Source organism: Streptococcus cristatus, assembly GCF_003943515.1.
GTDB lineage: Bacteria > Bacillota > Bacilli > Lactobacillales > Streptococcaceae > Streptococcus > Streptococcus cristatus_D.
Genome location: NZ_RJPT01000008.1, coordinates 1 through 57671 on the forward strand (window position 1 = coordinate 1; position 57671 = coordinate 57671).

The 57671-nt window shown below is 43.9% G+C and carries 50 protein-coding genes and 4 pseudogenes (1 of these 54 running past the window's edge); 5 read left to right on the plus strand and 49 right to left on the minus strand.

Annotated features, from left to right (window positions below; genetic code table 11):
• A pseudogene (locus D8791_RS07515) lies at positions 1-245 on the minus strand (accessory Sec system glycosylation chaperone GtfB); the annotation flags it as partial.
• 106 nt (positions 246-351) lie between these two features.
• Here D8791_RS07515 and D8791_RS07520 point away from each other — a divergent pair.
• Positions 352-909: pseudogene (locus D8791_RS07520) on the plus strand (transposase); the annotation flags it as partial.
• Positions 910-1146: 237 nt separating this feature from the next.
• Here D8791_RS07520 and D8791_RS07525 read toward each other — a convergent pair.
• Positions 1147-1839, minus strand: a complete 693-nt coding sequence (locus tag D8791_RS07525; RefSeq protein WP_005589536.1) for a phosphoglycerate mutase — start codon at positions 1837-1839, stop codon at positions 1147-1149.
• A 151-nt stretch (positions 1840-1990) separates the two neighbouring features.
• The gene (locus D8791_RS07530) at positions 1991-2443 is read right to left on the minus strand and encodes a peroxide-responsive transcriptional repressor PerR (RefSeq protein ID WP_125447105.1); all 453 of its coding nucleotides are present in this window, start codon (positions 2441-2443) and stop codon (positions 1991-1993) included.
• 345 nt (positions 2444-2788) lie between these two features.
• Between D8791_RS07530 and D8791_RS07535 the strand changes: the two genes are divergently transcribed.
• A complete protein-coding gene (locus D8791_RS07535) occupies positions 2789-3982 on the plus strand; it encodes an L-lactate MFS transporter (RefSeq protein ID WP_125447107.1) in 1194 nt (397 codons plus the stop codon).
• Positions 3983-4101: 119 nt separating this feature from the next.
• Here the strand turns inward: D8791_RS07535 and D8791_RS07540 are convergent, their stop codons facing one another.
• The 34 genes and pseudogenes from D8791_RS07540 to yycF form a co-directional block, all read right to left on the minus strand.
• Positions 4102-5373: a TRZ/ATZ family protein gene (locus D8791_RS07540; protein WP_125447109.1), complete on the minus strand. Its 1272-nt coding sequence runs from the start codon at positions 5371-5373 to the stop codon at positions 4102-4104.
• 70 nt (positions 5374-5443) lie between these two features.
• A complete protein-coding gene (locus D8791_RS07545; protein WP_125447111.1) occupies positions 5444-6145 on the minus strand; it encodes a DUF4947 domain-containing protein in 702 nt (233 codons plus the stop codon).
• 200 nt (positions 6146-6345) lie between these two features.
• Positions 6346-6621: a non-specific DNA-binding protein Hbs gene (gene hbs, locus D8791_RS07550; protein ID WP_005589527.1), complete on the minus strand. Its 276-nt coding sequence runs from the start codon at positions 6619-6621 to the stop codon at positions 6346-6348.
• A gap of 110 nt (positions 6622-6731) precedes the next feature.
• A complete protein-coding gene (gene fakB, locus D8791_RS07555) occupies positions 6732-7565 on the minus strand; it encodes a fatty acid kinase binding subunit FakB (RefSeq protein ID WP_005589526.1) in 834 nt (277 codons plus the stop codon).
• A gap of 186 nt (positions 7566-7751) precedes the next feature.
• Positions 7752-15272: an SHIRT domain-containing protein gene (locus D8791_RS07560; protein WP_125447113.1), complete on the minus strand. Its 7521-nt coding sequence runs from the start codon at positions 15270-15272 to the stop codon at positions 7752-7754.
• 288 nt (positions 15273-15560) lie between these two features.
• Positions 15561-16289, minus strand: a complete 729-nt coding sequence (locus D8791_RS07565) for a metallophosphoesterase (RefSeq protein WP_125447115.1) — start codon at positions 16287-16289, stop codon at positions 15561-15563.
• Between the two features lie 52 nt (positions 16290-16341).
• Positions 16342-18000: a DNA repair protein RecN gene (gene recN / locus D8791_RS07570; RefSeq protein ID WP_125447117.1), complete on the minus strand. Its 1659-nt coding sequence runs from the start codon at positions 17998-18000 to the stop codon at positions 16342-16344.
• 8 nt (positions 18001-18008) lie between these two features.
• Positions 18009-18440: an arginine repressor gene (locus D8791_RS07575; RefSeq protein ID WP_062123525.1), complete on the minus strand. Its 432-nt coding sequence runs from the start codon at positions 18438-18440 to the stop codon at positions 18009-18011.
• Positions 18424-19248 (minus strand): TlyA family RNA methyltransferase, encoded by an 825-nt coding sequence (locus D8791_RS07580; protein WP_125447119.1) that lies wholly within the window; start codon positions 19246-19248, stop codon positions 18424-18426. Before D8791_RS07580 ends, D8791_RS07575 begins: the two co-directional genes overlap by 17 nt.
• The gene (locus tag D8791_RS07585) at positions 19241-20116 is read right to left on the minus strand and encodes a polyprenyl synthetase family protein (protein WP_125447121.1); all 876 of its coding nucleotides are present in this window, start codon (positions 20114-20116) and stop codon (positions 19241-19243) included. The genes D8791_RS07580 and D8791_RS07585 overlap by 8 nt, the downstream gene beginning before the upstream one ends.
• On the minus strand, positions 20113-20325 hold the full coding sequence (locus D8791_RS07590) for an exodeoxyribonuclease VII small subunit (protein ID WP_005589516.1): 213 nt from the start codon (positions 20323-20325) through the stop codon (positions 20113-20115). The genes D8791_RS07585 and D8791_RS07590 overlap by 4 nt, the downstream gene beginning before the upstream one ends.
• Positions 20303-21643 carry an exodeoxyribonuclease VII large subunit gene (xseA, locus tag D8791_RS07595; protein ID WP_125447123.1) on the minus strand — a complete coding sequence of 447 codons (1341 nt, stop codon included), beginning with the start codon at positions 21641-21643 and terminating at the stop codon, positions 20303-20305. Before xseA ends, D8791_RS07590 begins: the two co-directional genes overlap by 23 nt.
• 101 nt (positions 21644-21744) lie before the next feature.
• The gene (locus tag D8791_RS07600) at positions 21745-21969 is read right to left on the minus strand and encodes a helix-turn-helix domain-containing protein (RefSeq protein ID WP_125390383.1); all 225 of its coding nucleotides are present in this window, start codon (positions 21967-21969) and stop codon (positions 21745-21747) included.
• A 220-nt stretch (positions 21970-22189) separates the two neighbouring features.
• A complete protein-coding gene (locus D8791_RS07605; protein ID WP_125447125.1) occupies positions 22190-23032 on the minus strand; it encodes an NAD(P)H-hydrate dehydratase in 843 nt (280 codons plus the stop codon).
• 820 nt (positions 23033-23852) lie between these two features.
• Positions 23853-24563, minus strand: coding sequence for an ABC transporter ATP-binding protein (locus D8791_RS07610; protein WP_125447127.1), 711 nt, complete (start codon positions 24561-24563; stop codon positions 23853-23855).
• The gene (locus D8791_RS07615) at positions 24563-25327 is read right to left on the minus strand and encodes an ABC transporter ATP-binding protein (protein ID WP_005589509.1); all 765 of its coding nucleotides are present in this window, start codon (positions 25325-25327) and stop codon (positions 24563-24565) included. Before D8791_RS07615 ends, D8791_RS07610 begins: the two co-directional genes overlap by 1 nt.
• Entirely contained in the window at positions 25327-26280 is a 954-nt protein-coding gene (locus D8791_RS07620; protein ID WP_125447129.1) for a branched-chain amino acid ABC transporter permease, read from the minus strand. Before D8791_RS07620 ends, D8791_RS07615 begins: the two co-directional genes overlap by 1 nt.
• A 3-nt stretch (positions 26281-26283) precedes the next feature.
• On the minus strand, positions 26284-27153 hold the full coding sequence (locus D8791_RS07625; RefSeq protein WP_095666451.1) for a branched-chain amino acid ABC transporter permease: 870 nt from the start codon (positions 27151-27153) through the stop codon (positions 26284-26286).
• Between the two features lie 151 nt (positions 27154-27304).
• Complete coding sequence (locus tag D8791_RS07630; RefSeq protein WP_125373734.1) at positions 27305-28465, minus strand: ABC transporter substrate-binding protein; 1161 nt, start codon at positions 28463-28465, stop codon at positions 27305-27307.
• A 100-nt stretch (positions 28466-28565) separates the two neighbouring features.
• Positions 28566-28835 (minus strand): DUF2129 domain-containing protein, encoded by a 270-nt coding sequence (locus D8791_RS07635; RefSeq protein WP_062004135.1) that lies wholly within the window; start codon positions 28833-28835, stop codon positions 28566-28568.
• Positions 28836-28921: 86 nt separating this feature from the next.
• Positions 28922-29512: an ATP-dependent Clp protease proteolytic subunit gene (locus tag D8791_RS07640; RefSeq protein ID WP_005592197.1), complete on the minus strand. Its 591-nt coding sequence runs from the start codon at positions 29510-29512 to the stop codon at positions 28922-28924.
• Between the two features lie 171 nt (positions 29513-29683).
• The gene (upp, locus tag D8791_RS07645) at positions 29684-30313 is read right to left on the minus strand and encodes a uracil phosphoribosyltransferase (protein WP_015605186.1); all 630 of its coding nucleotides are present in this window, start codon (positions 30311-30313) and stop codon (positions 29684-29686) included.
• A gap of 144 nt (positions 30314-30457) precedes the next feature.
• Positions 30458-31966 carry a signal recognition particle-docking protein FtsY gene (ftsY, locus tag D8791_RS07655; RefSeq protein WP_125447131.1) on the minus strand — a complete coding sequence of 503 codons (1509 nt, stop codon included), beginning with the start codon at positions 31964-31966 and terminating at the stop codon, positions 30458-30460.
• Between the two features lie 3 nt (positions 31967-31969).
• Entirely contained in the window at positions 31970-32788 is an 819-nt protein-coding gene (locus tag D8791_RS07660) for a Cof-type HAD-IIB family hydrolase (protein ID WP_125447133.1), read from the minus strand.
• Positions 32788-33579: a Cof-type HAD-IIB family hydrolase gene (locus D8791_RS07665; RefSeq protein WP_125447135.1), complete on the minus strand. Its 792-nt coding sequence runs from the start codon at positions 33577-33579 to the stop codon at positions 32788-32790. Before D8791_RS07665 ends, D8791_RS07660 begins: the two co-directional genes overlap by 1 nt.
• Before the next feature lie 332 nt (positions 33580-33911).
• Positions 33912-34139: pseudogene (locus tag D8791_RS07670) on the minus strand (nucleoside deaminase); the annotation flags it as partial.
• A 4-nt stretch (positions 34140-34143) separates the two neighbouring features.
• On the minus strand, positions 34144-35439 hold the full coding sequence (locus tag D8791_RS07675; RefSeq protein ID WP_015605191.1) for a hypothetical protein: 1296 nt from the start codon (positions 35437-35439) through the stop codon (positions 34144-34146).
• Positions 35426-36110, minus strand: a pseudogene (locus D8791_RS07680) (AI-2E family transporter); the annotation flags it as partial. The pseudogene D8791_RS07680 and the gene D8791_RS07675, both read right to left, overlap by 14 nt.
• A 366-nt stretch (positions 36111-36476) precedes the next feature.
• The gene (smc, locus tag D8791_RS07685; protein ID WP_125447137.1) at positions 36477-40013 is read right to left on the minus strand and encodes a chromosome segregation protein SMC; all 3537 of its coding nucleotides are present in this window, start codon (positions 40011-40013) and stop codon (positions 36477-36479) included.
• A complete protein-coding gene (gene rnc / locus D8791_RS07690) occupies positions 40013-40702 on the minus strand; it encodes a ribonuclease III (protein ID WP_125447139.1) in 690 nt (229 codons plus the stop codon). The genes smc and rnc overlap by 1 nt, the downstream gene beginning before the upstream one ends.
• 148 nt (positions 40703-40850) lie before the next feature.
• The gene (locus D8791_RS07695; RefSeq protein ID WP_125447141.1) at positions 40851-41207 is read right to left on the minus strand and encodes a YbaN family protein; all 357 of its coding nucleotides are present in this window, start codon (positions 41205-41207) and stop codon (positions 40851-40853) included.
• Positions 41208-41531: 324 nt separating this feature from the next.
• Entirely contained in the window at positions 41532-42332 is an 801-nt protein-coding gene (gene walJ / locus D8791_RS07710; RefSeq protein ID WP_125447143.1) for an exodeoxyribonuclease WalJ, read from the minus strand.
• A complete protein-coding gene (gene vicK / locus D8791_RS07715) occupies positions 42325-43689 on the minus strand; it encodes a cell wall metabolism sensor histidine kinase VicK (protein ID WP_125447145.1) in 1365 nt (454 codons plus the stop codon). Before vicK ends, walJ begins: the two co-directional genes overlap by 8 nt.
• On the minus strand, positions 43682-44383 hold the full coding sequence (gene yycF, locus D8791_RS07720) for a response regulator YycF (RefSeq protein WP_005589489.1): 702 nt from the start codon (positions 44381-44383) through the stop codon (positions 43682-43684). Before yycF ends, vicK begins: the two co-directional genes overlap by 8 nt.
• A 258-nt stretch (positions 44384-44641) precedes the next feature.
• On the opposite strand from yycF, the gene D8791_RS07725 reads away from it, so the two are divergent.
• Positions 44642-45724 carry a M24 family metallopeptidase gene (locus tag D8791_RS07725; protein ID WP_125447147.1) on the plus strand — a complete coding sequence of 361 codons (1083 nt, stop codon included), beginning with the start codon at positions 44642-44644 and terminating at the stop codon, positions 45722-45724.
• Positions 45725-45775: 51 nt separating this feature from the next.
• Here D8791_RS07725 and D8791_RS07730 read toward each other — a convergent pair whose 3' ends face one another.
• The 7 genes from D8791_RS07730 to D8791_RS07760 form a co-directional block, all read right to left on the minus strand.
• Entirely contained in the window at positions 45776-46282 is a 507-nt protein-coding gene (locus tag D8791_RS07730; RefSeq protein WP_125447149.1) for a methylated-DNA--[protein]-cysteine S-methyltransferase, read from the minus strand.
• 35 nt (positions 46283-46317) lie between these two features.
• Positions 46318-47175, minus strand: a complete 858-nt coding sequence (locus D8791_RS07735) for a VOC family protein (protein WP_125447151.1) — start codon at positions 47173-47175, stop codon at positions 46318-46320.
• Positions 47176-47234: 59 nt separating this feature from the next.
• The gene (locus D8791_RS07740) at positions 47235-47864 is read right to left on the minus strand and encodes an NAD(P)-dependent oxidoreductase (RefSeq protein ID WP_125447153.1); all 630 of its coding nucleotides are present in this window, start codon (positions 47862-47864) and stop codon (positions 47235-47237) included.
• 127 nt (positions 47865-47991) lie between these two features.
• On the minus strand, positions 47992-48444 hold the full coding sequence (locus D8791_RS07745) for an Rrf2 family transcriptional regulator (RefSeq protein ID WP_002931101.1): 453 nt from the start codon (positions 48442-48444) through the stop codon (positions 47992-47994).
• A 56-nt stretch (positions 48445-48500) separates the two neighbouring features.
• Complete coding sequence (locus D8791_RS07750) at positions 48501-49349, minus strand: metallophosphoesterase family protein (RefSeq protein WP_125447155.1); 849 nt, start codon at positions 49347-49349, stop codon at positions 48501-48503.
• Between the two features lie 98 nt (positions 49350-49447).
• The gene (locus tag D8791_RS07755; RefSeq protein WP_125447157.1) at positions 49448-52171 is read right to left on the minus strand and encodes an FtsX-like permease family protein; all 2724 of its coding nucleotides are present in this window, start codon (positions 52169-52171) and stop codon (positions 49448-49450) included.
• Between the two features lies 1 nt (position 52172).
• The gene (locus tag D8791_RS07760) at positions 52173-52874 is read right to left on the minus strand and encodes an ABC transporter ATP-binding protein (RefSeq protein WP_125447159.1); all 702 of its coding nucleotides are present in this window, start codon (positions 52872-52874) and stop codon (positions 52173-52175) included.
• Between the two features lie 141 nt (positions 52875-53015).
• On the opposite strand from D8791_RS07760, the gene D8791_RS07765 reads away from it, so the two are divergent.
• A complete protein-coding gene (locus D8791_RS07765; RefSeq protein WP_125447161.1) occupies positions 53016-53579 on the plus strand; it encodes a TetR/AcrR family transcriptional regulator in 564 nt (187 codons plus the stop codon).
• A gap of 130 nt (positions 53580-53709) precedes the next feature.
• On the opposite strand, the gene D8791_RS07770 is transcribed toward D8791_RS07765, so the two are convergent.
• A complete protein-coding gene (locus D8791_RS07770; protein WP_125380333.1) occupies positions 53710-54639 on the minus strand; it encodes a peptidase U32 family protein in 930 nt (309 codons plus the stop codon).
• Positions 54640-54768: 129 nt separating this feature from the next.
• On the opposite strand from D8791_RS07770, the gene D8791_RS07775 reads away from it, so the two are divergent.
• Positions 54769-55059 carry a DUF3270 family protein gene (locus tag D8791_RS07775; RefSeq protein WP_125373715.1) on the plus strand — a complete coding sequence of 97 codons (291 nt, stop codon included), beginning with the start codon at positions 54769-54771 and terminating at the stop codon, positions 55057-55059.
• 49 nt (positions 55060-55108) lie between these two features.
• On the opposite strand, the gene D8791_RS07780 is transcribed toward D8791_RS07775, so the two are convergent.
• The 4 genes from D8791_RS07780 to lgt all read right to left on the minus strand — a co-directional run.
• On the minus strand, positions 55109-55951 hold the full coding sequence (locus tag D8791_RS07780; protein ID WP_125447163.1) for a C39 family peptidase: 843 nt from the start codon (positions 55949-55951) through the stop codon (positions 55109-55111).
• A 180-nt stretch (positions 55952-56131) separates the two neighbouring features.
• Positions 56132-56563, minus strand: coding sequence for a YtxH domain-containing protein (locus tag D8791_RS07785; protein ID WP_125447165.1), 432 nt, complete (start codon positions 56561-56563; stop codon positions 56132-56134).
• Positions 56564-56578: 15 nt separating this feature from the next.
• Positions 56579-56974 (minus strand): DUF948 domain-containing protein, encoded by a 396-nt coding sequence (locus D8791_RS07790; protein WP_185758434.1) that lies wholly within the window; start codon positions 56972-56974, stop codon positions 56579-56581.
• A gap of 12 nt (positions 56975-56986) precedes the next feature.
• Positions 56987-57671, minus strand: the 3' portion of a protein-coding gene (gene lgt / locus D8791_RS07795) for a prolipoprotein diacylglyceryl transferase (RefSeq protein ID WP_125447167.1). It continues 95 nt past the right edge of the window; only the last 685 of its 780 coding nucleotides appear in the window; the start codon falls outside the window, past its right edge — the gene reads right to left on this strand; it ends in the stop codon at positions 56987-56989.

The following is a 57671-nucleotide window of genomic DNA, read 5'->3' on the forward strand; positions in this document are numbered from 1 at the left end:
ATTTCGCCATTCACATTGCTGGAGCGAATCTCCCATAGGTGCGGTTTGCGGACAAGATTAAAATAAATCGGCCGGCCTTCTGGTGTATCCAAATCTCCTGTAAAATAACTGTAAGGAGACTCGACATCTGGTGAAAGATAGCCATCGTCTTGTACAACAACAACAGGACAATCAAGTCCTGTTGCTTTTAATGAACGTAACAAATCAAAACTTGCTTGATCATAGCGGTCAAACAAACAAATCATAGTGTTTATGCCTTTCTTTCTGAATCCTACTTAGTTGGTCTGAGCCGATCGAACTAGATCAGACCAGCGCTGGGCAATATGCTCATCAAGATAAGGCTCAGCTACCTCACTCGCTAAACAATCTTTTTGTGCGGTCAAGAAAACCTCTCCAATGCTTGAAGAGGTTCGCTACTATGCTCAAGAATTGCTTCGTCTTTCTGAACGCAAACAAGTTGTCTTAAACGACATGGTAGCTCTAGCTCAGCCTTTACCAGAGTATGACATCTTACGGTCAATTTCTGGCATCGCAGAAACCACAGCGACATCTATCATTGGCGAATTGGGAGATATTCGTCGATTTCACTCTGCCAATCAAATCAATGCTTTTATCGGCATTGACCTCAGACACTATGAATCTGGGAACTTTCTCGCTAAGGAACACATCACTAAACGAGGTAATCCCTATGCCAGAAAAATCTTGTTCAAGTGCATTCACAACATCGCTTCAGCTAGTCATACCAATCCCTGCCATATCGCTGACTTTTATGAGAAACGAAAAAGACAATCGACAATAGCTTCAACTAAGTCACATACGATTGCCTCTATACATCGTCTTATTCGAACAATGTATTACCTCATCACGCATAACAAACTTTACGATTATTCTTTGACCCAAAATCGATAAGGCTGTCTATGCCGTATTATGGTAACACCTTGTTTCAAAAAATACCAGATGAGGTGTTTTTTAGCATGCCCTTTTATGGAGCAAAAAGTGTTAAAAATAAGACAGTAACCTCAGAATAGCTACTGTCTTATCTCTTTTTTTACTTAAAGCCTTGATAGACTTGACAAATGGTCGAAAAGAGCCGAATTTTTCTCCAACAATGAGAAAAAGCCCTGCTAAGCAGAGCTTCATCATCAATTATTTTCCAAGGTAGTATTCAGCAACTACGTTCAATTTTTCGTCGAATTCGAATACCAATGGTGGGAAGTTAGGGATTTCCACGTCCATGATTTCGTCATCTGACAATTGTTTGATGTGTTTTACAAGGGCACGGATTGAGTTACCGTGAGCTCCTACGAATACATTTTTACCATCTTTAAGTGCTGGAGCGATTTTATCTTCCCAGAATGGAAGGGCACGTTCCAAAGTTACTTTCAAGTTTTCAGCATCTGGGATAACTGAGTCGTCAAGTGAAGCGTAACGACGGTCAGTATGAGCTGAGTGCTCATCATCACGATCCATGTTTGGAGGCAATACATCGTATGAACGACGCCAGATGTGAACTTGCTCATCACCAAATTGCTCAGCTGCTTCAGCCTTGTTTTTACCAGTCAAACCACCGTAGTGACGTTCGTTCAAGCGCCATGATTTTTCAACTGGAACCCAAAGTTGGTCAGCTGCTTCAAGCGCCAAGTTCGTTGTTTTAATCGCACGTTTCAAAACTGAAGTGTAAGCTTGGTCAAATTCGATACCAGCTTCTTTGATCAATTTACCAGCATCGATTGCTTGTTGTGTACCTTTTTCAGAAAGATCTACATCAGCCCAACCAGTGAAGAGGTTAGCTTTATTCCATTCAGACTCACCATGGCGAGCAAAAACCAATTTTACCATTAGATGGATTCTCCTTTTATTTTCCGGGGTTTGCCCCGTTTATCTATTCCATTTTACAAAATTTTCTCTCAAAAATCTAGTCTCAGCGGGATATTTGTGAAATTTTCCACTTGATTAGGCTTTTGAGAAAATCAATTCTCACTCAAGACTTCTAACTAGCCACTTGTTCTTGCTGGGCGCACTCTGGACAAATGCCATAAACGACCATCTGACTCTTGGTAATTTGATAGCCAGTCTGCTCTGCTGCTTCCTGCTGAACGTCTGGCAAATCCAAGTCCATATCCGCAATCCGACCACATTTTTCACAAATGACATTGAGGTGCTGATGCCCCATAAAATCATAATAAGTCGTCGTGTCGTTACGAACCTTGAGCTCAGATACAAAACCTTCATCAATCAACACTTTTAGGTTGTTATAAACAGTCGCCAAGCTCATATTGGGAAATTCAGGCAAGAGAGCTTGGTAAATCATCTCTGCACTAGGATGATCATGACTGCTGATGATAAAAGCAATCACAGCCTTTCTCGTCTCTGTGATTCGAACACCTTTCAACCTCAGATGTTCGATTACTTCCTGGTAATTCTTTTCATACCCTTCATTCATCTTCTCTATACTCCATCCACATTCATTCTAGCTTATTTCCATTATATCATGACAAACATAGATTTTCTATTAAGAATGATTGTAAATAAGGAAAAATATTAATCTACCTAATAGACTTATTCATTTTAATTAAGTAGATTTTTGCCTCAAAGCACGATATGATAGAGATGTTAACAAACATGTAAGCGCTTAAATTATTTGACATGTCAGCTTTATAGTAACAAATTCTGTAGCCATGCTTCTGCTATTTTACCTGCCCTGCAGGAAACATGCAGGACAACTATTTGGGTACAGCTGGTTTTCTATCACTTTTTAGAAAAAAATTATATAAATGAGGATATCATTATGAAAAAAACACCAAATCGCTGGTTAATTTTAGCAGCAGCTATCTTAACCAACCTTTCTTTAGGTGCTGGATACGCCTGGTCTGTTTTTCAAAAAGCGCTGCTGGAAGCCAATGCTAGCCAAGGATGGGTGCAAGCTCAAACCTCTCTAGCCTTCAGTATCTCTTTTGCAATGGTGCCAATCGGCATGATTATTTTCGGACCTAAAGTCGATTCATTAGGCCCTAAGAAATTTGTCTTTCTAGGAGGAATTCTCTTTGGTGCGGGTATGTTTGCTACAGGATTTGCAACTTCTCTTCCTGTACTCTACTTGACCTACGGGGTTGTCCTTGGTCTCGGTATCGGATCAGCCTATGGCGCTTCAACTTCTGTCGCTACCAAATGGTTCCCTGATAAAAAAGGTCTCGCGGGTGGTTTAACCGCAGCTGGCTTTGGACTTGGACCACTAATCATCGGACCACTTGCCAAAACTCTCATCGCTTCAATGGGCGTTTATTCAACATTTAAAGTTCTAGGTATTGCCCTGCTTGTCGTTATCTGCTGCTCTTCTCTTGTCATGGAAAAAGCTCCAGCAGCTGCTCCAGCAGCAGGAGGTTCTGCACCGACAGGAAAAACTCACAAAGAAATGCTACGCGAAGGCAACTTCTGGTTGCTGTGGCTCATCTACATTTTAGGTGCTACTGGTGGTATGATGATCATCGGTTCAGCAGCGTCTATCTCCGACCAATATAAACTAGTTGGAGAAGCAACTCTATTCGTTATGCTGGTTTCTATTGCCAATACTTTTGGACGGATCTTCTGGGGAGCTGTATCGGACAAAATCGGCCGCTACCCTACTGTAATCGCCATGTTTGGCACTGTCGCTGGTGGCTTAGCACTGACCGCTCTCTTTAAAGGAGAAGGAAGCATCCTTGCAATCTTAGGCGTCATGCTTGTCGCCCTGTCCTTCGGTGGCTTCCTTGGATCTTTCCCAGGTATTACAGCCGAAAATTGGGGCGTGGCCAACGTCGGCACAAACTACGGCTGGATGTTCACGGCTTATGGTGTTGCAGCTATTGCCGGACCACAGTTGGGAGCTCGACTTGCTCAAGCAAACAAGGGAGACTATTCAATGGCCTGCTATATCGTTATTGGTATGGCACTCCTTGGTATCGTTCTACAATTATTCTATATTTCTAAATCAAAGAAAGCTTAAAACTAATATTAACTCTGGGGTGACCCAGAGTTTTTTTGACAAAGAATCTGTTAGCCAGCAAAAATTGACAAGAGCTCCCCTGACTAGCATAAAAGCCGAGACAAACTCGGCTTTTCTTTTTAATTGAATGATTCTAGATCAACGGTCAGCACTTGGCCGTCTCGGACCACCTGTCGCCCAGCAATGTAGACATCCTGAACGTCGCTACCCTTGACTGCATATACTAGGTGCGACAGCATATTTTCCAAAGGATAGAGGTGAAGTCGTCCCTTAGGCTGAATGGCAATGAAATCGGCTTGCTTACCCGCTTCCAGACTGCCAATTTTGTTATCCAATCCCAGCGCCTTTGCTCCTTCAATGGTCAAAGCTTTCAAGGCCTGCTCGATCGTAAACTGGGTCGCATCACCTGCTCGCATCTTCTGAAGGAGGGCTGCTGTCCGACCTTCTTCAAACATATCCAGATTATTGTTAGAAGCGACAGAGTCTGTTGCCAGGCCAACGGTCACCCCAGCGGACAGTAAATCCGTCACCGGAGCTACACCGGAAGCTAGCTTGAGGTTGCTGATAGGATTGTGGGCGATGCTGACTGGTGAAGTCGCTAAATCCGCAATCTCAGACGGATTTAGTTCAACCCCGTGAGCAAAAATACCTGGCTGCTCCAAGTAGCCCAACCCCTTTAAGAAAGCCAGAGGCCGTTTACCATAACGCTCCAGAATGATTTTATTTTCTTCCTGGGTCTCTGCCACATGGATATGAAGCTTCAAATCCAGCTCACGCGCTAGTTCAAGACTGCCCTTGAGCAAGTCTTCATCGCAGGCATAGGGCGAGTGAGGTGCCACCATGACCTGAAAATCTTCATCATCATAGGAGCGGATTTTCTCAATAATGGCACGAGTACGAGCCAGAGTCTCTTCTGTTGTTTCTGCTGCTGAGCTAAAGAGAGTTGGTGAGAAATAGCAGCGCATACCAGACTGCCGCACAGTCTGATAAATCCGGTCAATCTCCACTCCCTGAGGATTATACATGTCGTTAAAAGTCGTTGTTCCTGACAGCATCATTTCAGCCAGAGCCAGCTGGACAGCCTCGGTCGTTAGATCCTCCGTGAATTGACTTTCTGCTGGCCAGATATAGTTCTCCAGCCATTCATGCAGATTGCTGTCATCACGAATCCCGCGCAGCAAGGTCATGGCCGAGTGCGTATGGCAGTTGACCAGCCCTGGCATGATCCAAGCACCTTCATAATCCACCAACTCGCTGCACTGTTCTAGCCAAGCCTCGTCATAGGGACCACAGTAGGCAATGCGTTCATCCTCAACCACAAGCAAACCTTCCCGATAAACATGAAATGCGCTGTCACAGGTCACCAGATTGACATTTGTATAAGCTTTCATCCTTGCTCCTTCTCATTTCGTTTTAGCTATTATAGCAGGCCTAGTAAACTAGCGCAAGAATTTTCCAAGATTATTTAAAATAAAGATAATCAGGATTGGGAGTCATATAATACAACTCTCCTTTAGAGAAAATCAGATTAATTTTATGTTGCTTATAGCTATATAAAATAAAGTCACTCTCCAACTGATAGTCTTGGTTCAAGCTAGCTGCCTGAGCAATATCCGCCGCTGTTACATAGAAAGCCTTTGCCTGCTCTTCCGTCACATGCTGACCTTGATATAGCTCTTTTATATTTTCTAGCTCCTGAGCTTTAAAAGTGTCCTTAATGTAATTCGGATCCTTTATGACGGCCTCTGGCTCGCCAAGAACCTTTTTGACTTGCTCCTCTGTATAGCCTTTAAAATCAGGCGTTTGAGCACTAAATCCCCCTTCAAAAGAACGATAATACACCTTGGCATTGCCTGTTGCATAGATCTTGTCTGTATTGGCAGACCGCGCATCTTGAGGCAAACCATCCGTTACTTCATCTGGCGAACTTGTCGCCTTGCTCTCAGAAGCTGGAGCACTAGATGATGAGGTCTGGCTGCTCTTTGATCTTTCTTGCTGACTGGAGCCTGTAGCCTTCGTCGATTCTGATTTCTTTGGTATTTTCACCTTTTGGACAGAAGAGGCTTCAGACCTAGGAACCCTTTTCCTTGGATAATAGCAAGCTGTCAAAGCCATGACAGCTGCAAGCATGGTTAAAAAGGTTATTACTTTTTTAAAATACATAGTTACCTCCATTTCTTAGCTACATTATATCATATTTTAAGTTGTGCAGAAGGATCATCCAGATTTTTGCTGCCTTCTCTAACAAACAAATACTGTGTCTTCTAGAAGCTTAGGAAAAATGATTGATGTTATGCCAAAACATAAGAAAAAACCTACTGCACAAGCTAGGAAGCTGATACAGTAGGCTTTTGATTTTTGTCTTATTTTACAGCGTCTTTAAGAGCTTTACCTGCTTTGAAAGCTGGAACTTTAGAAGCTGCGATTGTGATTTCTTTACCAGTTTGTGGGTTGCGACCTTTACGTGCTGCACGCTCACGAACTTCAAAGTTACCAAAACCGATCAATTGAACTTTTTCACCTTTTGAAAGGTATTCTGTAACTGCTGCAAATACAGCGTCAACTGCTGCTGCTGAATCTTTTTTAGTCAATTCTGTAGCTTCTGCCACTTTTGCGATCAAATCTTGTTTGTTAGCCATTTAACAAATCCTCCAATTTTTTTCTGGGTTAATAACCCTAACAGATATTATCATATCTAAAAAAAGCGTCTAGGTCAAGTCTTAAGCAGACATTTTACAAATAATTTACTCTATTTATAGCGAACTAGAACGGCCCATGCATTTTCTCCAGTGTGAGTTTGGATGATCGAACCTGTTTCTAAGACAGAGATTGGTTTTTCAACAAATTCCTGCAGCTCTTCCTTCATTTGATTAGCAAATTCTGGTCCACCCGCATAGGAAATTCCGATTTCTTCAATTTCCTTCTCTTTCAGAGACTCTTTCAAGTCATCCAGCCATTTCTTGAAGGTTTTAGCGCCACGTCCTTTGACAATAGGAGTCAAGGTATGATTTGTCATCTGCATGACGACACGAATATTTAAAAGCGAGCTAATCAGACCAGTCACACGGCCGATACGACCACCTTTGACCAAATTTTCTAAGGTCGATACGCCGATATATAGCTCCGTCTTGGCTTTGACTTCCTCAAGTTTTTGTAAAATCTCCTCCAAAGTCGCTCCAGCTTTTGCCATCTTAGCAGCCTCAACGACTTGGAACTTCATGGCTTGGTCCGTGAAAGAACTATCGACAACTGTTACATCAGCCTTAGCCAAGGTAGCACCCTGACGAGCTGCCTCTACGGTGCCAGATAAAGCATGAGACATGTGAATTGAGATAATTTGGACATCTTCCGCTGATAAATCTTCGAAAACCTCGGCAAATACTCCAACTGGTGGCTGGCTAGTCTTAGGCAGATTTTTACTAGACTTCATCAACTGAAGGAATTCTCCCTCCTTCAAATTGGAATCCGAGTAGACTACACCGTCAATCATGACTGTCAAAGGAACTATTGTAATATTCAAATCTTTTGCTAGTTCAGGCTCAATCGTAATCGAAGAGTCTGTCACAATTTTAATTTTTGTCATATTTTCCCTACTTTTATCCTGTTATTGAGTCTATTATACCAAAAAATCCTAAGTTTTTGTGAATCAATCTTAGCTTAATCTATAAATCTCAGAAAAATAAGAGCCTTCTAAGTAAAATACTACTTAGAAGGCTCTTAACTATTTGATTGAGGCACTAGCCAAAGCTTGCATCAAGAAGATGCCCTTTTAAGCCTCATCATCTTTGCGCTTGCGACCAAGAATCATGAATCCTAGGCTCGCAATAATAGCACTGGTCGTTGCTCCCACGATTGAAACTGGAGAAGTGCTACCTGTATTTGGTAAGGTCGCTTGTTTAGTCTTATCTCCTGCTGGAGTTGGAACAGCTGGCTTATCATTTGAAACAGGTCTGCTTTCAGGCTTCACTAGCTGATCCGTTTGAGCTTTATTAGCTGAATCAGTCTCTTGATCTGGCTTCACTTCTGGAGTCACTGGTGGAACTGGACTTGGCTGTGGTTGTGGCTTCGGAACTGGTTGCGGCTGCGGTGCTGGTTCCGGTTGCGGTGCTGGTTCCGGCTGCGGTGCTGGTTCCGGTTGCGGTGCTGGTTCCGGTTGCGGTGCTGGTTCCGGTTGCGGCTGCGGACTAGGAGCTTGCTTAGCTTCAAAGGTCCATTTACCTACAAACTCTACATCGGACTTGTTGACAACGGCGCTAGCTGCATCATAGCCCTTGAAGGTCCATGTGCCGTCGTTCACACTATCTGTGTAAGTAGTTTGCGCTGGTTGCTGAGCGGAAACAGTATTGCCATTTTCATATGTTGCACTGTCGCTTGGAGTCAATGCGGCGATGGCTGCTGGAAGTTGTTTACCTGCCGTTGCGCTCTCGAAGCGATAAGTAGCTTGGTACTTGTTGGCTTCAAAGGCCCACTTACCTACAAACCCTACATTAGCCTTGTTGACAACGGCGCTAGCTGCGTCATAGCCCTTGAAGGTCCATGTGCCGTCGTTCACACTATCTGTGTAAGTGGTTTGTGATGGTTGTTGAGCGGAAACAGAAGCACCATTCACATATGTTGCACTGTCGCTTGGAGTCAATGCGGCGATGGCTGCTGGAAGTTGCTTACCTGCTGTGGCGCTCTCGAAGCTGTAAGTAGCTTGGTACTTGTTGGCTTCAAAGGCCCACTTACCAACAAACTCTACATTGGCCTTGTTGACAACGGAGCTAGCTGCATCATAACCCTTGAAGGTCCATGTGCCGTCATTCACAGTATCTGTGTAAGTGGTTTGTGATGGTTGTTGAGCTGAAACAGAGGCACCATTCACATATATTGCACTGTCGCTTGGAGTCAATGCGGCGATGGCTGCTGGAAGAGCTTGACCTGCTGTCTCACTCTCGAAGCGATAAGTAGCTTGATACTTATTGGCTTCAAAGGCCCACTTACCAACAAACTCTACATTGGCCTTGTTGACAACGGCGCTAGCTGCATCGTAACCCTTGAAGGTCCAGGTGCCGTCGTTCACAGTATCGGCGTAAGTGGTTTGGGATGGTTGCTGAGCGGAAACAGTATTGCCATTTTCATATGTTGCACTGTCGCTTGGAGTCAATGCGGCGATGGCTGCTGGAAGAGCCTTACCTGCTGTGGCGCTCTCGAAGCGGTAACTTGCTTGGTACTTATTCGCTTCAAAGGCCCATTTTCCTACAAACTCAACATTTGACTTGTTCACGACTGCATTAGCTGCGTCATAGCCCTTGAAGGTCCATGTACCATCGTTCACAGTATCTGTGTATGTGGTTTGGGATGGTTGTTGAGCTGAAACAGAGGCACCATTCACATATCTTACACTGTCACTTGGAGTCAATGCGGCGATCGCTGCTGGAAGTGCTTGACCTGCCGTCTCACTCTCGAAGCGATAAGTAGCTTGGTACTTATTAGCTTCAAAGGCCCATTTTCCTACAAACTCTACATCAGCCTTGTTAACAACGGCGCTAGCTGCATCATAGCCCTTGAAGGTCCAGGTGCCATCGTTCACAGTATCGGCGTAAGTGGTTTGTGATGGTTGTTGAGCGGAAACAGAGGCACCATTCACATATGTTGCACTGTCGCTTGGAGTCAATGCGGCGATGGCTGCTGGAAGTTGCTTACCTGCTGTGGCGCTCTCGAAGCGATAAGTAGCTTGATACTTGTTGGCTTCAAAGGCCCATTTTCCTACAAACTCTACATCAGCCTTGTTAACAACGGCGCTAGCTGCATCATAGCCCTTGAAGGTCCATGTGCCATCGTTCACAGTATCGGCGTAAGTGGTTTGTGATGGTTGTTGAGCGGAAACAGAGGCACCATTCACATATGTTGCACTGTCGCTTGGAGTCAATGCGGCGATGGCTGCTGGAAGTTGCTTACCTGCTGTGGCGCTCTCGAAGCGATAAGTAGCTTGATACTTGTTGGCTTCAAACTCCCATTTTCCTACAAACCCTACATTAGCCTTGTTAACAACGGCGCTAGATGCGTCATAGCCCTTGAAGGTCCATGTGCCGTCGTTCACAGTATCGGCGTAAGTGGTTTGTGATGGTTGTTGAGCGGAAACAGAGGCACCATTCACATAAGTTGCACTATCGCTTGGAGTCAATGCTGCGATGGCTGCTGGAAGTTGCTTACCTGCCGTGGCGCTCTCGAAGCGATAAGTAGCTTGATACTTGTTGGCTTCAAAGGCCCACTTACCTACAAACCCTACATTAGCCTTGTTGACAACGGCGCTAGATGCGTCATAGCCCTTGAAGGTCCATGTGCCGTCGTTCACAGTATCGGCGTAAGTGGTTTGTGACGGTTGTTGAGCGGAAACAGTATTGCCATTCACATAAGTTGCACTGTCACTTGGAAGCAGCGTTGCGATGGCTGCCGGAAGAGCTTTTCCTGCTGTTGCGCTCTCGAAGCGGTAAGTAGCTTGATACTTGTTGGCTTCAAAGGTCCATTTTCCTACAAATTCTACATTAGCCTTGTTGACAACGGCGCTAGCTGCATCATAGCCCTTGAAGGTCCATGTGCCGTCGTTCACAGTATCGGCGTAAGTGGTTTGTGACGGTTGTTGAGCGGAAACAGTATTGCCATTCACATAAGTTGCACTGTCACTTGGAAGCAGCGTTGCGATGGCTGCCGGAAGAGCTTTATCTGCCGTTGCGCTCTCGAAGCGGTAAGTAGCTTGATACTTGTTGGCTTCAAAGGTCCATTTTCCTACAAATTCTACATTAGCCTTGTTGACAACGGCGCTAGCTGCGTCGTAACCCTTGAAGGTCCATGTGCCGTCGTTCACAGTATCGGCGTAAGTGGTTTGTGACGGTTGTTGAGCGGAAACAGTATTGCCATTTTCATATGTTGCACTGTCGCTTGGAGTCAATGCTGCGATGGCTGCCGGAAGAGCTTTTCCTGCTGTTGCGCTCTCGAAGCGGTAAGTAGCTTGATACTTGTTGGCTTCAAAGGTCCATTTTCCTACAAATTCTACATTAGCCTTGTTGACAACGGCGCTAGCTGCGTCGTAACCCTTGAAGGTCCATGTGCCGCCGTTCACAGTATCGGCGTAAGTGGTTTGTGACGGTTGTTGAGCGGAAACAGTATTGCCATTTTCATATGTTGCACTGTCGCTTGGAAGCAGCGTTGCGATGGCTGCTGGAAGTTGCTTACCTGCCGTTGCGCTCTCGAAGCGGTAAGTAGCTTGATACTTGTTGGCTTCAAAGGTCCATTTTCCTACAAATTCTACATTAGCCTTGTTGACAACGGCGCTAGCTGCGTCATAGCCCTTGAAGGTCCATGTGCCGTCGTTCACTGTATCTGTGTAGGTCGCTTGCGCTGGTTGCTTAGCGGAAACAGTATTGCCATTTTCATATGTTGCACTGTCGCTTGGAGTCAATGCTGCGATGGCTGCTGGAAGAGCTTTTCCTGCTGTTGCGCTCTCGAAGCGGTAAGTAGCTTGGTACTTGTTGGCTTCAAAGGCCCATTTACCTGTGAAAGTCAAATCAGCTTTTTTCACAATCTTACTTTTGGCATCATAACCAGCGAAAGTCCAGTTACCATCATTCACATCATCTTTGTAAGTCTTTGTTGTCGGATCTTCTGCAAAAACTCTCGTCCCATTGAAGTAAGTTGAGCCATCTTTTGGTGCTTTCTTCTGGATAAATTCAGGCAAATCAACACCAGCCGTTTCGCTTTCAAAAGTATAGCTTACATGATGCGGTCTAGGCGTTGCTTCCCAGATACCTGTAAATGTCACGCGCTTTCCATTATATGTCGCATTCTTCTGATCGTAACCTTTGAAGGTCCAGACATAGTCTTTTTCTTCTTCAACTACTGATTCTTTAGCAGGTTGTTTGGCTACAATGGTGTCACCAACCTTATAAGAAGCCTCATCACTTGGCAACATTCCCAAAATACTTTGTGGCAATGGAACACCTGCTTTAGAAGATTTGAATACATATTCTGGATTTGGAGTAGGCACCCAGCTTCCAAGGAAAGTCTGTCTGCCTTTTGCTACAATGATTTTTTCTTTATCGTATCCTGCAAATGTCCAAGTTACCTTGTTTGCTTTGTCAATATAAGTCGTTTCACTTGGTTGCTCAGCATCTACTTCTGTAAGGAACAGACCGCCCATCTTATAATCAATTGAGTTTTTCGGAGTCAACTTGGTGATATGATCTGGTAATACGAAATCAGGATTAGTTGATTGGAACTGATAGTCTATACCATTTGGCGTAAAGCTCCAAGATCCTGTGATGGTCTTTACGTTCGTACCTGCAATAGCTTTTCCGTACTTATCTGCATCAAAACCATGGAAGGTCCAAGTGCCTGTCGGAACAGTTACTGTAGATGTGTCAAGCTTGCTGGCATCTTTGTAATCGTCAGCTCGTGCAACGAAATCAGTGCCAGCTGGAAGCATATCGCGAATCTTGTTTGGAAGAGGATAAGCAGGAGTCGAGTTAGTAAATTTATACTCTAATCTGTAGATCGTATCAGACTGATCAGTAGGAACAAAAATCCATTTTCCTTTGAAGAGGACGTCTCCGTTCTCTACTGTTTTCACGCGTGGAGAAATAGTCGTATTATCATCCTCATAGTAGTCATCAAAGATCCAAGTTCCTCTGCCATCAGGATCCTCAATTCTTGTCTTAGACGGCATTTTAACGCTAGCTTTTTCACCCTTGACAAATTCTCTTGTGTCAGATATTAGCTCAAACAAAGTTGATGGTGGATAGAGCTCTTGACCAGAATCATCTTTTGAATCTGTATAAAAGTCATAGTAAACACTATGCCTGTTCGGTTCAAATTTCCAATGAACAGTGTAGGTAGAATCCTCATCGTCAGCTGGTTTCTCAACGTCCTCCTTTTGCTGAGGAATCTGCTGAGGAACCCATGTACCATCATTTTCAACATCGACGTATGAACTGAGATATTGAATAGCATTATAGACATTGTCAGAATAATCTGATGGAGAAGTCGTGATAGGAGCTGGAATTTGTGTCTTCAAATCATCAGGAATAGTCTTCCCTGGAGTATCACTCACAAAGTCAAAGGAAACTGTCTTATCTCTGTGTGGTGTGAAGGACCAAGAGCCGGTAAAGAGAACGGCATTTTTGTTGACTACCTTACTATCGGTATCATAACCTTCAAATTTCCAAGTTCCCTTGTTTACAAAGTCCATGTAGGTCGTCTTCAGGGGAGCTGTTGCAAGGACAGTATCGCCATTACTATAGTTTTTTCCAGTGCTTGGAATATAGGTCGTGATTTCCTCTGGGAGAGACAGGCTAGGGTCTTTGCTGACAAACTTATAGTTTTCTGGATAGGTTCCCGGTGTAAATGTCCAAGTACCTGTGAACTTGAGATTCCATCCATCGTGCTCCCAGTCGCTCACTGGTTTTTTATCAAAATCATAGCCCGAAAAGTTCCAAGTACCACCGTTAGCTGCATCATAGTAGGAATCATTCAGCGGTTTAACAGACTGAACTATATCCTTGCCTTTCGGATATGTCTTCCTATCCATATATGTCCATTCACTTGGTGCATATACTGGCTTCAGATTATTGATCTCAGCAGGTAATGATTTGCCAGCCGTTCCACTGACAAACTCATAAGTCGGTTTCCGAGGAACTGGTTTAAATGTAAACGTCAATGGCATTGTAACTTTTGGCAATTCCCCATATGTAGCCGCACGTTCTAGTTCACGACTGAAGGTTAAATCTACGACATCTTCCTCGTAGGTCCAATTCCCTTCATGTTCTGCATCATAAAATGGTTTGTAGACGCCTTGAACTTCATCGTAGCGGTACAAAGCAGCTAGCGTATCCAGTATATCTTTAGGTAAATACTCATTGCGTTTATCAAACTGATTGAGAGAAAGCTTGTAATCGTATAGCTTGCTTTCTAGATCCTTTATCTCCTTAGGAAGAGGTAATCTATATTTGTCATAGTTTGAGGTCTTAGGACTACTTGGTAACTTATAAAAATTCTCCCAATCTTGCTCGTTCACAGCCTTGTAGGATACAATGACATCCTCAAAGTATTTCCAAGTTCCTACGAACTCCACATCGCCATTGTTTGCCACTTTACTTGGAGCATCATAGCCAGTAAAAGCCCAATAACCTTTTCGGTTAGGAAATTCTTCTGAAGTATAAAAAACCCAGTGAAATTCTCCTGCTTTTACTACTTCACCTTCAGCAAATCTTCTTTTATCTTCTGGACTCCAGTTTGCAACATAAGGTGGCGGAGTTTTTCCAGGTGAACCATTAACTGCTCTATAGGTAGCCTTGTATGGTGTTGGTGTATATTCCCACTTACCTGTGAAGAAAACATCATCTTTATCAATCACCTGACTATCATAGTCATAGCCCTTAAAGGTCCATCTACCACTTCCATCATTCTCTACATAAGTTGTTTCAGTTGGCTGGATGGCCTTTACTTTATCGCCCTTTTTGTAGATTTTTGTGTCTTCTGGCTTCAAGTAGTTCAGAGCAAGCGGAGTTGTTTTTCCTGGTGTAGCACTTTCAAACTCATAAAGTGCCGAACGAGGAGTTTTATCCTTGTCTGGGATGAACTTCGGATTTTTATCACGAAGACCTGAATTGACAAAAGTCACTAGATTGCGATAAACTTTATCAATTTCTTCTTGCTTTGTCGCAGTTTGAAGCACACCATCGGCAGCTGTCATTACACCATTCAAGATTTCTAGACTATCGTCTGTCTTACTTGAAAAGTCCTTGCTGCGCAAGTTTTTGAGGTAGTTCTCTAAAGTGCTCTTGTTTAGACTAGCATTTACTGATGCTGGTTGAGCAGTGGCTGCAGCTGGCTGGCTAGCGCCTGTAGCTGCCTGAGCATTTTTAAAAGCAGTCGAATCTGTCGCTTCTTGACTTGTCTCTGTCGCAGCAGGTGCAGCAGATTTCAATGAACCTTGATTATCCCCTTGCCTTTCTGTCTGTGCTGGCGCAGGAGCTGTTGTTGAGGCAGCCTCTTTGCTTTCTACTTGCACTGGTGCAGAAGGCGTTACTGAGACAGTCTCTTGAGTTTCTGTTTTCGCTGGTTCAGAAGTTCCCACCGAGACTTGATTTTCTGACTTATTTTCCGCTTGAGCTGTAGCCACAAGCTCATCTGCATGGGCAACTTGACCCGCTCCAATCGCTGCGGGTGCAAACAAAAATCCAATCGCAAGTGATACAGTCGCAACTGATAATTTGCGGATTGAATACTTTATCTTTCTATCCTGAAAAAACATCTTTTCCTCCTTTTAGCTTTTTCGATAACTATTATAGCATAAAGAAGAGGAATTGCATATATTTTGAATTATTATTTAAGGGTTTATGATTACTTATAGGATAGGAAATTTACCCTATATAAATATAGGTGTTCGCCTGTTTTTTCAGTATAAATTATCTCATCCAAACAAAAAAGATTGAAAAAGATAGCTAGGCTATACTTCTTCAATCTTCTTGATTTTTTCTATCAGCAGGGAATATTCAAGACGCTGGTAAGTTACACTATTTGGGCATTTGTAGACAGCTTCTCAGTCCTCTGCTGCAAAATCATCATTTCTAATCGCATAGTGCTCTATGATGCCATTCTCACCGAAAAGAATACCGTGGAGGACTCCGCCATAAACAGCTCCGCCATCCATGCCAATCTTGCCATCCTCAGTCATCCATAGTTGATCTGTTCCTGGCGCCTCATGCAAGAGGTAAAATGTCGGTGTATGACCAAAGACGATCCTTTTGCCAGTCTGATTGCTGCCTTCATGAAAAGGCGCGCGAATCCAAACCTTTTGATAATCACTGGTCTCTCGCCAGTCTTTCAGCTCCAAATCAAGACCAGCATGGACAAAAATGTAATGCTCCGTCTCCAACAGGAAAGGCAGCTGACGAATAAAGTCGACTAAATCGGCCGCCTCCGTCTTGACACCTTCCACGTCTGCTACTCCATCTACAGGAGCATTGAGAGGCCTGCCTAAAAGCGAATTAATGGTCGTATCTCCGCCATTGCGTCGGTAGTGGTCATAAGACTTTTCAGGATTGTCCAGCCAGGTCAGAAACATATACTCATGATTGCCAGAAAGACAGATAGCTCCTTTCTGCTCCACTAAATCCTTGACCCGCTCCAAAACTGCTCGGCTGTCCTCGCCACGATCGATCAAGTCGCCTAGAAAGACTAGTTGGCTGCAACCGTCCCAATGCTGGAGCAGCTCATCAAGCATACCAGCCTTGCCATGGACATCACCGATTGCAAAATATTTTGTCATAGTCGCCACTTTCTAAAGGAGACTGAAACACTTGTGTCTCAGCCTCGCTTGTTTATTTTTTTAATAATTCTCTAGCCTGCGTCAAAGCAGCCTCCGTCACATCTTCGCCAGCCAGCATCTTAGCAACTTCCTGAACACGCTCGTCAGCCGTCAGCAGGCGCACCGTTGAGACAGTCGAATTCTCATCCGAAATCTTCTCAATAAAGAACTGATAATCGGCAATAGCAATGACCTGCGGAAGATGGGAAATAGCCAAGACTTGACCGTTGGAGCCAATCTTGTGAATCTTCTGAGCAATAGCCTGGGCCACTCGGCCAGAAACGCCCGTATCCACTTCGTCAAAGACAATGCTGGTCTTACCTTCCTTACGAGAAAAGGCAGACTTGATAGCCAACATGAGACGGGAGAGTTCCCCGCCAGACGCAACTTTCACCAAAGGTTTGAAATCCTCGCCCGGATTTGCTGAGATGTAAAACTCTACTTGTTCATTGCCTTCACGGTTGAACTTGCCCTTACTGAACTGCACTTTAAAGCGCGCCTTTTCCATGTAGAGGTCTTGCAGCTCTTGCTTGATTTCCGCTTCCAGCTGGGTTGCTAGGCCGTGACGAGCCTGACTCAGCTCCTTGGCCAGCTCTACCAGCTCTCTCTCCAAGGCTTTCAGCTCTCGGTCCATATCCTCTGAGGACAAGTTGCTGCCAGTTAAAAGGCTGTATTCTTTGGAAATCTGCGCAAAGTATACCAGCACATCATCTACTTGGCCACCGTATTTACGTGTGATGCTGTTAATCAAATCTAAGCGACCCTCCACTTGCAACAGTCGATCTCCGTCAAAGTCCAGTCCATCTAGAATGTCTTCTAGGCGCTTGCTGACATCCTCTAAAACATAATAAGTCTCTGACAAGCTGCCTGAAAGATCCTTGTAGGCTGGATCGTAATCCTCGATAGACTCAAGGTCATTCATAGCTGAGCGGACATTGGCCAGACTGGAAAATTCTTCATTATCCAGCATAGTATAGGCATTGGTCAGCGTATCGGCAATGAGCTTGTGGTTGAGCAAGCGGTCTCGTTCCTGATGCAGGGCAGTATCTTCTCCGCTTTTGAGGGCTGCGCTCTCAATCTCCGCCATCTGAAATTCCAGCATCTCAATCCTGGCCTTATGCTCCTGCTGGTTTTTCTGCAGAGTCAGGACTTGCTTGCGCAGGCTTCGATAGCGGTCAAAGGTTTCCTGATAGCGGCCTTTGAGATGCAAAAAGTCTGCTGAGCCAAACTCATCTAGCATGGCGATATGAAGCTGGGGTCTCATCAGCTCTTCCTGATCATGCTGACCATGGATATCTACCAAATGCTGGCCGACAGCCTTTAGAACAGACAAATTAACCATCTGGCCATTGATACGGCTGACACTGCGGCCGTTTTGCAGAATTTCCCGACGGATAATCAGCTCATCGGTCAGCTCCCAGCCCTGCTCCTCAAAAATCTCTCGCAAAGCTCGGCTATTTTCCAGCGAAAAAAGTCCCTCTATCTCAGCCTTGGGCGCTCCGTGACGAATAACATCTGTCGTAGCACGGCTGCCCAACATCATGTTCATGGCGTCAATAATAATAGACTTACCGGCTCCGGTTTCCCCGGTCAAAACCGTCATACCTTGCTCAAAATTAAGGGAAATCTCCTCAATAATGGCAAAATTTTTAATCGAAATTTCTAATAACATAGACTTTCCTACCAATTATTGATTTCAGCCGTGACTTTTTGGGCTGCACTTTCACTCACTGCAACAACTAAGATACTGTCATTATCCGCAATGATGCTGAAAATTTCCTCAGAAAATTCTTTACTCAGGTGGCGTTTGACCACCGCTGCACTCCCTGGCACCAGATTGAGATTGAGCATATTTCCTAGATTTTGACAGGCCAAAATATTATTTTCTGCCAACTTCAGACTATTGGTTGCTGTTTTGGGAAGCTCATAGATATAGGTATTATCTTTAAAAGGGATTTTTACAATCCCTAGCTCCTTGATGTCTCGTGAAACCGTTGCCTGTGTCGCTGTAATACCAGACTCCCTGAGATGTGCTACAATTTCCTCTTGGGTGCCAATCTCAAACTCGCTGACAAATCGTCTGATTTTCTCTAATCTATCCTTCTTCTTCATCTTTAAATTCCTTGTGGGCCGCCTCTACGACAGCGACTAAGTCTTGCTCCAAGTCATTTTTCGGCTGCTTACTTTTCTCCAGAAAGGCTAAAAATTCAACATTACCATGCCCACCCTGAATCGGAGAAAAATCTAAACCTTTGACTGAAAAACCTGCTTCTACCATAAAGGCTGTCACGGTTTCCAGCACCGCCAAATGAACTTTCTTGTCCTTGATAATTCCCTTCTTGCCAATCTGCTCGCGGCCAGCCTCAAACTGAGGCTTGATCAAGGCCACGACCTGCCCTCCCTCCTCTAAAATATGATAGAGGGCCGGCAAAATCAAGCTGAGCGAGATAAAGCTGACGTCAATGCTGGCAAAGCTGGGCTGAAAGTCAAAATCAGCTGGCTCGGCATAGCGGAAATTGAACTGCTCCATGCTGACAACCCGTTCATCTTGGCGAAGTTTCCAAGCCAACTGGTTGGTTCCGACATCAACAGCATAGACTAATCGTGCTCCCGCCTGCAACATGACATCGGTAAATCCTCCAGTCGAAGCTCCGATATCCAAGGCTACTCGGTCTGCCACCGAAAGGCCAAACACTTGCAAAGCCTTGTCTAATTTTAGGCCGCCCCGACTGACATACTTGAGCTTTTCTCCCTTGAGCTTGAGCTCTGTTGCATCATCGATTTTTTCACCTGGTTTGTCAAAACGCTCTCCATTAGCAAGTGACACGACCAGACCTGCCATCACTCCGCGCTTGGCCTGTTCTCGGGTCTCAAAGAGGCCTTGTCGATAGGCCAGTACATCCACTCTTTCCTTAGCCATCCAGTCTCAAACTTTCTATTATTTTTTGAATTTCTTTAGCTGAAAAATCACTTTCTTTTTCTAATTGCTCTAGCATACTTTTCGCTTGTTCCAGCGTTTCATCGAAAAAGTCTCTGGCTCCATCCAAACCTAGTAAGGCTGGATAAGTTGATTTCTCAGCCGCCAGATCCTTCTGCGGTGTCTTACCGATCTGCTCAAAACTGGCTGTCACATCTAAAATATCATCCCGCACCTGAAAAGCCAACCCCAAGAGTTCTCCTACTTGACGGAGCTTCCCTAGAACAGATTGACCAGTCTGAGCAATAATTCCCGCTGCTACAAAAGGATAGGCCAAGAGCTTGCCTGTCTTATTGGCGTGAATGGTCTGGAGCTGGTCCATGGTCAACTTGTGACCTTCTCCCTGCATATCCAAAACCTGCCCAGCTACCATACCAAAGGATCCAGCCGCCAAAGACAGCTCTGCTATCAGATCCACCTTGACCTGACTAGGGAGCTCTGCCATTGCCACCAAACCATAAGGATCCAAAAAGAGAGAATCTCCCGCTAAAATGGCCATATCCTCCCCGAATTTCTTGTGGCTGGTCAGACGCCCACGGCGGTAGTCATCATTATCCATAGCTGGCAAATCATCATGGATCAGGCTACCAGTGTGAATCATCTCTAGAGCTGCTGCCACCTGAAAGTGGGCAGGAGTTAATTCCAGACCAAAGCCCTCCAGCAACTCCAAAAGCAAGAGAGGGCGAATCCGCTTACCACCAGCCTCGATAGAATAGAGAATGGTCTCAGTCAAATCCGCTGACACTTCCTTGCTCTGATAAAAATCTTGAATCGTCAGGCCAATTTGCCTGATTTTATGCTCTGTTGTCATTCCATATCCGTTTCCGTGCCATCCGCCTGCATGACCTTGACCAAGGTCTTTTCTGCCTGATCTAGCGTCTTTTGCAAGTCTTTAGACAGCTGCATGCCCTTCTGGAATTCAGCGATTGCCTCTTCCAAGGCCACATCCCCATTTTCCAGCTTCTGGACAATAGCTTCCAAATCAGCTAAATTTTCTTCAAATTTCTTGTCTTTTGACATCTTTTACCTCAACTTGGACCTGACCATCCCGCATGAGAATGGTCAGCTGGTCCTTCTTCTTGATATCCTGACTGGACTCGATTACTGTTTCATTTTTTTGGATAATAGCGTAGCCCCGCGCCACGATTCGACTGGTATCCAGCATGAGTAGCGCATCCGACAGCCGCTTAACTTCAGCCACCTTATGGTCATAGATAACCGCCATATTGCTACGCAACAAGCGTTCTTGCTGACGAACCTGCTCCTGATAGCGCTGCACCTGCCGCAGAGGTGACAGAGAATCTAAGCGGTGACAGAGAATCTTGACCTGCTGGACTTCTTCACTATAATATTCGCGAATTTTTTGCTTTAATCGTAGATTAAGCTGGTCTAGCTTTTGCAGATAGCCATCATAAAGTCGCTCTGGCTGCCGAAAAATAACAGAGGCAGCCAGCTTGCGCAAGCGTTCTCGCTGGTAAGCCAGACGATTTGCAGCTGCATTGGACAGACGATTTTGCTGCTGGCTCAAATGCCCCAGAAGATCCAGCTTTGTGACTGGCGTCGCCAATTCAGCAGCGGCTGTGGGAGTTGCTGCTCGTCGGTCCGCCACAAAGTCAGCAAGAGTCGTGTCCGTTTCATGCCCCACACTGGAAATGATCGGAATCCGAGACTCAAATATGGCTCGTACGACAATTTCCTCATTAAAAGCCCAAAGATCCTCGATGGACCCGCCGCCCCGACCAATAATCAAAACATCCAAATCTTCTCGCTCATTGGCTCGACGGATATTAGCCGCCACCTCGGCGGCAGCTCCCTCTCCCTGAACCTTGGTCGGATAAAGCAGGATATCCACGCCTGGAAAACGACGGCTGACTGTCGTGATAATATCTCGGATAACAGCTCCGCTAGGACTGGTCACCACCCCAATTTTCTTAGGAAACTGAGGCAAGGCTTGTTTAAACTTATCTTGGAAAAGACCTTCTTCTCCCAGTTTTTTCTTGAGTTGCTCGAACTGAACAGCCAAGGCGCCAATGCCGTCTGGCTCAGCCTTTTCAATGACAATCGAATATGACCCACTTGGCTCATAGAGCTGGACACGGCCAATGACATTGACCTTCATGCCCTCTTCTAGTTCAAAACCAAGCTTTTTATAAACACCTGACCAAATAGTCGCCTGAATAACTGCCTTCTCATCCTTGAGGGAAAAATACTGGTGATTGGGGCGCTTGCGAAAATTAGAGACCTGACCTGTCAGATAAACCCGCTCCAAATAAGGATCACGGTCAAACTTCATCTTCAGATAACGGGTCAAGGTCGAAACAGATAAATAATCTGGCATGTCGCTCCCTTTCTATTTTCTAGTATTTGCGTAACTTTTATTATACCAAAAAATGGAGGAAGTCAGTAATTCCAAGTTCCCAATTTTCAGGATAGAAATCACTAAGATTTTGTACTTTCCTTGATAATTTGATACATTTCGATATGCAACTGTTGCGCAATGAATTCTAAGGTTAGTAAACTAGGAATCGAATCGCCTGCCTCAATACGAGCCAGCTGTCTGACTGTCAAACGAGTCTCATCCTCACACAGCAATTCCCTTGTCATTTTACGTTGTTCCCGCAGTTCTCTAATTTTTTTTCCAATTGCTACTTTTAGCTCTGACATGGCACTTTCCGCACTTATCCTTTTCTACTAGTTTTTATACTTTTAACTCTCATACTTTATTTTTATTATAGCACAAAAAAGTTTTCTATCGTATTAACTTTTTTCTATAAATTAAAAAGTAATTATGTGAGAAAGTTGATGAATCCTAGACTTTTCCTAACTAAGACAAGACTTCCTAATCCATAAAAAGAGACTCAGATTTTTCCAAACCTCCCAAGATTTATTGACTCAAATTTTTCATCCAAGTTGGAATTCGTTGACTCAATTCTGTCGGTAATACCACATAAACCTCTTTGGCTAATTCATCCGCAATGGCTGAATGCAAGTAGGTCGCAGCTATCACTCTTTCAAAAAGTGAAACCTGCTGAAATTGACCTGCAAAACCAGCAATCATCCCTGCCAAGGTATCTCCCATACCACCAGTTGCTTGATGGGGACCACCAATCTGCAGTTGATAAACATCCTTTTCCCCACTCTGAAAAACTCGCGTTCCATTCCTTTTCTGCACAACTAGAGTTCCCTTAGGAAATTGGTTAACAGCCTTTTGGCTAGATTTTTCGTCCTGTGACTCGATGGGCAGACCAGACAAGCTTTCCCATTCTTTCTGATGAGGGGTAAAAATTGTCTGGGACTTTGGAAAAGGCAGAGCTTGCTTGGCAAAAAGCGATATAGCACCCCCATCCATAATCAGTATTTGTTGCTTGTTTACAAGCTGTAAAACCAGCTGCAGCACTGATTTCTCTAAAGAATTTTCAGCTAAACCCGGCCCAATTAAAATAACAGTAGCCTTGCGGATCTGAACCATCAGTCGCTCTTGCTCCCACAAATCAAAGGCCATAGCCTCTGGCAAATGAGCATGGAGGCCGGAAATATTTTCCCGTTCAGTTGCAACTGTCACCAAACCAGCTCCGCTCCTTACTGCGGCCAAAGCAGCCATGATAATAGCTCCGCCATAGGGATAGGTCCCACCAATCAAGAGCAGGCGACCATAGTTACCTTTATGACTTTCTGGCGATCGATTTATAATAACCTTTTTCAAAAGCCTGTCACTGACTAGTTTCATATTTGAACCTCTATAATTATTTAAATGTTTTCAAAAATCAATATTACCCGCTCAAGCACATCAAGCAAAGAAATTCGACTGCTATTTTCTATCCCTCATAAGCATATCTTTATTGAATTCTAGTTGCGTAAGAGAACAGTGTTGAGCCCAACAAAAAGCATTATCTTTCTTCACTTCACAATCAAAAGCTAAAATTACTCTCCATCTCGCCAGTTATCGCCAATAACTATATCCTATACTTTGACATTTTTTCCGAAATTTCTAACCTTTATTTATACCCGAGCAATTTTTCTTCTCCCATATTTTACCATATTTTCGCTCGATGTTTAAAATGAAGAAATAGATTCAGAGAAAGGACCATGTGGAACTGTTACATTGCTTACTACCACAGCACTTAATAAATGGAAACTTCCACCAAAGAAAACTATACCACGATACTCTAGCCTCATCTAAAAAAGACCCAGCGGATTTTAAAAAACATGTAGTTGCCAATGTAACTTTTTAGTTGTAACCAAAAACAGCTATCGGATCATCCAAACAAACAAATTTATCTTGAAAACAAAAAAAGGTCCATTGGACCTTTTCAAAATGTTAAGTTACTACTGTAACTTTCTATCAACAACCTAAAAATGTCTCCCAGACATTTTGAAGAAAACTCGCTTTCGCGAGTTCCCATCTGCAACCTGAAACAATCCCCCGGATTTTGACGAAAACTCTGTTTTCTTTATCCGCAACTTAAAAAGGTCCACTGGACCTTAATAAGCGAAAACTCGCTATCACGAGTTCCCATCTGCAAGCTGAAACAATCTCCCAGATTGTTTCAGCCACCTAAATATGCTTTGCGGACTTCGTCAGAAGCGAGGAGCTCTTGACCGGTTCCAGACAGAGCGATTTTTCCTGTTTCAAGAACATAACCACGGTCTGCGATAGACAGTGCTTTATTGGCATTTTGCTCAATCAAAAGCACAGTTGTCCCCTGCTTTTGGATATCTTGAATGATATCAAAGATTTCTTGGATGAAGATTGGCGCCAAGCCCATAGAAGGCTCATCCAAGAGCAAGAGCTTAGGCGTAGACATGAGCGCTCGGCCCATAGCTAGCATTTGCTGCTCACCTCCAGAAAGAGTAGCTGCATCTTGGTTCTTACGCTCTTCCAAGCGTGGAAAACGAGAGAAGACCTTTTTGAGATTAGCTTGGTTTTCTTCACGATTTTTCTTAAGAAAGGCTCCCATTTCAAGATTTTCCAAAACAGTCAGGCCTGGAAAAACATGACGCCCTTCTGGAACCTGTGAAAGCCCAGCAGCTACAATCTTTTGAGCAGGCACTTTCTGAATTTCATTGCCTAAAAATTCAATCTTCCCAGCACTTGGGCGAACCAAACCAGAGATCGTGCGGAGGATAGTCGTTTTACCAGCACCATTGGCACCGATAAGGGAAACAACCTCCCCCTCGTTGACTTCAAAGCTGACATCACGGACAGCCTGAATCATGCCATAGTGGACAGATAGATTTTCAACTTTGAGCATGGACATTAGGCTTCACCTCCTAGATAAGCTTCAATAACGCGCTTGTCATTCTTAATCTCATCTGGTGTGCCATGGGCAATCAAGCGACCGTATTCTAGTACGTAGATGCGCTCAGTTACTTCCATAACCAGACTCATATCATGCTCAATCAGCATGATGGTAATATTAAATTCATTTTTAATCCGACGGATTAGGGCAGTCAGCTCTGCTGTCTCCTGAGGATTCATCCCAGCAGCTGGCTCATCCAAGAAGAGAATCTTAGGCTCTGTGGCAAGTGCTCGGACAATCTCCAGACGACGTTGCTGACCATAGGCCAAATTTTTAGCTAAGGTTTCTGCTTCCTTATCCAAGTCAAAGATGGCCAGCAATTCCAAAGCTTTCGCTTTCAATTCTTCTTCATTTTTATAAAATGCCGGAAGGCGGAAGAAAGAAGCCAGTACATGAGGTTTATGGTGATTACCAAAAGCAATCAATACATTGTCCAAAACGGTCAAATCTTTAAAAAGACGAATATTTTGGAAAGTCCGGCTGAGACCCAGAGTTGCAATTTTGTAAGGTGTTTTACCATTCAGCAAATGACCATCCAAAGTAACCGTTCCCTCACTCGGCTCATAGACGCCTGTCAAAAGGTTGAAAAGAGTTGTTTTTCCAGCACCGTTAGGCCCAATAAGACCGACCAGTTCCCCTTCGTTCAATTCCAGAGTCACGTCACTAACAGCTGTTAGTCCTCCAAAATTTTTGGTTAATTTTTTTACATCAAGAAGTGCCATTATTCTTTGACCTCCTTATTCTTTTTAAAGAGCTTAGCCAAGCTCAATTCCCAAGTACCAAGCAAGCCGCCTGGACGGAAAATCATCACCAAGATTAAGGCAAGTGAATAAACAATCATCCGAACGCTTGAGATATCTTGTAAAAGCATATTAAGGATCCCCAGTACCACTGCCGCTACAATTGCTCCAGTCATTGACCCAAGACCACCAAAAACGACGATAATCAAAACGTTAATCGTATTTATGAAGGAATAGTCTTTTGGTACAACAGAGCCAACAAATCCAGCCTGCAAAGAGCCTGCAATAGAAGCTGTAATAGCTCCAAAAACGAAAGCAATGACTTTAATTTTTGTTGTATTGACACCGACAGACTCTGCCGCAATCTCGTCCTCACGAACAGACAAGGTGCTGCGTCCGATAGGACTGCGGAGGAAGTTGAGGGTCAAAATAGTCGTAATCACAACGAAGACATAGACCAGCTGCCAAGATGTAAATGGCGGAATAGACAGGATACCTGCCGCACCATTGGTCAATTCTCCACCATTGACAATCAAAATCCGGATAATTTCAGAAACACCCAGGGTCGCAATCGCCAAATAGTCTCCCTTTAGGCGAAGGGTCGGAATACCAACAAGCAGGGCCACCGCACCTGCAAGCACAGCGCCAACCAACATAGCAATAAAGAAAGTCCCATAGTTTGGAGATTTAGAGCCCATAATAGCTACTGCATAGGCACCAATCGCCATAAAGCCAGCATGCCCAAGAGAGAATTGCCCAGAAAAACCAACGATAAGATTGAGGCCAACGGCCAAAATAATATTAATCCCAATCTGCTCAAAGATTTGCAGATAGAAAGGATTGAGAATGCCTGTGCTAGCAAGCACTGTCATCAAAAGGTAGCCAAAGAGGATCAGAGCAAGCCATAACGCATTTACTTTTAAATTATTTTTCATACATTACACCTTCTCTTTCACATTTTTACCTAGAATACCAGCTGGGCGAACCAATAGAATGATAATTAAGATCGCATACACAATCGCATCACGGAAATCTGACAGTCCAACTGCTGTTGCAAAAGTTTCCAAGAGACCGATTACAAAACCACCCAAAGCTGCCCCTGGGATGATACCAATTCCTCCCAAAACTGCCGCAACGAAAGACTTGATACCTGGGGTCATTCCCATCAGTGGCTCAAGCGAGTTGTAATAAAGGGCAATCAGCACCCCTGCTGCTCCTGCCAAGGCTGAACCCAAGGCAAAAGTAAAGCTGATCGTACGATTGACATTGATTCCCATGAGCTGGGCAGCATCGCTATCCACGGAAACAGCCCGCATGGCTTTCCCCATTTTGGTTTTTTGCACGATAAACTGCAAACCAACCATGAGTAAAATAGAAATTCCCAAAATCATTAGTTGGATATTGGAAATCGAAACTGGTCCAATCGTATAACGCACTGTTTCAATCACCTGAGGGAAAGAACGAGTATTGGCACCTACAAAGAAGACCATCCCGTATTCCAAAAGGAAAGAAACTCCAATCGCCGTAATCAAGGCTGCAATCCGTGTCGAATTGCGCAGCGGACGATAGGCTAAGAATTCAATCACTACACCGAGGATTGCTGTACCAACCATAGATAAAATAAGGGCCACAAAGAAATTCAGGTGAAGGGTGTTAATCAGGTAATATCCCATGAAAGCACCGATCATATAAATGTCTCCATGCGCGAAATTGATCAGTTTGATAATCCCGTAAACCATGGTATAACCCAAGGCCAGAAGCGCATAGACACTCCCCAAAATCAATCCATTGGCTAGCTGCTGAAGAATTTGTTCGAGCATTCCACACCACTCTTTCTAATATAAAATAAGAGCAGAAACAACAATCTCAGACGAAGCCTTGTCTTGCCGTCTCTACTCAAACATCATAAGCAAGTAATAAACAAGCCAAAGACTGGGAATGCTCCCAGCCTCAGACCCTTTATTCAGGTTTAACTGTTTCAACAGTTTCTACTTTACCATCTTTCAAACCGATCATCAAGGCTGTCTTCACAGGGTTGTGATCTTTATCAATGGTAATGGATCCAGTAACTCCTTCAAAGTCTTTTAACTTAGCAAGGTTATCTTTAATATCTACAGATGTTTTTGCACCCTTAGATGCTTCTGCTGCCATGTAAACTGCGTCATATGAGAGCGCTGCAAACATAGATGGTTCTTCATTGTATTTAGCCTTGTAAGCTGCAACGAATTTCTTCGCTTTATCTGTCATGTCGCCTGAAGTTGAGAAACCAGATACATAATAAACATTAGTTGCTGCTGCTGGAGTTGCTTGTTCTACAAACTTAGCATCGCTAAATCCGTCTGGTCCAACGATTGTTTGAGTGATACTCAAACCACGCGCTTGGTTCACCAATTTACCAGCTTCTGTGTAGTAACCTAGTACAACCAGTGAATCAAATTCTTTGCCTTTGATCTTTGTCAAAGCAGCTTGGAAATCTGAGTCACCAGAAGCAAAGGTTTCTGTCGCAACAATTTCACCCTTGTATTCTTTCTTGAAGGCTTCAGCCATTCCTTTAGCATAGTCGCTTGAGTTGTCATAATAGAGTACAACTTTCTTAGCTTTCAAGTTTTCTGTTACATATTTAGAGATGACTTTACCTTGGTAACTATCAGTAAAGGTTGCACGATACAGATAGTCTTGGTTTTTTGTCAAATCATCCTGTGTAGCACTTGGTGTTACCAAAGGCACACCAGCTTTACCAGCATTGGCAATTGCAGCCGCAACCCCACCTGAAGTCGCAGGACCGATGATGGTATTCACCTTATCTTGAGTCGCCAAGCTTGTAGAAATAGTAGCTGCTTCTGCTGTTTCTGATTTGTTGTCTTTATCAGTTACTTCGATTTTCTTGCCGTCTACACCGCCAGCTGCGTTGATTTCATCAACAGCAAGTTGAGCACCGTGTTGTTCTGCAGTACCGTAAGCTGCTACAGCGCCAGTTTCTTCAAAGTTGAAACCGAACTTAAGTGTTTTACCGATTTCTGTTCCAGTAGCAGATGAGTTGTTTGTAGAAACTTCTCCACAGGCTGCTAGAAGCGCAGCACTAGCAAAAGCTACAAGCGAAAGTGCAAATTTTTTCTTCATGAATAATCTCCTCTATTTTGTTATTTGCTTTGTTTGCAAATGATATAGTAAGAATATACCGAATTATCTGACAATTGTCAACCCAAAGAAGCCTTTTTTTTTAAATAATAGCGTTTTCTTGGTTTCTAAACAAGCTTCCAACAAAATTCGTATCCAGATTTTGGATCTCGCAGGTCTGGATTTTTTTGATATAGGACTCTTTTGACAAGCTCTCCTTCAGAGAATCCGCCTGATCTTTTGCCACATAAAGCTGCAAATAACGGTGTTTCTTAGAATGATAAATAATATCTCCAACATGAGCCAGTTTCTTTGCATCACGATTATAGTATAGATGAATAATTAAGCCCATTCGTTCTTCTTTTTTAAACATGCCAATCCTCTCTGGTCATTTATACTCTATTGATTATATCAAAAAAAGCCCACAAATGGGGCATTTTTCGTAGTTATAATTGAAGACTAGCTAAGATTATTATTAGCCATGATCTCATCGATGAAACCATACTCAAGGGTTTCTTGGGCGCTCATCCAGTAATCACGTTCAGCATCTGCGTGAATCTGCTCAACCGATTTACCAGAATTGTCTGCAAGAATTTGCTCCAAGGTCCTACGAGTCTTAAGCAAATGCTCTGCTGCAATAGCCATATCTGTTTGCTGAGTACCTCCACCAGTACCACCCATTGGCTGGTGAATCATATACTCTGCATTTGGAAGCATGAACCGTTTGCCCTTAGCACCGCTAGAAGCGATGATAGTTCCCATGCTAGCTGCCATTCCCATGACGATTGTCTGCACATCAGACTTAATGAAGTTCATGGTATCTACAATTGCCAATCCCGCTGACACGGAGCCACCAGGAGTATTGACATAAAGATAGATGTCCTTGGTGCTGTCTTGTGCATCTAGGAAAAGCAACTGCGCTATAACAGAATTAGCCATATTGTCCTCAACAGGACCCGTCAGCATGATAATACGGTCTTTTAAAAGGCGTGAGTAAATGTCATAAGAACGCTCACCACGGCTGGTTTGTTCAATAACTACAGGAATCATGAATATTTTCTCCTTCATTCGATCTATTCATTATTATATCTTTTTGGTCAAAAAAGGTCAAATATTTACTTTCTCTGTCGGATGACAGAAAGCAGCGCTGAGATTATCTTTGATTTAGAAAGCACAAATCCATCGGTTTGGCAGAACTTTCCTTTTTGTAACTTCTAGCTATTATTTTGTACCAAAGAGGCGGTCACCAGCATCTCCGAGACCTGGAACGATGTAGCCGTGTTCATTGAGGTGATCATCAAGGGCAGCAGTGAAGATATCTACATCAGGGTGAGCATCCTGCAAGGCTTTAACACCTTCTGGAGCAGACACTAAGCAGACAAAGGTGATGTTGCTTGCGCCACGTTTTTTAAGTGAATCCACCGCCAAGATAGCAGATCCACCCGTAGCCAACATTGGATCGACAACAAAGATTTGACGTTGGTCAATGTCTTCTGGCAATTTTACCAAATATTCAACTGGCTTCAAGGTCTCTTCATCACGGTACATTCCGATGTGGCCGACTTTAGCAGCAGGAACCAAGCTCAGGAGACCATCCACCATACCGATACCAGCCCGCAAGATTGGGACAATAGCCAATTTTTTCCCTGCAATCTGCTTTTGAACTGTTTTCGTAATTGGTGTTTCAATTTCTACATCTTCAAGTGGTAAATCGCGCAAAACTTCATAACCCATTAGCATTGCGATTTCATCTACCAATTCACGAAAAGCTTTAGTAGAGGTATCTGTACGACGCAAGATAGACAATTTATGCTGAATGAGTGGATGAGCGATAACTTCAAGTTTTCCCATGATTGGATTTCCTTCTTTCATTTTATTCTTCTTATTATATCAAAAAAGAAGAAAAAAGGCTTGCAACAAGCAAACCTTTTCATCTATTTTAATTACTTTTTGATAGAAGAGTTTGATTTCAATTTAGGCTTTATTGATAGACTATTACACCAAACCTTCTAAGAGGCCTCTCATAAAGTTCTCAGAATTAAACTCGCCGATGTCGTCAATTTTCTCGCCAAAACCAATCAGCTTCACTGGAATATCCAGTTCCTGACGAATGGCAAGAACAACCCCACCGCGCGCAGTTCCGTCAATCTTAGTCAGCACAATACCTGTCACAGGTGTGATTTTTGAAAATTCCTTGGCTTGAACCAGCGCATTTTGACCCGTAGAAGCATCCAAGGCTAGGAAGGTTTCGTGCGGCGCTGATGGATCTACCCGCTTGATAATGCGACCGATTTTTTCAAGCTCTGCCATGAGATTGTCCTTATTTTGCAAGCGACCTGCTGTATCAATCATGAGAATATCGACATTTTCAGCCTTGGCCCTTTCTAAACCGTCAAACACGACACTGGCTGGATCGCTCTTTTCTGGGCCAGTCACAACAGGCACATCGACTCGGCGCCCCCACTCAGCCAACTGGGCAACAGCTCCAGCTCGGAAGGTGTCTGCTGCCACCAGCATCACTTTTTTACCTTCTTGCTTGTATTTATAGGCCAATTTACCGATTGAGGTCGTCTTCCCTACTCCATTTACTCCGACGAAGAGCATGACAGTCAGACCGTTTTGGAAATTGATTTTTTCATTGAAACGGCCATCTTTCTCATAAATATCGACCAATTTTTCAATGATGAGTTGGCGCAAGGCGTCTGGTTTCTTAGTATTTTCCAGACGTGCTTCATAGCGCAAGTCCTCAGTCAGATTGGAAGCTACCTGTACACCGACATCACTGGTAATCAGCAGTTCTTCCAAGTCTTCAAAGAAATCTTCATCAACTGAGCGGAAATTAGCAAAGAAGGCATTAAGGCGAGCACCAAAGCCAGTCCGCGTCTTTTTGAGACTGCGGTCATACTTGTCTTGAACACTCTCTTCTTGGTATTCAGTAGAATTCTCAGATGTTTCTGCGGGAGTCTGTTCTTCCTCTGCCTCTCCTCCATACTCGGTCGAGTCTACTTGTGAGGAAGTGCTTGCTTCCTGCTCACTAGATACTTCTTGCTCTGGTTCGTGGCTGATTTGCTCTCTCGCTGCAGCCAAACGCTCCTGCAATTCTTGGTAATAATCTCTGCTTTCAGTCGCCGCTTCTGATTCGCTACTACTTTCCAACGCTTGATTTGCTGAAGTTTCAGACTGCTCTTCTGCCTCAGCCAAAACTTGTTCAGGACTTTCCTCGTCTTCAAGCACTGGTTCAGATAAGTCAGCTTGTTGAGCAGTTGGGACAAATTCCTGCTCAGAAGTTGCTGAATCTGCAGGATCTGTATTCTCTTCTAACACAGACTCTACTTCCTGAGTTTCCGCTGTTTCTTCATTAGAAGCAGCAAGGGGCTGGAGCTCTGTCTCAGATGGAACTTCAGTCACTGTAGTCTGATAACTCTCCTCTGCCTGTTCCTCTATCTGGGGCTTTTCTTCAAGTTCCTCTTTTTTACGTCCAAAAAGACGGTCAAATAATCCCATTCTTTAGTTCTCCTTCAATACATATTTCCGAATTGCCCAAGCAACTGCATCTTCATCATTGGTCATCGGGGTGACAACTTCTGCGACTTCCTTGACTTCTGGCACGGCATTTTGCATGGCTACTCCTAGACCAGCCCAAGCAATCATTGACAAATCATTGGCTTCGTCACCGCAGGCCATAACTTGGCTTTTATCAATTCCCAAGTGGGCAATCAGTTTCTCCAAACCAGTCGCCTTATGGACATTTTTCGGTGACCATTCCAGCAGCATTTCCCGTGATTTGAAAATTTCATACTGGTCAAACAATTCGGGCGAAATGTCAGGAATGGCTGCGTCCAGCGGTTCCTGCGCAAAGGCTGTGACGCACTTATTGTAGGTAATCTGGCTAGAAAGGTCTTCAAAAGCAATGGATTCAAAGTTCAGAGCTGGATTAAACTCCGCATAGAGCGATGCTTGGTCTGATTGAATCTGATAAACCAAGCCCCCATCAATCGCATCCAGAGGCAGACCCAATTTCTCAGTCTCTTCAAAAATCCTAGCCACATCATCATAGGCAAAAACTGTTTTATCCAAAATTTCGCCTGTATTGCGCTGAACCAGACCACCATTAAAGGTAATGGTGTATTCATCTACCTGACCATCGGTGCCCAGCTCATGCAGGAAAAATTCCATAGCCTTAAGCGGACGCCCTGTGGTCAATACAACTTTGATTCCCTGCTGTTGAGCAGCTTTGAGCGCTGCCAGATTACCTTCAGAAATCTTTTTATCCGTGGTTAAAAGCGTCCCGTCCAAGTCCAAAGCGATCAATTTAATATCAGCCATTACAAGCCCTCCATGTAAGTCATAACAGATTGGGCCGCATGGTGGCCAATCACTTCTTTCGCAACTGCCAAAATTTCCGGTCGCGCATTTTCCGGTGCAATCGGATGGCCCACTACCTGCATCATATGTAGGTCATTGAGATTATCACCAAAAGCCATGACCTGATCCATCTCTAGGCCTAGCTTCTTAGCCAGCTCGACAAGAGCCACGCCTTTATCCACATAGTCCAGCACGATATCAATCGACTTATAGCCTGTTGTCATCGCCTTGACACCTGCGACATTTTCATTGACCCAGGCTTCGCCGTCGGCCACTGTTTCTTCGCTGAAATTGGTCGTGAATTTAAAAATCTCGTCTGTAATCTCACTAAAATCAGCAACTTTTTGGATATTTTCATTATAATTAGCGCTGAAAGAGAGATAAGTCGGATCTACTGTCTCTAAGACATAACAGCCTTTTTTCCCTGTCAGGAGCAACTCATTGATATTGACAAAAGGCGACTCCTTGAGCTTATCAAATACCTTGAGATAAAATTCTCTTGGCATGGTTGCTTCGTATAGATCTTTTCCTTGAAACTCTACAAGGCTGCCATTTTCCGCGATAAAGATCATATCATCTCGAACTTCATGAAAGAGCTTTTCAAGAGAAAGAATACCTCGACCGCTGGCAACAGTAAAGTAGATGCCCTTTTCTCGAAACTGGGTCAGCAGATGCTTGAGCCGCTCCATATCAAACTGACCCTTGTCATCTAAAAAAGTCCCGTCCATATCTGTGGCAATGAGTCTTATCATACAATTATCTCCTTTTTTGAATTAGGGGTGTGCAAAGGGCATTTAGGGTATGCATCTTTTAAGGATTTAGGCAACCCCCATCATTTCTCATCTCTGTTAATCCTTTATATTATATCATAAAACTAACACTTCATTCCACAGATGAAAAACAGTCAGATCATATTTCTATGACCTGACCGTTTTTGATATTGTTTATACTATATCTATTTACTTTTTTATTTTATAAAATAACATCACATAAACTTTTTATATATTTAGTTATCCTAAATTCAATTTATGTTTTGCTATTTGGCAAATACGTTCTGGCGAAGCGTGGTCTACAAACTGACTTAGCAGTCTTCGAGTCGCCAGCTTCCAAGGTGTTGGTTTGCCTGGCGAATGGCTTTGATTTCGGCGTGCAGCGTGGCGTCTTGTTCCTTTTCACGTAAGTTATGACCACGCCCAATAATTTCACCATTCAAGACCACGACAGCCCCGATTGGCACTTCCGCTTGGTCATAGGCTTTCTGCGCTTCCTTCAACGCTTCCCTCATAAAGAATTCTTTTTCATGAAGTTCCATGTTCTTACTGATAGACGCGCTTCGTCACGACTAGACTATGCGGTCTCTCAAACTCCTTATCTAAGTAATCTTGGTACGTTCCTGGTGAAATAAATCCTCGGGCGCTTAAAATATCGGTGCCTGCTGTCCCGACAATCGTATCGGCTAGCAATACACAGTTGGTACTCATCACAAAATACGTCTTGAATTTTGAAGAGGTAAATTTATACAAGAGTGCATCTGCTTCTTGTTTGAGCTTGTAGGCATACATTGGTTCTTCTTTGTCGATTCCAGGATGCTTAGGTTTCACCATTTTCGGTGGATCCCAAGGCACTGTCAGCGACATCAATTTGGCGATTTCCTTATCGATGGCCGCGAGTTGTTCTGGAGACAAGGCAAGACCATATCCCAGTAGGGTCTTATGATTTTCGCGTTTACAAAATTCGATGTATTTTTCACGGTCGGCACTGAAAAGTACCCCGTCCCCCATCGTTCCAAAGAGGCGCTCCGAATTCGTATCGTAGTTTCCGAATGAAATAATGCGGCCCTTATAACACAGGTCGACATGCCCGATGGCTCCAAACCCGTCTTTTGTGACATGAATAAACATCTCTAAGTTTGGTTCTGCATTTTCTTTGGCACGGTCGTAAATTTCTGAAGCCGTTTCGCCTTCTCCAAGTTCCAACGCATCATTAATTTTTTGTAAGGTTACTCGAGGAATCAGTGCAGCAAATACAAGCGGCATCCCACGACGCAAGCGTCTGCGAAGGACTTTCTTTCCAACTTCGGCCTCGAAGAACCAGCCGTCCCGAATATTGCTAATCCCATACCCGATAAAATAGAGCGAAAGGAAGAACATTTGCAAATTGCCGTCGCCCCCAAGAGAAATTAAAGTGGCTACCCCGACAACTGAAAGCCAAATGGTATCAAAGAGCAAGCGAAATCGCGGGCGAATATCATCTTTGACATAAATATAGTATGTCACACCACTAATTCCCGCCTTCATCACTTCATTGAGTCCCATCAAGATGCTTACAATCGCAATCGGCAATGACAGGAAGAATTGATTTCCTGCTAAAAATCCGTAAAGGGAAAATTTCCCTATATTCAGCCATAACGGGTCTTTAGATGCCGCTTTACTAAACCAACGGAATAAGAAATTCCATAGTTCACGGGCCCATAAGAATGTTAAAAACAGACGTAACATCAATTCTGGGAAGCTTGGTCCGAATATAAGGAGCAATATCCCAGCAACAAGGAACGCAATCCCTTCAAAGAGGAGCTTTTTCCCCGTAATCCCTAAGTCGCTAATTTTCTTCATCAATAATACCTCCTACAGCTACCACTGGAGCAGCTTGTTCATGTTTCTCCATCCATTCTTTCACGAGACGGTAAATCACGGCAAAGATTGGTGTGAAGAAAATCATTCCTACTAAACCAAAGAGATTTCCACCGATTAACGTAGTAGCAAGGGTTAGAGCCGTTGGCAACCCTACGGAACTGCCGACAACCCTAGGATAGACGACATTGCCTTCCACTGTTTGAACGACCATAAAGACGACAACCGAAATGAGTGCTTGAATTGGGCTTTCTGTAAAGATGAAGAGCATTACGATTCCGCACGCCATAAACGGCCCGATATTCGGAATGAACGAGAATACTCCGGCCAGCACCCCAACAAGTCCTGCATATGGCAACCCTACAAGAGAGTATGCGGCAAAAATCATAACCCCAACAATTCCCGCCTCGATGATTTGACTCATCAAGAAACGGTCATACGTATCCACGATGACTTCCCCGACATAAGAATGTGCTCAATTTTGTCTTTTAGCAACACCACATTGAGAATGCGAAGCGTTAAACGTGCGAGTATTTCCTTACTTACGAGAATATTAATCATGAAGAAAATCCCCATAATCACAGAGAACACATTTGAGAAGAGCCTATAATATTCGTTGTAAATCCGCCAAGGAATGTAATGACAGACGATATACGCTTTTGTATTATCTATAACCTAGTTTATTTCCATCAACATACCTGTGCCTTCAAATTATTTTTTATTTATTATCCTCATTATACCAAGAATTCTCACAATTTACTATAACTCCTACTTTCTATTGACGAAAGAAATGTTATTATGCAGTTATACTGCCTCAAGATGATTGACTTTCGAAACATGCAATTTAACGTTTAACAAATCAAGGGTGTCTCCATAGAATCAAAGTATTTCTGATACCCATTTCCTTCTATCTATAGACAGTAAAAAGCCTTGAAACAACTTATTCAAAGGCTTTCTTAGTATTCTATTGTATCAATTACCTTATTCCGATTTCTGTTGCTACTAATTTTATGCTCATACTATAAACTTTCTAAATCTTTTAACTTGACCGACACAATCTTGGAAACTCCTGACTCCTGCATGGTCACTCCATAGATGGAATCTGCCGCAGACATGGTTCCCTTGCGGTGGGTCACAACGATAAACTGGCTTTCTTTGTCAAAGCGGTTGAGATAATCTCCAAAGCGCTTAACATTGGCCTCATCCAGAGCCGCCTCAACTTCATCCAAGATGACAAAAGGAATGGTCTTGACGCGGATTATGGAAAAGAGAAGGGCCAAGGCTGACAGGGCTTTTTCTCCACCACTCATGAGATTGAGGGATTGGATTTTCTTGCCTGGAGGCTGAACTGAAATCTCTACTCCAGCTGTCAGCAGGTCGCCTTCTGTCAAGATGAGATCAGCTGAACCGCCGCCAAACATCTGGCTAAAGGTCAGCTTGAAACTTTCACGAATGGCTTCAAAGGTTGTTTGGAAACGTTCCTTGACTTCGTCATTCATCTCTTCAATGGTTTCCAAGAGGAGATTTTTAGCTGAGAGGACATCGTCCCGCTGACTATTGAGGAAATTCAGGCGGCTGCTAACTTCTTCAAACTGCTCTACTGCTTCCAGATTGACTGGTCCCAAAGCACGAATAGCCTTTTCTAAGTCTTTGACTTGAGCTTCTGCAGCTACAAGATTTTCCAAAGAACGCGCTCTTTGATCAGCCTCTTCAAAGCTGATCTGGTAATTATCCGTCAGATTGGTCAGCAGACGACGCAAGACATCTGAAAATTTCTCTTTCTCAGCCTCTGCCTTGGCCTGACGGCGAATCAGACTCTCATTTTGCTGACGGGCTTGGTCTAAATGCCCTAGAATATCCTCAGACTGCCCCTCTAAGTCGTCCAGCTCAAATTTGAGTCGGATGAGGTTCTGATCCAAGTCTGTCTTTTTCTCTTGGGCAGTCTTAAGCTGCTCTTCCAAGACAGAAATATCTACCTTCTGGCTGACTGCTTCATCCTTTTGCTCTATTAGAAGCTGCAAAGTAACAACTTCCTTGTCCAAGGCAGCCTTCTCCTCTAGCAAACGTGACAAATCATTCTTCTCAAAGCGCTGGCTAGAAGTCAGCTCTGTGCTCTTCAATTTCAGTTCAGACAAGTTAGCCGATAGCTGATCGAAACGATCTTGAACAGCGTTTTTATTCGACTTGACTTGCTCGATTTCAGCAGTAATGGCTGTTTTTGCAGCCTCGATAGCCGACAGCCGCTCTTCCATTTTTTTCTTTTCAGCCAGGCCTGCTGTTTCAGTCTGGCTAGCCAAATCTTGTTCCTGCAGTTGCTCCAGCTGACTGAGTTCCGCAACCCGCTCTGCAATCTGTTCGTGGGCTAGCTTGACTCTTTGCTCCGTCAAGCGAGCTTGCTCACCCTCAGACTTGATGGCTTCCAAGGCTTGTTTGGCCTCTGATAGCTGAGACTGCAAACTTTCGACTTGCTGCTCCTGAACTTTCAGCTTCTGAGACTGCTGCTCCATTTCTGCGAGCAGGCTGTCCAGTTCAGGCTTGATAAAGATTGTGTTATTATTGCGATTAGCTCCTCCGGCATAAGAACCGCCTGTGCGCAGTTCCGTACCGTCCAGCGTTACGATTCTAACTTGGTAACGAACCTGACGGGCAGCTGCACGCGCATGTTCAATGGTATCGAAGATAGCGATTGTTCCCAGCAGATTTTGGAAAATATTCTCCAAACCTGCCTCATAGGTCACCAGCTCTGAAGCCAAACCTAGGAAGCCAGGACTAGCCTCAATTCGAGATTGATTTTGCTCAGGAAGTTGACGAGCCTTGATGGTCGTCAGAGGCAGGAAAGTAGCCCGACCAGCCCGATTTTTCTTGAGAAAATCGATGGCTCTGGTCGCTGCTCCCTCGTCCTCAACGATGATATGCTGGCTGCTTGCCCCCAGCGCAATTTCTAAAGCAGTCTGGTACTGAGAATCGAAGCTTAATTTCTCGCTGACTGCCCCGACAATACCACCCAGACGATCAGCCTCCTGCAGGACGCTTTTCACTCCTGCATAAAAATTACTGTGATTTTTAAGGATAGCTTCTAAACTGGCTGCACGGGCTTTTTTATTTTTCAAATCATCCAGCAGGGCAAACATGCTGGTTTGCTCATTTTGATAAGCAGTCGCCAACTTCTCGACCTGCCCCTGCTGCTCCTGATACTGATCTAGCAAGGCTCTGAGGGCAGTCTGAGCTTCTTCTAATTCCGCCTGTCGAGCCGCTTCTTCTGCCCGACCAGCTTTTAAATCAGCCTGCAGTTTGCTAAACTCTGCCTGTTTGCTGGCTGCTTGACTCCGCTCATTCTCCAGACGATTTTCTAGCGAGGTCAAGTCGTTGGACAAATCCGCTTCTTCTTGCATGAGCTTGACGTAACGATCCCGCAGATTTTCAATCAACTGGTCTGGGTCATCTGAAAAGTCCGCCAACTCTGCTTCCAACTGGCTCATGGCCTCTTGATTTTCTGTCAACTGGACTGCTAAATCAGCTAGATGAGCTTCCTTGGAGGAAATATCAGCTGTCAGCTGCTGGCTCTTTTCTCTCAACCCAGCCAAACGTTCTTCATTTTCTAAACGGCTGCTGGCCGCCTGACTAGATTCCAACTTAGCTAGGTCTATCTGGCGTTCCAAATCACTGATCAAACGCGTCAGCTCCAAAAGACTGGCCTGATCATCAGACAGTTTTTGATTCACTTCCTGGCGTTTGACCTTAATCTCTTGGTTTTCACGCTCCAATTCGTCCCGTTTCGTATAATAAGCTGCTAGCTCCTGCTTGATACTCTCCAGATCAGCCTCTGCCGCCGTCAAATCACTTTTATTCGCCTTAATTTGAGCCACCAAGACATCTAGATAAAGTTCCTGACGCTCTTGATCCAGTTCTAAAAAGCGCTTGGCTGTCTCAGCCTGCTTTTCCAGTGGCTTGACTTGACTATCCAGCTCGTAGATAATGTCTTCCAAGCGATCCAGATTGTCTTGAGTCTGCGCTAGCTTGCTCTCTGTTTCCTTGCGGCGGGTCTTGTATTTGAGCACTCCGGCAGCTTCTTCAAAGATAGCCCGACGCTCCTCCGGTTTGCTGTTAAAGATTTCCTCTACCTTCCCTTGGGAAATGATGGAGAAAGAATCCCGTCCTAGCCCTGTATCCATGAAAAGGTCATGAACATCGCGGAGACGGACCTTTTTACCATCAATCTTGTACTCGCTATCACCACTGCGATAGATATGGCGCTCGACGCGGATTTCCTTGCCTGCTTGCTTGATAAACTGGTCCTGATTATCCAAAACCACAATGACCGAAGCATAGTTAAGGGGCTTGCGGTTCTCCGTCCCTGCAAAGATGACATCGGGCATCTTGCCGCCCCGCAGACTCTTGACGCTCGACTCACCCAGAGCCCAGCGCAGGCTCTCTGTAATATTGGACTTGCCTGAGCCATTGGGACCAACAACTGCAGTCACCCCTTGGTCAAAAACCACCTTTGTCTTATCTGCAAATGACTTGAAGCCCTGAATTTCAATTTCCTTTAAAAACATTAGTGACTTTCCTTTTCAAATGCATCCTTGGCAGCTTCCTGCTCAGCCAGTTTCTTAGAACGGCCTTGTCCCTGACCCGCTTTTTGACCATTGATCAACACAGCCACAGCAAAGTTCTTAGCATGAGCTGGCCCCGTCTCATCTGTAACCTGATAGATAATCTCCACATCGCCATTAACCTGCAGAAGTTCCTGCAACTTGGTCTTATAGTCAGTCACCTGCTCAAAGTCTCCCGCTTCCACCTTGGGAATCATGACTTGATAAATAAAGTCCTTGACAGTCTCCACATCCTTATCCAAAAGAAGGGCACCCAAAAAGGCCTCAAATAAGTCACCCAGAATGGTATCGCGATTACGACCTCCTGACTTTTCCTCACCGCGACCTAGCTTGATAAACTGATCAAACTGACAGTCCCGCGCAAAGCCAGCCAAACTCTCCTCCCGAACAATCATGGAGCGTAGTTTTGACAAGTCTCCTTCTGGTTTTTTGGGGTATTTTTTATATAAATACTCAGAAATAATCAGCTGCAGAACAGCGTCTCCTAAAAATTCCAGGCGTTCATTGTGTGAAATTTTTAAGAGGCGGTGCTCATTGGCATAGCTGGTGTGAGTAAAAGCGGTCTCTAGCAGACTACTGTCTTCAAACACCAGTCCAAACTGCTCCAGCAGTGAATCTTTTAATTGTTCCATAGTTTCTTTTTCATGCTAGGCCAAGGCAGAGCATGAGTCCAATCCATCCTTTCTAAAATGATGTTCTTTGTGAACTATCTACCATTATACCAAAAAACAAGTGCCAACGCACTTGTTTACTTGTCTTCTTAGCCTAATTCCCAGCCTATTACTTATCTGGGATGACCTTGAAAAGGTAATAAGTAATAAAGATTGTCAGGGCGAACAAGAAAATTTTCACCCAAATTATTGGAGCTAACGCAATAGAAATTCCCATCAAGATATAGATGGATACGATAATCTTTTTCTTGCGCTCTTTTGCAATCGAGCCAGTCTCCCGAAAATCTGCGACATAGATTTGATACATTTTGGTGTGATAAAGCCAATTCTCAATCCGCTTGGAGCTACGTGAAAAGCAAGCTATAGACAAAAGCAAAAATGGGGCCGTCGGCAAGATAGGCAAAAACATTCCTATCACTCCTAAGGCCAAAGATAGGCAGGCAATCACAAAATAAATCAGGCGCATTTAGTTCCCTCACATACATTTTCATAGTCGTTCGTCATTTTCGTTCTTTTTCGTCCTTTCTAGTATAAAAAACAGGCTAAAAAACATAGAACTAGTTTCCCATAAAAAGCAATCCTTGTCAATCCTAAAAAGAGAGTGGGACAGAAATCGGTAATTCGTTAGAATTCGATTTCGTCGTCCCACCTCCGCACAGTTGAGTAGGGCTGTAAAAGCTGATGAAATCAGCGTAATAGAGCTCACTCAACCACTGCGTCCTGCTCGACAATCCAAAGACAATTGAGAGGCTAGGACTTTTGTCCCAGCCTCTTTCTGAGCGACTGACGATTAGATAGTTACCAAAGGCGTTGCAGTATCAGGAGAAGTATCAAAGACTTGGAAATCATGACCCACTGGCAAGTCAGCTTGAGCCAGTTGGTTGACCATGGTCATATGAGCCAGCTCCTTGATATTATTTTCCTTGCTCAGATGCCCCAGATAGATGCGCTTAGTACGATTGCCAAGGGTACGAATCATAGTTTCCGCACCGTCTTCGTTGGATAAATGCCCCAAGTCAGACAAGATGCGCTGCTTCAGACTCCACGGATAAGCACCGCTTCGGAGAATCTCGATATCATGATTACTCTCAATCAAATAAGCATCTGCATTCTCAATCACTCCTGCCATGCGGTCACTGACATAGCCCGTATCCGTCAGCATGACAAAGCTCTTTCCATCCTTCATAAAGCGATAAAACTGGGGAGCAGCTGCATCGTGGCTCACTCCAAAACTTTCGATATCGAGGTCACCGAAGGTCTTCATCTTACCCATTTCAAAGATATGCTTCTGACTGGCATCCAGCTTGCCCAAGTCATTTTCCATCGCTCGCCAGGTTGCTTCGTTGGCATAAATATCTAGATTGTACTTACGCGCCAAAACCCCTACACCATGGATGTGATCCTTGTGCTCATGGGTGACCAAAATAGCATCTAAGTCCTCTGGTTTGCGGTCAATTTCACTCAAAAGGCTCGTAATTTTTTTCCCTGATAGACCAGCATCGACAAGTAGGCGTTTTTGGTCTGTTTCCAGATAAAAGCAATTGCCACTTGAGCCTGATGCTAGAATACTATATTGAAATCCCTTAGTCATGTTCACTTTCTACATTCTCTTCATTTTCCCAGTCATCTACACGGACAGCATCGTTATCATATGGAAGAACAATGGTAAAGGTAGAGCCTTTGCCATATTCACTCTTGGCCCAGATAAAGCCATGATGCTGCTTGATAATTTCTTTAGCGATAGCCAGACCCAAGCCCGTTCCTCCCTGGGCTCGACTGCGGGCCTTATCCACCCGATAGAAACGATCAAAAATCTTTGGCAGGTCCTGTTTGGGAATACCCAGACCTTCATCGGAAATCGAGAGAATCAGCTGAACATCTGTTGTCCTCACAGAAACCGTAATCGTCCCACCATCAGGTGAATACTTGATGGCATTGTTCATGATATTATCAATAACCTGAGTCATCTTATCCGTATCAATCTCTACCCAAATCGGCGTAATTGAATAATCCCTGATAATCTCATATTTTTTGGTCTCATCCTGATTTTTTATCTTATCAAAACGGTTGAGGATATAGGTGATAAAGGCTGTAAAATTAGTCAGCTCGACATCCAGATGGCTGGTATCATTATCAATCCGCGACAGGCTGAGCAAGTCCGTCACCATCCGCATCATCCGATTGGTCTCGGTCAGCGAGACCTTGACAAAGTCTGGTGCAACAGGCTCTGACAGGGCTCCATCATCCAAGGCTTCCAGATAAGATTTTACACTGGTCAGAGGCGTCCGCAATTCATGGCTAACATTGGAAACGAAAAGTCGGCGCTCCCGCTCTTCCTTGTCCTGCTCCGTCGTATCATGCAACACTGCTACCAGACCAGATATAAAACCTGACTCCCGTCTAATCAAGGCAAACCGAACCCGCAGGCTTACGTATTCGCCGTTTTCGTCTTGAGAATCAATGGTCAATTCTGGAACATTGGTAATCAATTCGCGCAAATCGTACTCATCAGCAATATCCAGCAAATCCAAAATACTAGTATTAAGCACATCATCACGTTTGACACCCAATTGCTTGGTTGCCATGTCATTGATGGTAATAATCTGCCCTCGACGATTGGTCGCAAGCACACCATCCGTCATATAAGACAAGATGCTGGATAGACGCTTGGTCTCTTGCTCCAAATTTTCATGCGTCAGGCGAATCACTTCAGAAAGATCATTGATGGAATTGGTCATGTCCGTGATTTCAGGACTGCCCTGCATATCTAAAACTTCTGAATAATCTCCTGCGATCAATCCCTTGATCTTTTGATTTAACTGCACCAGCTTTTGAGTATCTCGTCGATTTTCCAGAAGTAAAAGAGCTACAACGATAATAAAACCGACAACGATCAGTGAAAAGACAAAGTCAGGAGAAAGAACAAATTCTTTTAGCGTTTCAATCATTATTTCTTATGTAATAACCGACACCGCGGCGAGTCAGGATATACTCCGGACGGCTTGGAGTATCTTCGATTTTTTCGCGCAGACGACGAATGGTCACATCGACTGTCCGCACATCTCCAAAGTAATCATAGCCCCAGACGGTTTCCAGCAAGTGCTCACGCGTCATAACCTGACCAACATGAGTAGCCAAATGGTGCAAGAGTTCAAATTCACGATGGGTTAATTCCAATTCTTTCCCATGTTTTTTCACCACAAAAGCATCTGGAAGAATCTGCAAATCCCCAATAAACAGTTCCTTTGGACTGCTCTCGTCTACATGACTATCTGGGATTAGTTCAGAACGGCGCAACAAGGCCTTGACCCGAGCCAGTAATTCACGATTTGAAAAGGGCTTGGTCACATAGTCATCGGCACCGATCTCCAGACCGATTACCTTATCAAATTCGCTATCTTTGGCCGAAAGTACAATAATCGGCACATTGCTGGTCTTGCGGATGGTCCGAGCAACATCCAGTCCATCCACTTCTGGCAACATCAAATCCAGAATCAAGATATCCGGCTGCTCTGCTTCAAACATTTCTAGAGCTTCCTTACCATCAAAGGCTGTCAATACTTCATAGCCTTCCTTAGCCATGTTAAACTTTATAATGTCCGAGATTGGCTTCTCGTCATCTACAACTAATATTTTTTTCATTTTTTACCTTCATATCTATACAATTTTTAAGCTTAGACATCTATTGTTTTTGTACTTGTCCTACTGCTCCATAAGCACTATTATATCAAATTTTCCTTAAAAAATACTATTTTCACACACTATATTCCAACATTCTTGTAAAAATTTCACCCTATCTTTCTCTCAAAAATTTCAGCCAAGGATGAGGAATCCTCGCTAAAATCCTTGATTTTTTTCACTTTTTCTGCAAAAATAGAGGCATAGAAAGAAGGTTGAACTATGACAAAAATCAATCAAATCATCACTTATCTTGAAAATGAAAAACAGGATGTAGCTGTAATCTCTGATCCTGTAACCATTCATTACCTAACAGGCTTTTACAGCGATCCACATGAACGCCAGATGTTCCTATTCGTCTACACTGACCATGAGCCACTTCTTTTCGTACCAGCACTGGAGGTTGAGCGTGCTTCCTCTACCGTAGATTTTCAGGTTGTGGGCTATGTCGATTCTGAAAACCCTTGGGAAAAGATCAAGGCTTCCCTACCATCTCAAACCTTCAAGCAAGTAGCGGTCGAGTTTGACAATCTGATTTTAACCAAGTACCACGGCCTGCGTACCGTTTTTGATGGGGCTGAATTTGTCAATTTGACTTCTTACATCAACCGCTTGCGCTTGATCAAGTCAGCCGATGAAATCCAGAAAATGCTGGTAGCTGGCCAATACGCTGACAAGGCTGTCAATATCGGTTTTGACAATATTTCACTAGAAAATACTGAAACAGACATCATCGCTCAAATCGACTTCGCCATCAAGCGAGAAGGCTACGAAATGAGCTTTGAAACTATGGTTCTGACAGGCAATAACGCAGCCAATCCGCACGGCATTCCCGGAGCCAATAAAATCGAAAACAATGCCCTTCTTCTCTTTGACCTTGGCTGCATGGTCAATGGCTATGCCAGCGATATGACACGGACCGTTGCTGTCGGCCAGCCGGACCAGTTCAAAAAAGATATCTACTATCTGACATTGGAAGCCCAACAAGCTGCACTTGATTTTATCAAACCAGGCGTCACAGCTCATGAAGTAGACCGCGCAGCTCGTGAGGTCATCGAAAAAGCTGGTTATGGCGAGTATTTCAACCACCGCCTTGGACACGGTATCGGTATGGATGTCCACGAATTTCCATCTATCATGGAAGGCAACGACATGGTCATCGAGGAAGGCATGTGCTTCTCTGTCGAGCCCGGCATTTACATTCCTGGCAAGGTTGGTGTCCGCATTGAGGACTGCGGCTATGTTACAAAGAATGGCTTTGAACTTTTCACTGAGACTAGCAAGGACTTGTTGTATTTTGATTAGAATAACAGAAAAGCACCGTTCGGTGCTTTTTTAGCTTATCGATAGTTTTATTTATCCTGTTGTCTTCTCCCCAGCCTCCAACTCCAGTAGAAAGGCTTTTTTATCAAGGCCGCCGGCATAGCCGGTCAACTTGCCATCGCTTCCGACAATCCTATGACAGGGAATCAGAAGGGAAATGGGATTATGACCGATGGCACCACCGACTGCTCTAGCAGAGCCAATCTTACCGTACTCAGCTTGTAATTCTCGTAGAATATCTGAATAGGTAGCCGTTTGTCCATAGGGAATCTTCTGCAGCACTGTCAGAACCTTGCTTCTAAACTCAGTAACTTGGGGTGCCAATGGAATTTCATCAGTTGCAGGATTTTCTCCCTTAAAATAAGCGTCCAACCAATCAGAGACGCGTCGGCTGACTTCTGTCTCTCCCTGTTGCGCTTGCTCCAGATCATAGCCTGCCCCAAAATATTTCTGATTCTCCAGCCAAAGTCCCAACAAGGCATTTGCGTCTGTCAAGATAAGAATCCGGCCAATCGGTGATGCATAATAAGTCTTGTACATATTTTTTCTTTCTTTTAGCTTTTTGATATGCCTTATTATACCACTCTTGTCCAAATTTTTGCCACAATCCCATCTGGGTCTGTGACTTCTAGCTCTTGAGAGCTAATCCATCGGGCTGGTGCCTGCAAGTCCAGAGCATTTTCATAAATAGCTACTAAGTCTTCTTTTCCTTCTACTTGTGCCTCAAAATAGGCTAGTCCCTGTTGCTTCGGTTGGCGATGATTCAAGTGAGAACCTCCCCATTCATTGACGGCTAAATGATGATGGTAGTTACCTGATGCCAGCCAGCTTGCAGAAGGTACAGAAAATTTGTCCTCCAAGCCTAGAAGTTTTTGGTAAAAATGACTGGCTGCTCTGCTATTTTTCACAGACAGGTGGACATGGCCCATACGAGTTCCTTCAGCAATACTAAACGGCTGGACTTCCTGACCTAGTTCATAGATTTCTTGAGCCGCGAGCGCTTCCGTCACTCCGATAATGCGGCCATCTTCTCGAATATCCCAATCAGCCTGAGGTTTGTCCCGATAAAGCTCAATGCCATTGCCTTCTGGATCCTCCAGATAAATGGCTTCACTATAACCGTGGTCCGCTCCTCCGACCATAGGAACTTTATTTTCTGATAAATGCTTAAGGATATCCGCCAAAGCTTGACGGCTTGGAAGCAAGAGTGCCAGATGATAAAGACCGTAAGCCGACTTAACTGACTGCCGGTCACTGGTTGCTAAGAGTTTCACCAGCGCTTGTCCGTCCCTGCCCAAAGCCACCTGACCGTCCTGCTCTTTCAAAAGTTCCAGCCCTAAAACACGCTGATAAAAATCCTTTTGTCTTGCTAAGTCAGCCACATAAAGTACCACCTCTCCTAGATAAATCTTGCTTTCATATTCAAAAGTCATGTTTTTCTCCTCTCTTTTAATCCAATCGAAGATTCAGCAGTCCGCCTGCTCAATCTTTTTTATTTTCCCAAAACAGAAATACGTTTCTTGATGTGGCTGCCCTTTTCAATCTCATCCAGCATAGCCACAGCATAATCTGCATAGCTAATTCGACTTTTACCGGCTTCATTGACAGTAAAGACCTCGCCAGCTAGGATATAATCGCCCGTCTTAGCACCATCTGCATCAAAATCTGCTGCGGGACTGATGTAGGTCCATAGAACATTATCAAACTGACGCAAATGAGCTAGCCCTTCCGCCATAGCTTTAGCCAAAGGCTTGTAATCTGCTGGAAAATCTGGTATATCTGACAGCTGGATGCTCATTTCTGGATCCATATAGAGGCTGCCTGCACCACCGACAACTAACAATCGAATCTTTGTATCTGCCAAAAGCATTGCTAGATGTTCCAATGAACTTGTATGCTGAGGCAGGTTATCGCGTGCAAAAGCTCCAAAAGCTGATACGACTGCATCAAACTCAAGCAAGTCTTCCTTAGTCAAGTCAAACAAATCTTTAATTAATTCATACCGGGCCTCACTTTTATTAGCTGACCGAACGATGGCCGTTACATCATGCCCCCGCTCAACTGCTTCATTCACGATGAGGCTGCCAGCTTTTCCATTTGCTCCGATTACTGCGATTTTCATAGTCTTATCCTCCGATAATTAATTTTATATTGTAATTATTTTTGTTACATCTATTAGTATAGCACATCCTAATGTAATATCAATAATTACATCTCGGAATATTATTCACCCCCAAAAAACAATCTGCTCACTGGGAAACAGATTGTTCTTTAATTTCTTTTTCGGTTGCTGCCACGACCTCGTCAAGGCTGGTCTGAGCCAATTCAGCTTCCATGGCTGCCTGAATAGCCGCCAAGCGGTCGTCTAAGACATTGTGAATGTTCTTGCCGATAGGACAGTCTGGATTGGGCTTATCATGAAAGCTAAAGAGCTGGCCGCTCTTGCCCAGACACTCAACCGCGCTATAGACGTCCAAAAGGCTAATATCTTTTAAATCTTTGGCAATCTCTGCTCCTCCAGTCCCACGAGCAACGGTAATCATCCCGGCATTCTTGAGCTGGGACAGGGTCTTGCGAATAATAACTGGATTGACGCCAACACTGCCAGCAAGAATATCACTGGTCAGTTTTTGTTTTTTTCCCTCTAAAGCCAATACAATCAGCATATGAGTGGCAATGGTAAAACGGCTAGAAATCTGCATTTTTTCTCCTCCCTCATCATTTTCTCTCACTATTATATCTCAAAAATGGTGTAACTTCAAGAGTTACGACTGGACTTTAAGAAAGCTGCAATATCGTCTGCATAGCCTTCCCGCTCACTGATTTCGCGCAGCAGGTCGTGGTTGTGGGTATGGTGGATACCATTGACCAAGCTCTCCCGATAAATCTCATAGTAAGGCAAGTGGAGCTCCCGAGCCAATCTCAGCTCCTGCTCCACATCATAGGCCACGCGCCTCAGGTCAACATCAGCCAGACCCGTCTCATCTATCTCTAAAATGGCATACTGGGCTCGCAAGTCCTGACGCAAAGCTGAATCAAGAAAGAATGGCTGACCAATAGAGCCGGGATTGATAATCAGCTGGCCCTGAGTCCCATAACGAAGAAACTGCTGATGAATATGGCCATAAACAGCAACAGCGCAGTCATTGCCCTCGAAAAGGCGGTCGAAATCGCTCTGCTCGCCAATATGAATCAGCTCCCGCCCCCAGTTCTTATCAGGCAGATGGTGGCTGACCGCAATCTTCAAGCCTTCTACTTCTGTCAAGAGCTGCAGAGGAAGTTCCTGCATACGGTCAATCTCTTCAGGACGGATTTCCTCTAGGACAAAATGGCAGAGCCGGGTCAGGTAGAGATGGCTAGGACGATTCAAATCTAGCTTTTGGTGCAGGGCATGCCAGAGGCTGTCCTCCCAATTCCCTCTGACCTGGAGGCTGATGGGCAGCTGCTCCATCCTATCTAGGATATTTCTGCGACCGGTTCCTGGCAGGAGCAAATCCCCCAAAAACCAATAGTCTGTCACTTGCTGGCTCTCCGCATCCGCCAGTACTGCTTCCAAGGCTGTGCTATTCCCATGCACATCTGATAATAAGGCAATTTTTCGTGTCATCGTGTGTCTTTCTCTTTCTTTACAAGGAATATTATATCAAAGTTCAAAAAAACTTCCACTCATCAAGTGAGTGAAAGTTTTGAAGTGTTTTTTTAAAATTAATCAACAGACTTGAGCGCTTCCAGCATATCCACCCTTCTGAGGCGGTAGTTGACAAAGAAGCCAAGCAAGGTCAGAATAAGAGTCACTGCTGTTAGAGGAAACAGATAGACTGAGGGACTTACTTGAGGGGTTAAGCTGATAATGCTAGGCGCAACCTTCTCAATCAAAAAACGATGCAGGAAGAAACCGCCTAGAAGCCCAACTGCCATCCCAATCACTGACAGAATAATGGTCTCTCGATAGATATAAAGTGTCACTTCCTTATTATGGAAGCCCAAAACCTTGATAGTGGACAGCTCGCGAATCCGCTCAGCCACATTGATATTGGTCAGATTGTAGAGAATGACGACTGCTAAAAGAATGGAAATCAGCACTAAAATCATCATCGTATTATTAAGAGAACTAGCTAAAACATTGAACTGCTTCACCATGCTAGCATTTTGAGAAACACTCTTGACAGACTTGAGGCTCATAAATTCATTGGCCTTGTCCACAATATTTTTGCTAGAAGAGTTCTTGAGCCTTACTAAATAAGCGTTTTTTTCGAGCTTATTCCCATAAATCTTCTGGTAGTCAGTTGCCTTCATGAAGGCAAAATGACCAAAATGATTCTCATTGACTGCTGCGAGCTTGACAGGCTTGCCACCCAGCTCTATACTACCACCAGGGCTAACTCCAGCTATGCGAGCCAATTTATCCGAAACGGCCACACCATCTTTGAGGGTCAGCTTCTTCTGGTTGTTAGGACTTTCCAGAGAAATAAAAGGTTCAAAATTTTCTTTGTCCGTAACCATCAAAGTGACTGATTCGGTCTCTTTTCTTCCTTTGTATTTCTCTGTCAAGGTTTCACTATAGATCTCCTGATAATCAACAATCGAGCCATCTGACAGCATCTTTTTCAGCTTGTCTTGCTCAGCTTGATTCTCCCCAGGATTGACAGCGACAATCAAGTCGTATCGCAGAATCTCCTCAAACTGACGTTTTGGAATACCACCAATAGAAGATTGGAGTCCTAGGCCGGCAAAGAGCAGGGCAACAGAACCCGCCACACCAAAGATGGTCATGAACATCCGCTGCTTATAGCGAAAGATATTGCGTGCTGTGACCTTCTGAGTAAAGCTAAGACGTCGCCAGATAAAGGGCAGTCTTTCCAAGAAAATCTTGGAGCCTTTGACCGGTGGCTTGGGCAAAAGCAAGTGAGCTGCTTCTTCTGTCAGCTCTCGTCTTGCCACCAAATAGGCAGGAAGAACACTAGAAAGAAGGGAAAGCCCAAGGGCCAGTAAACTATAGGAAATATAAAAATATGCATGAGGGGCAGAGAGCACCATCCCTCTGGTAATAATAGAAGAAATCACACCTGACAAGAAATAATGTCCCAACAGAATTCCTATGAGGGTACCTAGACTCCCCGCCACCAAACCGTAAAGAGCAAACTTGCGAATGATATCTCGGCTATGATAGCCTAGGGCCTTAAAGACACCTGCATTTGTTCGCTCCTCATCGACAAAGCGCGTCATAGTGGTAAAGGTCACCATAGCTGCCACCAAATAGAGCACCACCGGGAAGATATTGCCAATCGACGTAATACTATTCATGGAGTTTTTATACATATAATAGCCATTCCCACCTGGTAGGGACTTGCGGTCATAGCTATGATAGGCTGGCTCTTTCAAACGACTAAGGTTTGCCTTAGCGTCAGCTAGCTTGTCCTTGCTAGCTGATAAGTCTTTCTCTGCCTGAGCTAGCTCTGCTTTTTTCTGATTGAGCTGGATCTCAGCTTCCTGAATCTGCTGCTGGCTCTGGCTGAGCTGTGCAGGAGGGAGGATAGAAGCGGATTGAGCTGCCGCTAGCTGGCTTTTTTGCTGGTCTAGCTGACTCTGAGCTTGCTCTAATTGTTTTTTCCCCTGGATCAGTTGACTCTCAGCTTGACCAATCTTATCTTCACCCTTCTGAATGGTGCTTTTGGCATCCGTCTCTAATAGCTTAAACCGGGTCGCTCCATTATCTTCAAGGCTCTTGTCCAAAGCAGTCTGGTGCTCCTCCAAACGCTCCTGATAACTTGCAGAGAAGGGAGCCAGCTTTTCTAAATCATGATAGCGCAGGCGGGCAATACTGTAAACATCTGTATCAAAGGCCTTGGGGTTGACTACAGCATAGGCTGATAAAGCCCCGCTGCCACTAGTCGCATTGCCCAGATTTCTATCAGACCAGAGCTCTGCTGAGTTGACAAAACCCACAATCTTATAAGTCTTGTTTTTCAGAACTGACCGACTGCCGGCTTTTTCGGTCAGATCAATCTCCTGACCAAGTTTATATTTTCTAGACCAAAAGCTAGCTAGGACAATTTCTTGCTCATTCTGAGGAAGACGACCAGAGGTCACTTGAAAGTTTGAAATATCCTTGGTATCTGAGAATACTCGGAGAGCCTCCTCGTCTACGGTGACATCTGTCAGATAGCCAAACTCGACATCAGCCCCTTTGATCGCTTCCAACTCTTTCTGATCCGCCTTATCCAAACCATAGTCCGCCATAACAGCCAAGTCCATGGTTCGCTGCTCTTTCAAGTAATCTGTTGCTGTTCTGCGCATATTGGGTGGAGCGACCTTGAGCCCCACGAGAGCTAAAGAGCCCAGCATCATGAGGATTAAAATAGATAGGAAACGTCCTTTAGAGCTAGTGAAGGAGCGCAGAATATCTTTCCAATAAATCTTTCTCTTCATATCAATACTCCAATGTACTTATATCCTGAGGCTCTTCATTGACTGTAACACTCTTGACCCTCGCATCGTGCATGCGGATAACCCGGTCAGCAATGGGAGCCAAGGCAGCATTGTGGGTCACGATAATCACCGTCGCTCCTTGATTGCGAGACATGTCCTGTAAGATTTGCAGTACTTGCTTGCCGGTATTGTAGTCCAAAGCTCCTGTCGGCTCATCGCAGAGCAAAATCTTGGGATTTTTGGCCACAGCCCGAGCAATGGACACCCTCTGCTGCTCCCCGCCTGACAGCTGAGCCGGAAAATTATTGAGGCGATTTTCCATACCAACCGCAGTTAGAACGGCCACTGGATCTTGAGCATCCTTGACAATTTCAGAAGCTAATTCCACATTTTCCTTGGCCGTCAGATTGGGCACCAAATTGTAAAACTGAAAGACGAAGCCCACATCATTGCGGCGATAGTCCGTCAGCTGGTGGGAATTGTAGTCAGCAATATTCTGACCGTCTATCAGAATGTCTCCCTCATCATTGGTATCCATACCTCCAAGAATATTAAGCACTGTTGACTTACCAGCACCAGAAGCACCCAGGATAATGACCAGTTCCCCTTTTTCAATCTCAAAAGAAATATCGTTATTAGCGACAATTTCTGCCTCACCTACCTGATAACGTTTAAAGCTATGTTTCATTTCAATATAAGCCATATCGTTTCTCTCCTTTTCAAAGCTTGTTTCCTTAAATCAACAAGGTGTTGATTCCAAATCACAGATATTATATAATGAGCTTAGACAAAAAGCAATAATCAAAAATCAACAAAGTGTTGATTTAAGTAAAAAGGAAGAAAAATGGTCCAGAAACGGAAAACTAGTACCAAGGAAGACATCAAAGAAGCCTTGATTCAGCTACTATATGAGGAAAGGTTTGATACTATCTCCATCAGCAAGCTCTGCAAACGGGCAGGGATTAATCGCGGCACCTTCTACCTCCACTACCAAGATAAGTATCAGATGATTGATAGCCTCAAAAACGACATCATTTCTCAACTTTATAGTTATAGTCTTTTTGAAGAAGAAGGCGAATATTCCAAACAGTTCATGATAGCAAAATTTCATATACTGCGTGCTAATGAACGTCTGATCAATGCCCTGACTAAAAGCCATTATATTGACTTTCGCGGAGCTATTCGGGAATTCATAACCAGTATCATTCTGAGCGACAAGCAAAAAGCTGCTACCCAGCGTTTTTTAGAGGAGAACTTTCACATCCCTCAGAAATACGCCTTGGAAATCTTCCTATCCAGTGTTGAGGGGATTATTTCTCTTTGGATAGCTGGCGGAGCTCAGGAAGAGCCTGAAGAAATTACTCAAATGATCCTAGCTACCTACAATTATGATTATTGGAAATCATAACCAGCACTCCACTTTTATAGATGAGAACTCAAAAAGGCACAGAGTAATCTGTGCCTTTTCTTAAAACATTTCTGGTGAGCAAATAGTTTTTTGGTGATGCCCACTTAGATAAAGGCAACAAAATCCTGTCCTATTTTACCATGTCTGGATCGTAATCATAAAATCCTGTATCGAGGAAACGATTCTTCGGATGCAATTTGTGAAGCAGCTCATCTAGCAAGAAAGCTTGGTCATGGCTAAATTCACCTTTTTCAATCAGATCTCTTGCCTGAACAAAGAGCTTAGCAATCTCAACAAAATTCTGACCAGGAGTATAGAGACCTTCCAATTTCCAATGAGTAAAGCCGTGGTCAACCAATTCTGTCAACTTGGTCATCAAGTCCAAGTCATTATTGGCAAAAATGTGAGTCCCATGCTTGTCCTCAAAGATCGAATAATGGCTCTGAGGATCGCTCGGTTCCGCAAGAAAGAGATCCCTCTCTCTTGATTTCGCATCATCGATGTGTGTAAAGTTATAATAATTTTGCAAAAGCGGACGTTTAGAGTGGTGGATAACGCTCGCACCATAAACTAAGACTTCTGCTGGAATCTCAAGAATTTCTGGCATTTTAAAGAGTTCTGCCGATGGAATTTCCCGCGCCAAAACAGCTTCTGACACCCCAGCATTCTTGCCCCAAAAATTAATCTGGCGGCTGCTGGTAACCATGGTTGAAGCATCATAAATCGTTTTCAACTTATAACCATCCCGCTGCAAGACGTAGAATACACCTGCATCCCCAACGGTGATATAGTCCACTTCAATCTCCTGAAGAAAATCCAAATAAGGCTTGATCTGGTCCATCATGTCCTGATGCATCAAAGCATTGACGGCAACGGTCATTTCTTTTCCTGCCTGATGAACCATTTGTGAGATACGATTTAATTCGTCATAAGTGAAGTTATGCGGTAAACGAAGACCGTATTTTTCCTCACCGACATAAATACGATCTACTCCTGCTTCCAATAAGGCTTGAACTTGTTCTATACTTTCAGCTGTTGCTGTTATGATTATCTTTTTCATATCATTATTATACCAAAAAAATAGGATTTATGATTTCTTAATTCGATTTTATTCGTTTTGTAACTATCTTGTAATATATCTAATCATAGAAACATGATAGAATGATAAGGTACTACTAGGAGAGAGACAATGGCTGTAAGAGATTTTAAACAGTTTGAATCAGCGCCCCTGCATGATTCGACAGAGCAAACTAAGGAAATATCCTATCAAGAATACCTGCCCCAAGCAGAATCGGCATCACAATTACGTGAGCTATTTTTCTTTATAAATATCGCTTTATTCTGTATTTTGACAGTCTTTTTTAGCTTTATCTTCTTATCTGCAAAGATAAGCACCTTCCTATCTTTCACACTTGCTGTAGTCCTGAGTCTCATGGTTATTCAAGGCTATCGCACTGTTCGGAGAAAGAAACGCCGTTAATTCACGAATTAAATCAAACGAGATCAAAAGATCTCGTTTTTTCGTTTCTTTACCAAGCGTAATTTGGTTCCTGACAAGCACACATCGCTGCCAATAATTCTTCTGGAGTCACCTTTTTCAGCCCTCCATAGACTGGATCCTGAACGGTATAGGATGGATCAATGTAATAAACTGCAAGGACATCACTGCCGTCTGCTGATAATTCATAGCCTGTACCCACGACATTGTGTTCACCCTTGTGCCCTGGGTAGATGGAGGCATTATCAATCGTACAGTAGAGCGGATAGCCATCATCAATATTCTTGCGCAGGCGCTCTTTAAAAAGACGCATATCTTCCGAATTCGAGGCGCTACTAGTCACTGTAGCAAGATGGTAGCCCGCTTGGCCTGCCGGCACTTCCGCATAACCAAATAAATATTGATTTAAGACACGGATTGCATTGACATTATGGGTGCCGAAAGTCTCATCGGTGCCCATCGCTCGTGCCAATTCTTCCTGACTAGCTTGAACGCCCCTGTAAGTTAGAATCATACTGACAGAGGTCGGTGCGCAAGTATTCCAAGATCGCTGGATCTGCATGGGAACTTCCAGGCGTTTTCGGATTGGAGAAGGCGTTTCTTTACTAGAAGGCTGTGTCTCCTCTTCTCTGGCCTTTTCACCGGTCTGACTAGAGCTTTCCGACTCCGCAGAAGTCGAACTCTGACTAGGACTGGATTGATTAGCACTAGATTGACTACTGCTAGCTGTTTTCGAGTAGGCTTGACTCGTGCTCGAAGCCTTAGAAGAAGAGTCAGAGCTTCCAGACTTAGGGGACTCTGAAGCTTTCTGCCGAGAACAAGCGAGTAAGCAGCAGCCTAAACCAAGCAAGGCAAGTACTTTTAAATTTTTCATACCAACACCCCCTTTTATTTATATGATAACGCTTTCTTTTCCAAAAATCAAGTTGGCCGAGGAGAAACTAAATAGTAGTAATTTTTGCTTCCTATACCACTACAGCAAAGCTCCAATTCGAACAAAAAATGAGGCTTGAACTCTTTTGTCCCAGCCTCATCTTGTATATCTAGTTTGAATTTACTTATCTTCTAAATCAATGATAATTTCTTCTGAAGGGGCTTTTTCTCCTTCTTCCACCACGATATCAGAAATTTCTTCTTCAAGAATTTCCTCTTCTTTTTCAAACTTTTCTTTTATTTCTTGGAATTTATCCTGCGAATAGTCTACTACTGACTTGGTCTTATCCTTGACAGACTCCAATACTGTTTCTGCTGTAATTTCGCCATTTTCAACCTTTTCCTTGGTTTGGTTGATGGCTTTGACAGCCTGATCTGAAAAGTCCTTTACTGATTGGACAACTGCTTCATGAGTCTTATCTGGATCTTCACGATAGTCGACAACAAAGTCTTGAACTTTTTCAGTAATTTCTTTGCCTTTTTTGCTAGTTAGAAAGTACGCTGCAGCTGCACCAGACACAGCACCTAATAAAAGTGATGAAATTTTTCCCATAATAAACCTACTTTCTTATTTTTTAAATAATTTGCCAACAAAACGAAGGGCCGTTAGACCTGCTGTTGTTTTCGCTGTCGTGCTTCCTGCTGCGACTGCTTTTTTTCCTAAAACACGCGCCTGATCGTTTAAATCAGAGACTGATTCGGATAGGTCTGCCACCGCATTGAAAAGTGGATCAATCGTTGCTACTTTGTGGTTGATATCATCTGTCAACACATTGACTTTGGCAATCAAATCATTGGTTTGATGCAGGGTGACATTGACATCAGAAGTTAAAACTTTGATCGTATTTTCGGTCTCATCCAGCATTTTTGCAGCTTTATCACCGAGAGTTTTGACGGTAAGGGTCATGTATATTAGAAAGACAATCAAAGCAACAGCAACTAAAGTATAAGCAATTTCAAGCATAATATTCTCCTCTCATTCTTGATAATAGGGGGCTTGTTTTTTTCTTTGGTAAATCATAATGCCGATACCTAGTAAAATCAGGGCTGCAGACAGCCACTGAGAGACACGAACACCCAAGAACATGAGACTATCAGTCCGCATACCCTCGATAATCATCCGGCCAAAGCCGTACCAAATCAGGTAAAAGGCTGCCAATTCTCCCTGACGGAAGAATTTAGACCGGCGTCGTAGGATTAGCAGTAGGACAAAGCCAAGTAAATTCCAAAGGGATTCGTACAAAAAGGTTGGTTGGCGATAAGCACCATCTATGTACATATTCTTGCGGATAAAGGACGGTAGATAATTAAGATTTTTGACCACCGCTCCATAGGCTTCTTGGTTAAAGAAATTGCCCCAACGGCCGATGCTCTGAGCGATCAAGACACTAGGCGCTGCAATATCCAAGAAATCAACAGGATTGATCAACCTTCTCTGTGAAAAGAAATAGAGGACGAGAGCACCGGTAATCAAACCGCCGTAAATGGCTAAACCACCATTCCAAATCTGAAAAATCTCAATCAGAGAATGCTTGCCATAATAAGACCATTCAAAAATCACATAGTAGAGCCGCGCTCCAAGGATGGCCAAGGGAAAGGCAATCAGAATGAAATCAAGAATATCATCTGGAATCATCTTTTTGCGTGGCGCTTCCTTCATA

Coding starts and splice junctions, on each gene's coding strand:
- D8791_RS07545 (WP_125447111.1), bottom strand. CDS start 6,145: ATGTATTTTAAAAAAGTAATAACCTTTTTAACCATGCTTGCAGCTGTC.
- D8791_RS07750 (WP_125447155.1), bottom strand. CDS start 49,349: ATGACACGAAAAATTGCCTTATTATCAGATGTGCATGGGAATAGCACA.
- D8791_RS07620 (WP_125447129.1), bottom strand. CDS start 26,280: ATGAAAAATAATTTAAAAGTAAATGCGTTATGGCTTGCTCTGATCCTC.
- D8791_RS07730 (WP_125447149.1), bottom strand. CDS start 46,282: ATGTACAAGACTTATTATGCATCACCGATTGGCCGGATTCTTATCTTG.
- D8791_RS07610 (WP_125447127.1), bottom strand. CDS start 24,563: ATGTCCATGCTCAAAGTTGAAAATCTATCTGTCCACTATGGCATGATT.
- smc (WP_125447137.1), bottom strand. CDS start 40,013: ATGTTTTTAAAGGAAATTGAAATTCAGGGCTTCAAGTCATTTGCAGAT.
- walJ (WP_125447143.1), bottom strand. CDS start 42,332: ATGACTAAGGGATTTCAATATAGTATTCTAGCATCAGGCTCAAGTGGC.
- D8791_RS07535 (WP_125447107.1), top strand. CDS start 2,789: ATGAAAAAAACACCAAATCGCTGGTTAATTTTAGCAGCAGCTATCTTA.
- D8791_RS07575 (WP_062123525.1), bottom strand. CDS start 18,440: ATGAAGAAGAAGGATAGATTAGAGAAAATCAGACGATTTGTCAGCGAG.
- D8791_RS07660 (WP_125447133.1), bottom strand. CDS start 32,788: ATGGCTGATATTAAATTGATCGCTTTGGACTTGGACGGGACGCTTTTA.
- D8791_RS07640 (WP_005592197.1), bottom strand. CDS start 29,512: ATGATTCCTGTAGTTATTGAACAAACCAGCCGTGGTGAGCGTTCTTAT.
- D8791_RS07565 (WP_125447115.1), bottom strand. CDS start 16,289: ATGACAAAATATTTTGCAATCGGTGATGTCCATGGCAAGGCTGGTATG.
- fakB (WP_005589526.1), bottom strand. CDS start 7,565: ATGACAAAAATTAAAATTGTGACAGACTCTTCGATTACGATTGAGCCT.
- hbs (WP_005589527.1), bottom strand. CDS start 6,621: ATGGCTAACAAACAAGATTTGATCGCAAAAGTGGCAGAAGCTACAGAA.
- D8791_RS07540 (WP_125447109.1), bottom strand. CDS start 5,373: ATGAAAGCTTATACAAATGTCAATCTGGTGACCTGTGACAGCGCATTT.
- D8791_RS07780 (WP_125447163.1), bottom strand. CDS start 55,951: ATGAAAAATTTAAAAGTACTTGCCTTGCTTGGTTTAGGCTGCTGCTTA.
- D8791_RS07665 (WP_125447135.1), bottom strand. CDS start 33,579: ATGATAAGACTCATTGCCACAGATATGGACGGGACTTTTTTAGATGAC.
- D8791_RS07765 (WP_125447161.1), top strand. CDS start 53,016: ATGGTCCAGAAACGGAAAACTAGTACCAAGGAAGACATCAAAGAAGCC.
- yycF (WP_005589489.1), bottom strand. CDS start 44,383: ATGAAAAAAATATTAGTTGTAGATGACGAGAAGCCAATCTCGGACATT.
- D8791_RS07585 (WP_125447121.1), bottom strand. CDS start 20,116: ATGACAACAGAGCATAAAATCAGGCAAATTGGCCTGACGATTCAAGAT.
- D8791_RS07770 (WP_125380333.1), bottom strand. CDS start 54,639: ATGAAAAAGATAATCATAACAGCAACAGCTGAAAGTATAGAACAAGTT.
- D8791_RS07600 (WP_125390383.1), bottom strand. CDS start 21,969: ATGTCAGAGCTAAAAGTAGCAATTGGAAAAAAAATTAGAGAACTGCGG.
- D8791_RS07775 (WP_125373715.1), top strand. CDS start 54,769: ATGGCTGTAAGAGATTTTAAACAGTTTGAATCAGCGCCCCTGCATGAT.
- ftsY (WP_125447131.1), bottom strand. CDS start 31,966: ATGGGATTATTTGACCGTCTTTTTGGACGTAAAAAAGAGGAACTTGAA.
- vicK (WP_125447145.1), bottom strand. CDS start 43,689: ATGATTGAAACGCTAAAAGAATTTGTTCTTTCTCCTGACTTTGTCTTT.
- D8791_RS07745 (WP_002931101.1), bottom strand. CDS start 48,444: ATGCAGATTTCTAGCCGTTTTACCATTGCCACTCATATGCTGATTGTA.
- D8791_RS07615 (WP_005589509.1), bottom strand. CDS start 25,327: ATGGCACTTCTTGATGTAAAAAAATTAACCAAAAATTTTGGAGGACTA.
- D8791_RS07785 (WP_125447165.1), bottom strand. CDS start 56,563: ATGGGAAAAATTTCATCACTTTTATTAGGTGCTGTGTCTGGTGCAGCT.
- D8791_RS07695 (WP_125447141.1), bottom strand. CDS start 41,207: ATGCGCCTGATTTATTTTGTGATTGCCTGCCTATCTTTGGCCTTAGGA.
- D8791_RS07560 (WP_125447113.1), bottom strand. CDS start 15,272: ATGTTTTTTCAGGATAGAAAGATAAAGTATTCAATCCGCAAATTATCA.
- upp (WP_015605186.1), bottom strand. CDS start 30,313: ATGGGAAAACTTGAAGTTATCGCTCATCCACTCATTCAGCATAAATTG.
- D8791_RS07790 (WP_185758434.1), bottom strand. CDS start 56,974: ATGCTTGAAATTGCTTATACTTTAGTTGCTGTTGCTTTGATTGTCTTT.
- D8791_RS07635 (WP_062004135.1), bottom strand. CDS start 28,835: ATGTTTAAAAAAGAAGAACGAATGGGCTTAATTATTCATCTATACTAT.
- xseA (WP_125447123.1), bottom strand. CDS start 21,643: ATGCCAGATTATTTATCTGTTTCGACCTTGACCCGTTATCTGAAGATG.
- D8791_RS07630 (WP_125373734.1), bottom strand. CDS start 28,465: ATGAAGAAAAAATTTGCACTTTCGCTTGTAGCTTTTGCTAGTGCTGCG.
- D8791_RS07735 (WP_125447151.1), bottom strand. CDS start 47,175: ATGACTTTTGAATATGAAAGCAAGATTTATCTAGGAGAGGTGGTACTT.
- D8791_RS07580 (WP_125447119.1), bottom strand. CDS start 19,248: ATGGCTAAGGAAAGAGTGGATGTACTGGCCTATCGACAAGGCCTCTTT.
- D8791_RS07605 (WP_125447125.1), bottom strand. CDS start 23,032: ATGAAACTAGTCAGTGACAGGCTTTTGAAAAAGGTTATTATAAATCGA.
- D8791_RS07755 (WP_125447157.1), bottom strand. CDS start 52,171: ATGAAGAGAAAGATTTATTGGAAAGATATTCTGCGCTCCTTCACTAGC.
- recN (WP_125447117.1), bottom strand. CDS start 18,000: ATGTTATTAGAAATTTCGATTAAAAATTTTGCCATTATTGAGGAGATT.
- D8791_RS07530 (WP_125447105.1), bottom strand. CDS start 2,443: ATGAATGAAGGGTATGAAAAGAATTACCAGGAAGTAATCGAACATCTG.
- rnc (WP_125447139.1), bottom strand. CDS start 40,702: ATGGAACAATTAAAAGATTCACTGCTGGAGCAGTTTGGACTGGTGTTT.
- D8791_RS07740 (WP_125447153.1), bottom strand. CDS start 47,864: ATGAAAATCGCAGTAATCGGAGCAAATGGAAAAGCTGGCAGCCTCATC.
- D8791_RS07525 (WP_005589536.1), bottom strand. CDS start 1,839: ATGGTAAAATTGGTTTTTGCTCGCCATGGTGAGTCTGAATGGAATAAA.
- D8791_RS07675 (WP_015605191.1), bottom strand. CDS start 35,439: ATGAAGAAAATTAGCGACTTAGGGATTACGGGGAAAAAGCTCCTCTTT.
- D8791_RS07760 (WP_125447159.1), bottom strand. CDS start 52,874: ATGGCTTATATTGAAATGAAACATAGCTTTAAACGTTATCAGGTAGGT.
- D8791_RS07590 (WP_005589516.1), bottom strand. CDS start 20,325: ATGTCAAAAGACAAGAAATTTGAAGAAAATTTAGCTGATTTGGAAGCT.
- D8791_RS07725 (WP_125447147.1), top strand. CDS start 44,642: ATGACAAAAATCAATCAAATCATCACTTATCTTGAAAATGAAAAACAG.